Raw genomic sequence first — 57671 nt, 5'->3', positions numbered from 1 at the left:
AGTTCCTGCAGCAGGGCAAAGTGGATTTGCTGATCGCCAATATGGAATGGACGGCAGAGCGCGGCGAGATCCTCGGTTTTGTACCGACACCGTTTTACCGGGTTGGCGGCACCGCCGCAGTGCTCAAGGACAGCAAGATCACTCGTTGGGAAGACCTGAAAGGGCAACCGGTCTGCACCTCTCAGGGCAGCAGCTACATCAAGCCGCTCACCGGGTTGGGCGTTGAGTTGAAAGCATTCAAAAGTTCCTCCGAGTCCTTGTTGGCACTGCGTGGCAACAACTGCGTTGCGGCGGTACATGACGCCACACTGATCAATCCGTTAATCGCCGACAACACCGAATGGCAAGGCTATCGCGCCATCAGTCCGGAGCTCAACCCGGCGCCGTCGGTGATCTGGACGCGTCGTGGTGAAAGCGACACCCAGGCCAGGCTCGACCCGATCGTCAAGCAATTGCACCGCAGCGGCTGGTTGATCGAAGCCCAGACCCGCAACCACATCACCCCCGCGTCACCTGCGCTGGTCGAGTTGCAAAAGCAGTTCCAGGCCAACGGCGCCTGATTCACCTCATCGCATTCAATACGCCGCCGCATCGTGCGACGGCTATTCAAGGTAGTCGCGCATGAACCGTCATTTTTCCGCAAAAAACCTGACCTTACTGTGCCTGGCCAGCGCTCTTGCATTGTCACCCTGGGTTCACCCATCCAGCGCGACCGATGGCGTCACTGAAGCCGGACGCCGTATCGCCCGGGCCGGCGCGCAATTGCGGGGCGCAGCATGAGTCATTGGCTGGAGCTATTCGTCCACTGGGCTGCCGGGTTCGGTCTGAACTACAACTTTCTGCTGGACGCCTATCAGCGCGGCACCGTGGTGCAGGGGGCGCTGACCACGATGTGGTTGTGCCTGTTCACCATCCTCGGCAGCTTGCTCGCCGGGCTCGGACTGGCGGCGATGCTGACGTCGGGCAATCCCTGGTTGGCGAAACCGGCACGTGTGTTCGTCGAAGTCACGCGCAACACGCCGACCCTGGTGCAGCTGTATTGCGCGTTCCTCGTCTTGAACATGTTGCTCACTCAAGCCGTCGGCGCAGCGAACCCGCTGACGCCGTTCGCCTGGGTGGTGATCGTGATTTCTTTGCACAAGGGCGCTTTCCATGCCGAGGCACTGCGCGCCGGCATTGAAGCGGTACCGGCGGTGACACTGGAGGCGGCCAGTTCGCTGGCATTGAGCAGTCGTCAGTTGCTATGGAACGTGCAACTGCCGCTGGCCCTGCGTTTCGCTTTGCCGTCGCTGATCAACAACCTGATCGACCTGGTGAAGATGACTGCCGTTGCCTCGGCGATTGCCGTCGGCGACATCACCTACGCGTCGATCATGATCTGGACGCAGAGCGATAACGTTCTGGAACTGATGATTCTGATCCTGAGCTTTTTCGGTCTGCTGAGTTTTATCGTCAATTGTGTGGGGCGCTACCTTGAAGCGCGCCTGAGGATGCCCGGCTATGGCCATTGAATCGTCCGTCACCCCGTCGGTGACCTGGTCGCGTCGGCATGTCGGCAAACTGTTGCTGTTGGTGGGCGCCGGGCTCTGGTTGCTCTGGTTCACCCCGCAAAGCCCGGTATTGAAGGCGCTGCTGCAATGGTCGCCGGCCCTGGCTGCCGGCTTTGGCCAGAACATCCTGATCAGTCTGCTCGCGATTGCATTGGGTTCGCTGCTGGGGTTGCTGGTGGGGGCGCTGGCGTTATCGCCGCTGCGCCTGCTGCGTTTGCCGGCACGGATCTGGGTGCAGATTTTCCGCAATGCTCCGTGGCTGGTGCTGATCTATTTCACCACCTACGTGTTTCCGTTCGAGATTCACATCGGCAGCGCTTACGTCTCGTTTCCGGACTGGGTCAAGGTGACCATCGGCCTGGCCTTGCCGGCGAGTGCCAACGTCGCGGAGATCTTCCGTGGCGCCATTGCTTCGATCCCCGGCACGCAATGGGAGGCCTCGCGCTCGCTGGCGTTTACCCGGGGGCAGATTTTCCGCTCGATCATCCTGCCGCAGTGCTTCAAGCGCATGTTGCCACCGTGGATGAACCTGTATGCGGTGATCACCATGGGCACCGCGCTGGCCTCTCTGGTGGGTGTGCATGACGTGATCGACACCGCGCAGATTGCCAGCAACACCGTGAACAAGACCGGTTTCACCGTGGTGATCTACCTGAGCCTGCTTGTGCTGTTCTTCGCTTATTGCTACCCGATTTCCCGCCTCACCCAACGCCTGGAGCGACGTTATGCCTTCTATTGAAACTGTCGCCGAGCCGCTGGTGAGCCTGCGCGATCTGCACCTGTCGTTTGGCAGCAACCCGGTGCTCAAAGGCATCGATCTCGATGTGTATCGGGGGCAAGCGGTGTCGATCATCGGCCCGTCCGGCTCCGGCAAGTCGACCATCCTGCGCTGCATCACCGGGCTGTTGCAGCCCCAGCGTGGCAGCATCCGCGTCGGCTCTACCTTGGTTCACACGCTGGTGCAGGAAGCACAGCGCATCGAACTGCGCAAACGCGTGGGGTTTGTGTTTCAGCAGTACAACCTGTTCCCGCATCTGTCGGTACTGGAGAACCTGGTGATTGCACCGCGCAAGGTGTTGCGGCGCAGCCGTGCCGATGCGGAAAAACAGGCGCGTGCCTTGCTGGCCAAAGTGCGCATGGAGCACAAGGCCGATGCCTATCCGGGACAACTGTCCGGTGGTCAGCAACAGCGGGTGGCGATTGCCCGTGCACTGGCGATGCGCCCGGAGCTGATTCTATTCGATGAGGTGACCTCGGCTCTTGATCCGGAAACCGTCGGCGAGGTGCTGACCGTGATTCGCGAGTTGACCGAAGAGGGCATGACGTGCGTGCTGGTCACCCACGAGATGCGTTTCGCCGAAGAAATCAGCGACATCGTCTATTTCACCGAAAACGGCGTGATTGTTGAACACGGTAGCGCCGCACAGATTTTTCAGAACCCGGTCAGCGAGCGCACCCAGGAATTCCTGCGCCATGCCGTGGGCGATCCGGGGCGCCGTCCCGCCGTCGCCAACGACCCTTATCTGCTGACCAACCTGGGCCGCTACAGCCTGTCCGTATAAAACCGAGGAGCCTGTTCATGAGTACCGAAAACCGTGCCGCCGTCATCGAGGATTTCCTGAAGAAAATCCGCGTGATCAACCAACGGGGCGTCGACCGCGCCGCGCTGGTGGAAATCGTTGCCCAGCTCGAAGCCCTGGCCGAGCGCCGTGATCTGTTCAACTTCGACGAGTTCCCGGCGCCGGTGCCGGGGCAGGGCAGTACTGCGTTTCGCTACCGGCTTAACGACGACGGCGACACGCCAACGCTATACCTGAACTCATTGTTGCCGGGTAAAAGTACGATCCCGCACAACCACGAAACCTGGGCGATCATCAGTGCCGTCGAAGGCCAGGAGATCAACTACGTCTATGGTCGTGATGACGAAGGTCGCGAGCCGGGTTTCACCACCTTGCATCTGCAAAAGGAAGTGATCGTCCAACCCGGCACGTCGATCTCGTTTTTGGGAGAAGACCTGCACGGCATTCGCGTCGAGGGCGAGCAGGCGACCTTGCATTTCCATCTCTACGGCCTGCCGCTGGAGTCCCTTAACGGTCGCTATGGCGTTGAGGCCGACGGACGCATTCTCAATTACAACGCCTCGCAAATGGCGCCGTCGATCAAGGCCTACCCATGATCGATCTGTATTACTGGCCGACCGGCAATGGTCTGAAGATCGGCATCCTGCTCGAAGAGCTCGGGTTGGAGTACCGCGTGGTGCCGATCAACATCCGCGAGGGCGAACAGAAGCAGGCGGCGTTTCAACGGATCAGCGCCAATGGCCGCATTCCGGCGATTGTCGACCATGCGCCAGAGGGGTTGAGCGAACCGCTGAGCCTGTTCGAGTCCGGCGCCATTCTCAATTACCTGGCCAACAAGGCCGAGCGTTTTCTGCCGCCGGCAGGCAGTGTCGAACGACAGAAAGTCCAGGAGTGGCTGTTCTGGCAGGTGGGGCATGTAACCCCTTACCTGAGTCAGCTACAGGTGTTTAAAGAGAAGGCCCCGGAACCGATTCCATTCGCTTTGGATTTGCTGAATGCCGAAGCGACGCGCTTGTATCGGGTACTGGAAGCGCGTCTGTCTGAAGTGCCGCATGTGGCGGGTGAATACTCCATCGCCGACATGGCGATTTTCCCGTGGATTCAGCCGCAGCGACAGGGACAGGAACTGCAGGACTTCCCGCACATCCGTGCCTGGCGCGAACGCCTCAAGGCACGTCCAGCCATTCAGCGTGCATATGCGAAGGGCCGCGAAGTGGCGGCCAATGAACGCGCTCTGGCGCATCAATAATTTTCTTTCGAGCGCAACCCCCATGAGCCAGACCGTAACCCCAGGGCAATTGCAGCAGTGGCTGTTCGACGGGCAGGAAATCGCCCTGTTTGATGTGCGCGAGCATGGCCAGTATGGCGAAGCCCATCTGTTTTTCGCAGTCAATCTGCCCTATAGCCGACTGGAGCTGGAGGTACGGCGACTGGCGCCCAACCCTCAGGTGCGCCTGGTGATCCATGACCAGAACGGTGGCGATGTTGCCAAGCGCGCTGCACAGCGCCTTCACGCGTTGGGGTATGAACGCGTGCACATACTCGAGGGCGGTGCCAATGGCTGGCAGGCCGCCGGTTATCAGCTGTTTGCCGGCGTGCATGTACCGTCCAAGGCTTTTGGCGAATTGGTCGAAGAGGTCAGTCACACACCGCATGTCACCGCACGACAATTGGCCGAATGGCAAAGCCGAGGCGAGCCTTTGGTGGTGCTCGACGGCCGACCGTTCGATGAATACCGCAAGATGACCATTCCCGGTTCCGTGTGTTGTCCGAACGGCGAACTGGGGTATCGCATCCATGACCTGGTGCCTGACGAACACACGCCGATCGTGATCAATTGCGCCGGCCGAACCCGCAGCATTATCGGTGCGCAAACGCTGATCAACCTCGGTTTGAAGAACCCTGTCTATGCCCTGGAGAACGGAACCCAAGGCTGGGATCTGGAAGACTTTCAATTGGAGCACGCAAGCAGCCGTCGTTATGCCGATACCGTGAGCGCTGCACCATTGGCCGCGCAACGGCTGGCGGCTGCCCGATTGGCGGAGAGGGCCGGGGTGAAAACGGTTGCGGCTGAACAGGTCGAGCAGTGGGCTGGCGATGTCGGGCGCAGTCTGTTTTTGTGCGACGTGCGCACCGCCGAAGAGTTTGCCGCCGGCAGTTTACAGGGCGCGCAACACACACCGGGCGGTCAGCTGGTTCAATCTACTGATCTGTATGTCGGCGTGCGTCAGGCACGGCTGGTGCTGATCGACAGCGATGGTGTACGGGCGCCGATTGTCGCGAGCTGGCTGCGTCAGTTGGGGCATGAAGCGTATGTGTTGGCAGGTGGCGTGAGCAGCGCTCTGGCGTTACCTGCAAGCGACGTGATCGCCCACGAGGTGCTGCCATTGATCACTGCCCAGGTACTGTCTGATGCACTCAAGGATGAGGCCGTCGCGCTGATCGATCTGCGTCCGGGCATGACCTATCGCAAGGGCCACATTGCCGGCTCGCGCTGGTCGATCCGCCCGTTGCTGACGCGACACGTGACGGGTGAGCAGCGACCGCTGGTGCTGCTGGCCGATGATGCGCAACTGGCCTCGTTCGCCGCACAGGAATTGCCCGAAGCCCAGCGTGCGCAAGTACGGTTGCTGGACGGCGGGCTCGATGCCTGGCGTGCAGCGGGTTTCTCCGTGCAGGAAAGCCCGGACACTCCATCCCATGATCAATGCATTGATTTTCTGTTCTTTACCCATGACCGCCACTCCGGCAACAAGGACGCGGCGCGTCAATACCTGGCATGGGAGATCGGTTTGCTGGCGCAGATGAGCGACGACGAAATCGCCAGCCTTAAACCGTTGCAGACTCAAGCACGTCAGGATCCGCAGGTGCGTACGCGGCTGGTGCATTCAGCGCGGGCCCAGGGTGTCGGCGGCCGCGCAGTCAATGTACCGGTCACTCGCTTGAGCACCGTGCTGTTCGACAACCTGGCGCAAATGCGTGATGCCCGTGCTCGTCGTGATAGCGAGCGTGTGCTGAGTTATGGGGCGCGCGGCAATCCAACGGCGTTTGCCCTCGAAGACCTGGTCAGCGAGCTGGAGGGTGGTTATCGCACTCGCTTGTTCGGAACCGGGCTGGCAGCGGTCGCGCAGACGTTTCTCGCTTATCTGCGGCCGGGCGATCATGTGCTGATCACCGACGCGGTATACGCGCCTGTGCGGCGTCTGGCACGGGAGTTTCTTCAGCCCTTCGGTATTCAGGTCAGCTATTTCGCCCCGGACGGTCGTGACCTGGAGGCTCAGCTGCAAGCCAACACGAAAATGGTCTACACCGAAGTGCCAGGCTCTTTGTTATATGAACTGTGCGACCTGCCGGCCATTGCCGCCCTGTGCAAACCGCGAGGTATCCTGCTGGCCGTCGACAATACCTGGGGCTGCGGTTACCTGTACCGGCCGCTGACACTCGGCGCAGACATCTCGATCATGGCACTGACCAAGTACCTGAGCGGCCACAGCGATGTGGTCATGGGCAGTGTCTGCACCCGCGAAGACGTGTGGCCGGCACTCGCGTCCATGAGCGATAACTTTGGAGCAACCGTCAGCCCTGATGACGCCTATCTGGTGCTGCGCGGCGCTCGAACCCTGGCGCCACGACTGGAGGTGCATGAGCGTCAGGCTCTGGAAATCGCACATTGGTTGCAAGCGCAACCGCAGGTGAAGCGGGTGTTCCATCCGGCCTTGCCCGATCATCCCGATCATGCCTTGTGGCGGCGGGATTTCACTGGCAGCAATGGCTTGCTGTCCTTTGAACTGAACGAGGCGGACAGCGCGTATGTCGAGCGCTTCATCGATGCGCTGCAGCTGTTCGGGTTGGGCGCTTCCTGGGGCGGTTTTGAAAGCCTGATTACCGTGGCCGATACCCAAGAACGCAACAGTGCGGCGGATCGCTCATTGAACCCGGTATTGCGCTTGCACATCGGGCTGGAGGATGTCGCAGAGTTGATTGCGGATCTGCAGCGCGGGTTTGGGGTTTCAGGAGAGGGTCAAGGTCGAGTGTTTTGATGCGTTTGCACTGGGTAATGCAAATTCGGGGGTAGCGCTTTCGAGGGGCAAGTACACCAGGTCCGGTGCGAACTGAGACTGCCGCTTGAGAATGTTGTCTACGACAGATGATGGGCGAATCCCCGCGGATTCAGAAATGATCGGCGAATCGAAAAGCCCATGCACCAAGGTTTAACCAGGTGCCGATAGCTGACGCTTCGGCTAGAGGCCCCGGTTCGATTGGGTATCGATTTGTTACCTGGATACCGTTATTCACCCATTTGGGGCGTGCTGGGCCATTTCGTAGCACACGGCGAGTATCACGCCGATCTGAAGATCATCGGTTTTTGAGTCGAAACTCCTTTCCAATTAAGAGCTTGAGGCAGTTCGAAGCAGACTGGCACGGTTTCTGCTGTTTTGTATCTATGGATAATTGGATACAAAACTGCAAAAGGTGACTTTATGCAATTCGCTCCCACCTACGTTGAACGTCAACCCCTGACCGCCGAGGAGGAGGCTTACAACTTTCTGCTGGAAGCGATCTGTGGCGGTCGTTACCGCAAAGGCGACCGCCTGATCGCCGAGGACATAGCAAGCGAAATCGGCATGAGCCGGATGCCGGTGCGCGAAGCCTTTCGCCGTCTCGATGCTCAAGGCCTGGTAACCCTGAGGCCTAACCGCGGCGCCATTGTCAGTGGCCTGGACTTCGACGAATTGCACGAGGTCTTCGAGATGCGCAGTGCCCTCGAGGGCCTGGCCATCCGCGTGGCCGTGCCCAGGATCGGCGAGCGTCAGCTGGCGGCTCTGGAACGCATGCTGGACGAGATGGATGACTACCGCGACGAAAGCGCCGAGTGGGTCAGGCTTCATCGTGCCTTCCATGAATACCTGTGCAGCCTCAGCGGTCGTCCTCGGCTGATGAAGCAGATCTCGGCGCTGTATTCGCTGATCGAGGCGCCGATGCGGCTGTGGCTGCAACACAGCGAAAAACCACTGAGCGCTCGCCAGGAACACGCGGTGATCCTGGACGCCATTCGCTCAGGCGATGTCGACCGGGCCGAGGCCGTGGTGCGTCAGCACATCGAGGGCACGGTGCCGGCGCTGATCCAGTTTCTGCAATCGGAAAAATAGAATCGGGCTCAAACCCGACAGTGTTTTGACTTTGAGTACTGCCCCGTTACTAAACAACTGGAGTGTCTCGTCATGCATAAACGCCATATGTTTCTTGCCGCTGTTTCCCTCGGACTCTGTGCGCAGTGGGCGGTTGCCGTGCCCCAAGTGCCGGAGCGACTGCAAAAGGCCGACAAACTCACGTATTGCTCGGGCATGGATTCACCGCCCTTGGTGTCTTTCGACGAGGCGCAAAAACCCAAGGGCCTGACGGTCGATCTGGGGCTGGAAGTCGCCAAACGTCTGGGAGACAAACCGGTGCAATGGCGGGTCATTCCGTTCTCCGGGTTGCTACCGGCATTGCTCGCCCAGCAGTGCGACATGATCGTTGATCAGCTGTTCGACAAACCCGAACGGCGGGAGGTGATCGACATCGTCAACTACATGTATTCCAGCCAGTCAGTGGTCGTTCCCAAAGGCAATCCCAAGGGCATCAAGACCCTGGATGGACTGTCCGGGCACAAGGTGGCCGTGCTCAACGGCTCGACGATCAAAACCTTGCTGGACGCCGAGAACGAAAAGCTGACCAAGGCTGGCAAGACACCCATGAAACTGGTGGTCTACAACAGCGACACCGACGCCTTTCAGGCGCTGCGCATCAGTCAGGTAGACGCCTACGGTACCACCGTGGAAACCGCCGGTTACTACGCCGCCATGGCGCCCGAACTGTTCGAGGAAGGGGTGCCGGCCTTCAGCCGGATACTCACCGGCCTGGGGATTCGCAAGGATGATCCGCAGCTCACCGCAGCGGTACAACAGATCATCAGTGACATGCGCAGCGACGGCAGTTACGTGCAGTTGCTGAGCAAATGGCATGTCTCCAGCGACACACTCGACTGAGGCGAACGCTCGATGAATTTCAATTGGGATGTGTTCTTGCAATACCTGTTGCAGCCGAGCGGGGTGTACCTCACCGGACTCTGGCTGACCTGTCTGATCAGTGTGCTGGCGATGGCGTTGGGCTGTGTGCTGGGACTGGCGGCGGCACTGATGCGTCTGTCACGCAACCCGCTACTCAACCTGCCTGTACGGTTTTATGTGTGGCTGATGCGCGGCACGCCACTGCTGGTGCAGATCGTCTTTCTCTACACCGCATTGGCTGCCGGCGGGATCTTCCGCTTCGAAGACGTAGAGCTGTTTGGCCTGGTGGTACCGGGCAACATCCAGGCAGCGATCATCGCACTGGGCCTGAACGAAGGCGCCTACATGGCCGAGATCATCCGTGCGGGGATCGGTGCCGTGGACAAGGGGCAGTACGAGGCCGGGCGTTCGTTGGGCATGACCTTCGCCAAACTGATGCGGCGAATCGTTCTGCCTCAGGCGTTCCGGGTCATCGTTCCGCCGTTGGGTAACGAGTTCAACGTGATGCTCAAGAATACGACGCTGGTCAGCGTTATTGGCGTGCAGGAGTTGCTGCTGAGCACGCAAATGGTCACGTCGGCGACATTCCGGGTATTTGAACTGTACCTGGTGGTGGCGATGTATTTCCTGCTGCTGACCACCCTCTGGGGCTTTTTCCAGCGTTGGCTGGAAGCGCGTTTCGGACAGTCCGATCGACCCGCACCGCCAGCGGCTGGCAGTCGCATGTTCGGTCGCGGCACGCTGAAATTGCTGAGGGGGCGTTAAGCATGGCGCACAAAAGTGAAGAACTGATCATCGAGGCCCTGGACATTCACAAGTCCTTCGGCGACCTGGAGATTCTCAAGGGAATTTCCTTGCAGGTGCGGCGCGGGGAAGTGGTGGTGCTGATCGGCGCATCGGGTTCAGGCAAGACCACCTTCATTCGCTGTATCAATCTGCTGGAAGATATTCAAGGTGGTCGCATTCGCGTCAACGGTCGCTCCATGGGGTACCGCGAGCGCGCCGACGGCAGTCTGGTGCGCGACTCCGAGAGCAACATCGCTCGCCAGCGTCGGGACATCGGCATGGTCTTTCAGCGTTTCAATCTGTTCCCCCACATGACCGCGCTGGAAAACATCATTGAGGCACCGATCCAGGTGCTCGGCGTGCCACGCGCAGAAGCTTTGGAACAGGCCCGGGCCTTGCTCGCCCGGGTCGGTCTGGCGGACAAGGCCATGCATTACCCGTCGATGTTGTCCGGCGGGCAGCAGCAGCGCGTGGCAATCGCCCGGGCGCTGGCGATGAAACCCCAGGCCATGCTGTTCGACGAGCCCACCAGCGCTCTGGATCCGGAAACCGTCGGCGAGGTGCTGCAGGTGATGAAGCAGTTGGCCGATGACGGCATGACCATGGTGGTGGTCACCCATGAAATGGGTTTTGCCCGGGAAGTGGCTGACCGCGTGGTGGTGCTCGATCAGGGCGAATTGATCGAACAGGGGCCGCCGGAGCAGATCTTCAGTCGACCGACACACCCGCGAACCCAGGCTTTTCTCAGCCGCGTGCTGTGATCTTCTCAGTCGGGTCTTTTTCACCCGGCAATGGAACCGGACACCTGCGGCCAATGAATCCTTGTTTGGAAGAACTTTTGCCATGTTGAAATTTTCTGCCCACGAATATCCCTATCCATCGCAACGTCAGAGCGTGTTTGCACGTCGCGGCATGGTCGCTGCTTCACAGCCATTGGCCGCAGAAGCCGGCATCGAAATCATGCGCAACGGCGGCAATGCCATTGATGCCGCGATCGCCACAGCGGCGGCTCTGACGGTGGTTGAACCCACTGGCTGCGGCTTGGGTGGCGACGCCTTTGCCCTGGTATGGAGCAAAGGCCAATTGCACGGACTGAACGCCAACGGCCATGCGCCGGCAGCACTGACCATCGATGCAGTCAAGGCGTGTGGTCACGAGCAGATGCCGCTTTATGGCTGGACGCCGGTAACGGTGCCCGGTTGCCCTTCGGCCTGGGCGCAGTTGTCCAGACGGTTCGGCAAGCTGCCTTTTGCCGAGTTGCTGCAGCCCGCCATCAGCCTGGCCAGGGAGGGTTTTCCACTGTCACCGGTGGTCGCCCGACAATGGCAGACCGCTCTGGATGAATTCAGCCCCCATCGAGACCCGGTGCTCGACGTCTGGTTCGATACGTTCCTGATTGATGGCCGTGCGCCAAAGGCCGGTGAATTATTCCGCAACCCGGCGCAAGCCCGAACGCTGGAAGAACTGGCGGACAGCGCTTGCGAAAGCCTCTATCGCGGCGATCTGGCTCAGCGCCTGGATGCCCATTCCCGCGCCACCGGCGGCTACCTGCGAGCCAGCGACCTGCAGGACTATCGCGCCCAATGGGTAGATCCGATCAGCATCAATTACCGCGGCTACGATGTCTGGGAAATTCCCCCAAGCGGGCAAGGACTGGTGGCCCTGATGACCCTGAAAATCCTTCAGGGCTTCGACTTCGATCACCGGGACAGCCAGCAGACCTGGCATCGTCAACTGGAAGCCATGAAGCTGGCCTACAGCGACGGCCTGCATTACATCACCGATCCGCTGCACATGCGTGTGGCCGTGGCTGACCTTCTCAGCGATGCCTACAGCAGCCAACGTCGCGAACAGATATCCGATCAGGCGCGTGAACCTAATCCCGGCGATCCCCACGCCAGCGGTACGGTGTATCTGGCCACGGCGGATGCGGAGGGCAACATGGTGTCCTTCATCCAGAGCAACTACCACGGCTTTGGTTCCGGCGTGGTACTGCCAGACAGCGGAATCGCCTTGCAGAACCGCGGGCAGGAATTCAGTCTCGACCCTGACCACGCCAACTGCCTGGCACCGGGCAAAAAAACCTTTCACACCATCATTCCCGGTTTCATCAGTAAAGGCGACGCACCGGTGGGACCGTTCGGCGTCATGGGTGGCTACATGCAGCCCCAAGGCCATGTGCAGATGGTCATGAATCTGCTGGATTTTGGTCTCAACCCCCAAGCCGCGCTGGACGCTCCGCGGTGGCAATGGCTGGGGGATATGAAGGTCGGCATCGAACACGGGGCGTCTCGGGACCTGGCCGCTTCGCTGGCACGGCGCGGACACCAGATTCAGGTTGATTGCGACCTGATCAACTATGGCCGAGGGCAGATCATCATCCGTGACCCGGACTCCGGTGTGCTGTGCGGCGGCACCGAGCCGCGAGCCGACTCCCATATCGCCGTGTGGTAGCGGGCCGCTGAAAACAGGAAAAGAGACCCCGGTCTCTTTTTTTGTTTGTGTGGCAGACGGCGCTGATTGCGATCGTTCGCAGCGCCGAACAGCTTGGCTTTATCAGTTTGTCAGGGAACGCGATCAGGGTTTGTCCGCGACTGTGCCCCGCGGCACAGGCCCAGGCCCGGTTACTGGTACGTCTCATTCCGGTTACAGAGCACTTTTATCGTGCATGGCGCTTGTATCTGACCAAATCGGGGCATTGGTCATTGCTGTATTCAAAAACCGACATGTGGACGTCGGTGACAAATAAGTTGTCGTTTATAGACATCTCTTGCTTATGTGCTACCAATGTGCCCAGCGCTGATGAACGGAGCAATAATTCAAGCGTTTCCCTTATGGCTCTCGTCCTGCAATCCCCCCGATATAGAGGCATTGGGTGATGTCGTTTTTGAATTCATTGAAAACTATGTAACTGGGTATGACCTTTGCAAGTTGAATAGGAACAATCCCACCAGTTTTTGGACGGGAGAATAAAAAGAGCCTTCGCCTGAGGCCATTCACCCGCTTTGTGTGAGGAGATACCGCGATGACGACGTTCAACTCCGGGGCCCAACCCCAGAACCGTGCGCCTCAATCCATCGGCTTTCTGCTGCTGGACAATTTCACGCTGATTTCCCTGGCCTCCGCAGTGGAACCCCTGCGCATGGCCAACCAATTGTCCGGTCGCGAGCTGTATCGCTGGACCACCCTCACCGTCGATGGCGGTCAGGTCTGGGCCAGTGACGGCCTGCAGATCACCCCCGACGCCTCCATGCACAAAGCCCCGCCAATGGACATTGTCATCGTCTGCGGCGGTATCGGCATTCAGCGCACGGTTACCCGGGAACACGTGTCGTGGCTGCAAAGCCAGGCCCGTCAGGCCCGCCGCCTCGGCGCGGTGTGCACCGGCAGCTGGGCCCTGGCCTGCGCCGGCCTGCTCGACGGCTTCGATTGCAGCGTGCACTGGGAATGCCTGGCGGCGATGCAGGAAGCTTTCCCGCGGGTAGCCATGAGCACCCGTCTGTTCACCCTCGACCGTAACCGTTTCACCAGCTCGGGCGGCACCGCGCCGCTGGACATGATGCTGCACCTGATCAGCCGCGATCACGGTCGCGAACTGTCGGCGGCCATTTCGGAAATGTTCGTCTACGAGCGCATCCGCAACGAACAGGATCACCAGCGCGTGCCGCTCAAGCACATGCTCGGCACCAACCAGCCAAAACTGCAGGAAATCGTTGCGCTGATGGAAGCCAACCTCGAAGAGCCGATCGACCTCGACGAACTGGCGGTGTATGTCGCGGTGTCCCGTCGTCAGCTCGAACGCCTGTTCCAGAAGTACCTGCACTGTTCGCCGTCGCGTTACTACCTGAAACTGCGCCTGATCCGTGCGCGGCAGTTGCTCAAGCAAACGCCGATTTCGATCATCGAAGTGGCGTCGATCTGTGGTTTCGTGTCCACGCCGCACTTCTCCAAGTGCTACCGCGAGTACTTCGGCATTCCGCCGCGTGACGAACGCGTAGGGTCCAACACTACCCAGCAAGTGGCGATGATGCCGCTGCCGCAAGCGTTGGTGCTGTCGCCGTTGTCCGGGCCGTTGTCGGCGTTGGGCCAGGCACGTAACGAATCAACCTTCGCCAGCGTTCGTCTATAAATCTTCACCCTATCCTGCGAAAGCGTAACGCTCGCAGGATAGGGTAAGGCGCATTACTTTCATTGTTGCGTTGAAGCAGGACTAACTCGACAGCTTTGATCATGTCTTCGATGACTTCCCTGGTGCTACCGAAAAACATCCTGGCTTCGTTCAGGTAGAGCAGGGCGGGCGCAGCCGCTAGCCATCGAGCGCGGGTTAGTCGACGGCTTTGACCATGTCTTCGATGACCTTTTTAGCGTCGCCGAACACCATCATGGTTTTGTCCAGGTAGAACAGCTCGTTGTCCAGGCCGGCATAGCCGCTGGCCATCGAGCGCTTGTTGACGATGATGGTCTTGGCCTTGAAGGCTTCGAGGATCGGCATGCCGGCAATCGGCGATTTCGGATCGTTCTTCGCCGCCGGGTTGACCACGTCGTTGGCGCCCAACACCAGCACCACGTCGGCCTGACCGAACTCGGAGTTGATGTCTTCCATCTCGAACACCTGGTCGTAAGGCACTTCCGCCTCGGCCAGCAGGACGTTCATGTGCCCTGGCATACGCCCGGCCACCGGGTGGATCGCATACTTCACGGTTACACCGCGATGGGTCAGCTTCTCGGTCAGTTCCTTCAGTGCATGCTGGGCCCGGGCTACCGCCAGGCCGTAGCCTGGAACGATGATCACGGTATCGGCGTTGGTCAGCAGGAAAGTCGCGTCGTCAGCCGAGCCGGATTTCACCGGACGGGCTTCCTTGGCGCCGGCCGGACCTGCGTCGGCGGTATTGCCGAAACCACCGAGCAGTACATTAAAGAAGGAGCGGTTCATCGCCTTGCACATGATGTACGAGAGGATCGCACCGGACGAACCGACCAGCGAGCCGGCGATGATCAACATCGAGTTGTTCAGCGAGAAGCCGATACCGGCCGCCGCCCAGCCGGAGTAGCTGTTGAGCATCGACACCACCACCGGCATGTCCGCGCCACCGATCGGGATGATGATCAGCACGCCCATGATGAAGGCCAGGGCCAGCATCAAGGCGAAGGCGCTGAGGTCGCCGGTCAGCATGAAGGTGATGCCCAGGCCCAGTGTCGCCACGCCCAGCAGCAGGTTCAGTTTGTGTTGGCCGGTGAACTGTACCGGTGCGCCCTGGAACAGGCGGAACTTGTACTTGCCCGACAGCTTGCCGAAGGCGATCACCGAGCCGGAGAAGGTGATCGCACCAATGGCGGCACCGAGGAACAGCTCCAGGCGGTTACCGGCCGGGATCGCGTCACCCAGCTGCGCAACGATACCCAGCGACTGCGGCTCGACCACGGCAGCCACGGCGATGAACACCGCGGCCAGGCCGATCATGCTGTGCATGAAGGCGACCAGTTCAGGCATCTTGGTCATTTCAACGCGTTTGGCCATGATCGAACCGGCGGTGCCGCCGATCAGCAGGCCGACGATCACGTAGACGATGCCGTCGTGCGCCAGCTCGGAACCAAGTTTGTAGATCAGGCCGACCGTGGTGAGGATCGCCAGGCCCATGCCGAGCATGCCGAACAGGTTGCCGCGACGCGACGTGGTGGGGTGCGACAGGCCCTTGAGCGCCTGGATAAAGCAAACCGAGGCGATCAAATACAGGGAGGTAACCAGGTTCATGCTCATGCTTGCTGCACCTCAGCCTTGACTGCTTCGGCCTTGGCCGCCGGAGCTTTTGCCGCTTTCTTCTTGAACATTTCCAGCATGCGCCGGGTCACCAGGAAGCCACCAAACACGTTGACCGCCGCCAGGGCCACGGCCAGGGTGCCCATGGTCTTGCCCAGTGGCGTCACGGTGAGGGCGGCGGCGAGCATGGCGCCGACGATGACGATGGCCGAGATCGCGTTGGTCACGGCCATCAGTGGGGTGTGCAGTGCCGGTGTCACGTTCCAGACCACGTGGTAGCCGACGTAGATGGCCAGCACGAAGATGATCAGGTTGTAGATACCGTGAGAGATCAGCATGTCTTCCATTGTTTTTATCCTCAGCCGTTCTTGCGCACGATCTGGCCGTCGCGGCACATCAGGCACGCGGCGACGATATCGTCTTCAAGGTTGATCACCAGTTGTCCTTCTTTATCGAACAACAGTTTCATGAAGTCCAGCAGGTTGCGGGCATACAGCGCCGAAGCATCGGCCGCCACGGCGCCAGCCAGGTTGGTCGGGCCAACGATGGTCACGCCATTTTCGACGACCACCTGATCGGCCACGGTCAGCGGGCAGTTACCGCCCTGGGCTGCCGCGAGATCGATGACCACCGAACCCGGTTTCATCTGGGCCACGGTTTCCGCGCTAAGTAGCGTCGGTGCCTTGCGGCCCGGAATCAGTGCGGTGGTGATGACGATGTCAGCCTGCTTGGCGCGTTCGTGCACGGCCGCGGCCTGGCGCTGCATCCAGCTGGCCGGCATGGGGCGGGCGTAACCGCCGACACCCACGGCGCATTCACGCTCTTCGTCGGTCTCGTAAGGCACGTCGACGAACTTGGCGCCGAGGGATTCGATCTGCTCTTTTACCGCCGGACGCACGTCAGACGCTTCGATCACCGCACCCAGGCGTTTCGCGGTAGCGATAGCCTGCAAACCGGCCACGCCGGCACCGAGAATCAGCACGCGCGCCGCTTTCACGGTGCCCGCAGCGGTCATCAGCATGGGCATGAAGCGCGGATAGTAGTGCGCGGCCAGCAACACGGCTTTATAGCCGGCGATGTTGGCTTGCGAGGACAGCACATCCAGGCTTTGGGCGCGGGAGGTGCGAGGCGCCGCCTCCAGGGCAAAGGCGGTAATCCCGCACTCGGCCAGCTTGGCGATGGTTTCGTTGCTGAACGGGTTGAGCATCCCCACCACAACGGTGCCGCTTTTAATCAGCGCCAGCTCGCTGTCGCTGGGCGCGACCACCTTCAAGATCAGCTCTGCGCCAAACGCGTCATTGGCGCTGCCAATGGTTGCGCCTGCCGCTGCATAGGCACTGTCGACAACGCTGGCGTTTACGCCGGCGCCGCTTTGTACAGTGACCTTATGACCCTGGCTGATCAGCTTCTTGATGGTTTCCGGGGTTGCAGCAACCCGTGTTTCACCGGTCTGGGTTTCGAGAGGAACACCAATGTGCACGTCAAATCTCCTGCGTGATCTTATTGAGTAAACCCATGCACTACGGATGATTCGGCGGCGGCGATGGTCACCGCCTCGGTCCCGATGAAGCATCACATGATGGAGATGAAGGCGCCGACTACCGCCGACAGGCCGTTGGGAGCAAACCCGCCGTGCTCGGCCATCAGGCCGCTCAACCCGCTGACTTCCCGATCGGGAACCCAGCCTATCAACACGGCAAAACCCACACCGATGAAACCAATGATCGCCACGACCTTTCACCGAGCAGGCGCATGACCAGAACGACCAGCAAGCCAGAGAACAGATAGGTCAGCAGGACGGCCGGGCCAGCCGCCGCAATGGCATGTCCTGAGCCCACGAACAAACCGGAGCCGATAATCCCGACGATAGACAACATGGTGAAGTGACGTGGCTTGAAGCCCTGCGCCAATTGGCCACTCGAATCCTTGGAGCTCGGGCTGATCATTATTTTTTTCTCTGGTGAACGACATTCAGGCGTGCTGATGGGGGGCTATTGTCCCCCTCCTAAAAACGGCGCCCTCCAAGCGCTGCCGTTCTTGTCAAACCCATCATCGCGATGTGGTTATTTCGATGAAAAGCAGTGCCACCTTACTCGGCTTGTCCGACGATTCAGTTACCTGTTCGCGCCACCTTCTTGCCTGATATCGACACATGCAAATTTGGCGTTCACGATGAAGACCGAGCGGTCACGAAGTGGCTTGGTGTAATCATTTTGTTTTTTGCGCACTCTGCTAACAGAGCAATGAATGGTGATAGTTTGCGAAGCTTAAGCGTGCGAGAAGTTTTCGGAAGAGGCCTGCAACCTGAAACGGGTCATGAAAATCATCGGCGCTAACGGTTTGTTGGTAGGGGGCAAGGGAATGCAGTTTGTTGCTAATGGGCCAGACATCGCTGCTGAGTTATTACGGGCTCATGAGGAAGGTCGTGTTGTGTTTTTCTGTGGGAAACCAACCCGGTAGTGAGGCGCTCGAACGTGCCTGTCGGGAACGTTCGCATGCCATTACAACCATACCAATTTCGGCCCGGTCAGTTTTGAAGGGGAGCACCGAGCTCTGTAGAACAGAAACTCTCACCTCTTAAATACCGCCATTTTGATACACCGTCGCACTCCAATATTGGCTGCCGTTACGTTTTTGGCGAGTCCATCCATCTGCCTCCAGTTGTCTGGCGATCATTCGATTCATAAACCCATGACCGAGCAGCAGAACCGGTCCTTCGCCGGCAAGGGACTGAAGCCGTTTAGCTGCCGTGCCGGCGCGCATCCTCGTAGTGGCGACGGATTCGACTCGGCGTGAGTAACCGCACAACCATAAGATCCGAAGGATAAATGCCCAGGTAAACGGCGATAGCCGTGGCAGTTGCCAGTGACCATAAGGCAGTGGAGCTTCACAGAACAGCGCGTCGACCAGGGCGGGCTTCAGGCCGAGAGCCTGGACGGAAGTCAGCGCACGAGGCGCGTTGCTTGAGACAATCACCGTGGCGGTTGCGGCGAGCTGCATGCTGGCATCCGGGACGGGTTGATTGGTAATTTCGGAGCGGTCGTATTGTTCGATCCAGTCTTTCATATCGAGCGCTGATATTTTGTCGGTTGCGACCAGTTTTGGCTGGCCGTGACGCATCAGGATTATTTTTCTGCTCACGGTCTGTTTACGTCCTTGTCCTGGTGTGTATCAAACCAACCGTGATCACGGTACCACGCCACGGTGTCGGTGATTGTTTGCTCCAGCGCCCGGAAACTCAGGTCAAGCTCTCGTTCGCTCTTGCCGTGATTGAAACGGGTGCGGTCCTTTTCTCGTACCAGCAGGCGCAACGTGGCTATGCTCAGCAGAATGGGCTTGCCGGTAATACGCGCGTAGATCTCCTGCACAACTGCCAAGGTGTACAGAAAGGGCAGCGGCAGTTGTCGAACGGGTGTCTTGACGCCTGCGATACGCCCAAGAGCGGGCACCAGTTCACGCATTGTCATATGCCGGCCCGCCGCGAGATAGCGCTCGCCTCGACGCCCATCTCTGGCGGCGGCAATCTGCGCCAATGCCACATCGCGGGCATCGACAACGGAGAAGCTACCGGGGATCAGTCCGGGCAATTTGCCGCGTACGACATCGTTGACCAACTGTCCCGAGGAGGTCGGGCCAATGTCGGCAGGCCCCCACATCCAGCCAGGCAGGACCATGCAGGCATGCATCTCGGGATGGACTTCCAGGAACGACAGGACGACACGGTCGGCGAGTATCTTGCTGCGGTAGTAGTCATCCGCGTCGGCGTCGGCCCGCAGGCAGGTTTCATCGATTGACGTGCCGGGAGCGCCGTCGAGCACGGCGATGGAAGACGTATGGATGAACCGTCGTATACCAGCGCGGTAGGCCTGACCAAGCAGGCTCCGTGTACCTGACACATTAATCTTTTCGAGTTCTTCCCAGTGGCTGCCGCCCTTGTAGTTGTCGCGAAAGAACGCTGCGGTGTGGAACACCGTATCGCAGCCTTGTAGCGACGCTGCGAACGCATCGACATCGGCCATGTCACCAACGACCAGTTCCACACCCGGCAAATGCTTGAACTGTTGTTCACCTTTGGCTCTTGAACGGACCAGGGCTTTGACCACGCAGCCACGAGCGACCAGTTCACGTACCAGGTTGTTGCCCAACAAGCCGGTCGCGCCAGTGACGAATGTGTTATGCATGTGTCACCCCTCACTCTGATCGGTTGACGGCATCAATACCGCACTGTCGAAGAAGACCTCTTCGCGTATGGCCAAGCCGTCTTTGAAGGTGAAGTGTGCGGCGTAGTACACGGTAATGTGGCGTCCATGGGGTGGAATCACCCGGTCCGACAGCACCAATGGTGCAGCGAAGGTGCCGGTCAGGAAGGCGGTCAGTGCCAAACGATCGTGGGTGACGATAAATGGGCTCAAGATCACCTTGGCATCGGGGAACGCTTCGAGTAATGCGCGCTCTCGCTTGTGCATGGCCTCGCGACCGGTTTGTATCCCCATGCCATCGAAGTAGATGAAGTCTTCGGAAACCAGCGCAAGCATCGCCTCCAGGTCTCGGCGATTAAAGGCGCTGGCGGCGCGTGCCGCATAGTCGTTGGGGCCAGTAGTCATACAGTCCATTCCATTCTTTTCGAGGGGGTGTAGATATACCGTTGACACCTCTGCCGAAAAACAGCGACTGCTGCATAATGGATTTGCAAATTTGCGGATCAGGGAAGATATGAAGCATGGCTTTGCAAGCAAACTGGGACGATCTTCGCCTGCTGTTGGCAGTCTCGCGACGTGGCAGCTTTCTCCAGGCCGGTCAATTGCTGGGGGTCGCTGCGTCTACTGTGGCGCGACGGCTGACCCAACTTGAAGGCGCACTTGGCGAGCCACTCGTTGAGCGGGGAGTTGAAGGATGCAGGTTGACCCCGCGAGGCCAATCCCTCGTGGACGTTGCCTTGGCTGCAGAAGCGGGCTTGAGGCGTCAAACCGTTACGGGCATGTCCGAACCAGACACAGAGCTATCTGGCAGTGTCGTGGTCAGTGCAGGAGAGGGGTTCTCGTCTTGCGTGCTGGAGGCCGCGAGTCGCTTCACCACTCTGCATCCGCGATGCTCGGTGGAGTTGCTGATAACAGCCGACTTTCACAAGATCGTCCGCGGAGTCGCAGACATTGCTGTACGCACGACTCATCTGGGCGAGCCGTCGCTGATTTATCGCTCCATAGGCAGGCTCGCTTACGGTGTATTCGCCGATGCAGGTTATCTGAAGCGGTTTCCAGGGCTGACTCCGGCCACTGCGGCCAATATTGCCTTGCTTCCTCCGCTGGACATGTTGCCTCAAATGCGCATGGCAAAGGCCTCGGGCCTGGACCGCACGCAGATCAGCGTGAGCTCGTTCGCGGTTCAGCTCGAATCGGTGAGGCGAGGAATGGGCGTGGCAGTGTTGCCCAGAATTCTGGCGAAGGATCTGATCGGGTTGTTCCCGGATCTCCAGCTTCCAGATATGGAGGTCTATCTGGTGACCCGGCCGCAGGCATTGAAACAGGCTCACATCAAATGTTTTTTTGCCATCCTGGAGCAGGTACTGCTTGAAGCCCTTTCCATGGAAAGTGTCGAAGGGGACCTCTTGGAGGGGCGCCCCGAAATGGGTGCATGAGGCAGCTTGCAGGTTGTACGGTAATGGTGGAAAACAATCGGAACTGCGGTCGCAACCTTTGTCTGGCGAGAAAAGAGGCGGACCGCGTTCGGCCGATTTCGACGGTCACGACCGACCGAAATAGCCTGTGGACTCAGCCGGTCGACGCAACGGATTGGCTAAATTGTTCAGCAGGCGTTTCGTAGTTTAGTGTTTTCCGAGAGCGGCTATTCAGCTGCCAGGCCACTTCATTGACTGCGGCAGAAATCTGCTGGAGGCCAGCGAGTTCCACTCAAGGCCTGCCAGGATACTCTGAACTCTTGACAATGGAGGTACGGGAGCCTGGGCGGACACTGGATATCCCCCGGGTGCTGATCGAACACGCAGGCAACGTGGTAAGCAAGGACGAAATGATTGCTCACGTCTGGCCAACTTCAGTGGTCGGGGATATCAATCCGCGCGTGCACATTGCCGCCCTGCGACGGGCTCTCGTCGAAGGCCAGAACGGGTGGCCCTGCACTGTCAACTTTCCCCAGCGCGGCTACAGCTTCGTCGTCCCAGTGCAGCGCGAGTTGGAACGGACGCTGGTTTTGATCAAGACCGGACACAAACACCAGCACAAATTAACTCGTCCTGCGTCCGGTCTGCACCCAAAACTCGCTCCTGCAAATGGATATAACCCATCTCAAGGACAAACCAGCGAGCAACGTGGTGGTCTATCACAGTGGCTACGGGCACACCCGGGTCACGGCCGGCTGATTTCCTCGGTGCTGACAAGATCGTACCGATCGAAACCTACGGTATCTCAAACGGGTCAAGGGTTCGAAACTGCTCGTCCACCCTGGCGTGCCCGTGGGCTAACTGATACTGACAAGGATCAGCTCAACGCCGACCTGCTGACTTTCCTTCAAGCTTGATTGGCTCTGCCCCTGGCGCAGGCGTTCGGGCCCGCGCCGGTTTACACCCCTTGCATGGGCGGCATTCCAGTGCTGGGGTGATTCACGGTCGTCACCCCGGAAAATGAGCGGTCCTGCCGCTCGATTTGATCATTGGACGTGAATTTGAACGGTTAGTGAGGGAGGCGGCTTGCGTTGCGGTAGGTGGTGCGGATCGCACCGCCCGACAGCGCCAGGCGAAAGGCGTAATGCCTTCGCTGCGGGTGAAAATGTGACTGAAGTGCGCCTGATCACAGAAGCCGCATTCCAGGCCGATTTGCGTCAGGGTCAGGTTGGTCTTCTCGATCAGTTGCTTGGCCCGGGCGACGCGCTGGCAACGAATCCAGTCCTGGGGCGACAGGCCAGTGCTGCACTTGAAGGTACGGGAGAAATGACTGCGGGACATCGCGCAGGCCCGTGCCAGTTCGGTGACTTCCAGGGGGTCGCTGAGGCGGTCGAGGATCAATTGTTTGACCAGGCATTCCCGCCAGGGAGTGAGACCACCAGTGATGGCTTTTCGCGTTTGGGTGGCTGACACGCAGGTGTTGTTGTGCTGAACATGGGCCATGACAAATGTCCGTGTTGATGGGTGTGTTCTGGAGCACAGTGCGGTGGGGCGGCACCATCCCTTTTGGAAAAACAATCTTGCATCGAGGGTTTGATTTTTGGTCGCAAGGCTTTGGCTGGCGAGTTAAACGTTGTTAATTCCCTCCTTTGAGTGCCTATGATTCAGTAAAGTCCAAAGACGGGTGCCTGGTTGAAAACACAATGGAACGGTACTCGGGAATCATTACGATCTGCGCAATGCCGATTTGAACCTGCTGGCGATTTTCGAGGTTCTGATGTTCGAAAAAAACCTGACCTGGGTCGCTGGAAAAACAGTCCCCGGATGCGCCGTTCATTGCCGCCAAACAAGTGCAAAACTTGTGGGAGCGAGCCTGCTCGCGAAAGCGGTGTGTCGGATGACATCAATGTCACTGATACTCCCTCTTCGTGAGCAGGCTCGCTCCCACAAGGTCAGTGCCTGACAGTTGTTTAACGGTTCTGCAACCATCCCAGAAAGCCACCTTTCCTGACCGCCACCGGTTTGGCCATCAACGCCATCCGGCTGTTCTGCTGCCGGACCGCTTGCAGCTTGTTCAGCGCCCGGTCGACTTCGCGTCGTTGCTCCATGCAACTGCGGGTCAGGGATTTGTCGAGGCGGTAGATGATGCTTGAGGTCATGGCAGTGAACCGTGCCTGGGACGGCGTGTCGGCGAGGATGCTTTGTTCGCCCATGATTTCACTCGGCCCCATGCGCCCGGCTTCAATCTGCATGTTGCCGTCGGCGACCGTGGCGCTGACCACGCCGGTGGCGATGACGAACAGGCTGTCCGGTACTTCTTCCAGATCCAGCACCACCTCACCGGCCGCGTATTGCTGCGCCACCATGTTCCGGGCCAGGCGATCACGCTCCTCGGCGCTCAGGGAACGGAAGACTTTCACTTCATCGAGCAACGCCCGGGCGCGGGTCGAAGGCTCGATCACGCCATCGGGCTGCCGGGAGATGCCTGCCGCTTCGAGGTGCCGATGGGCGAGATCGAACAGCTGATTGCGCACTTCGCTTTTCTTGCCGAGCTCGGCGATAAAACCGCTGGCAACGTATTCGGACATCTCTTCGCCGGCCTCTTTCAACACCGCTTTGGGTGCAGGGTTGAGCAACAGGCTGCTGCTGCCTTGCAGGGTGCGGTCGAGGGCGTCGAGTACTCGACGGGGGCGGATGTGGTTCGGCACCCTGATGCTGATCGACACCCCGTGCAGGTTGTTCGGTTGGCTGAGGTTGACGATCTTGGCCTTGGCCGCCACCGAGTTCGGTACCACGGCCATCGTGCCGGCGCTGCTCAACAGGTGCGTGGCGCGCCAGTTGATGTCGAGCACCTTGCCCTCGACGCCATCGATGACGACAAAGTCGTCCACCTGATACGGCTTGGTGGTGTTGAGCACGATGCCGGAGAACACGTCGGCCAACGTACTCTGCAGCGCCAGACCGACGACGATGGCAAACACGCCAGAGGTCGCGAGCAGACCTTTGACCGGCAGATCCAGCACATAGCCGGCGGCGGCGACGATGGAAGCCAGAAACACCAAGGCACCGATGACGTCCTGCAACAAACGGCCGCTGTGGCCGATGCGGCGCATCAGCACCAGACCGAACACCTCGGTCAGCACCCGTGCGGCGTACAGCCACCAGAGAATCCCCAGCGCCGTCGCGCCAAGTTGCGCCACCTGGTCATCGGCAAACAACGGCGCCTGCAATGGACTGACGCCGGTATTGATGATCAGCGAACTGAACGCCAGAAACAGCACCAGCCGCACACCAACCCGTGGCGCACGATGCTTGAATGGGACGAGGTGCCAGAGCAGAGCGTCGAGCACCAGCAGCAGGGCGCTCCAGGACAACAGGTGGGCAGAGAAAATGCTCATGGGGTGGACTCCTGCGGGCACAAAAAAATCGCCACACCCAGAGGTGTGGCTAGTGGTTGCACTCAGTTCAGATGGGTCTTGAGTTCCGCCGCCGCTTGCCGCACGGCTGCCTTCACCTCGGGAATCTGACTCAACGGATTGAGCAGGCCAAAGTCATGAATCATCCCGTTGTAGCGCACCGAGGTCACCGGCACACCGGCCGCATCGAGGTGGCGGGCGTAACCTTCGCCTTCGTCACGCAGCACGTCGAATTCGGCGGTCTGCACCAATGCGGCAGGCAGGCCCTTGAGTTGTTCGGCGCTGGCGTTGAGCGGCGAGGCATGGATCTGCGCACGTTCGGCCGGGTTGGTGGTGTAGTTGTCCCAGAACCACTGCATCATGCCTTTGGTGAGGAAGTGCCCCTCGGCGAACTGCTGGTACGAGCCGTCGTCGAACTGCGCGTTGGTTACCGGCCACATCAACAGCTGGAAGCGCAGGGCCGGGGTGTTCTGCTCCTTTGCCATCAGCGCCACGACTGCCGCCATGTTGCCGCCGACGCTGTTGCCGGCCACCGCCAGACGCTTGCCGTCGACACCGATTTCCTTGCCATGCCCGGCCACCCATTTCGTCGAGGCGTAGGCCTGGTTGATCGCGGTCGGGTACTGCGCTTCCGGCGACGGCGTGTAGTCGACGTACACCGCGACCGCGCCGGAGCCCACCACCAGGTCACGAATCAGGCGTTGGTGCGTCGGGAAGTCGCCCAACACCCAGCCGCCACCATGGAAGAACATGAACACCGGCAACTCGCCTTTGACCTTGGCGGGGCGCACCACTTTCAGGTTGATGGTCTGGCCATTGACCTTGATCGCCTTGTCGCTGACGTCCACACCGGACAGATCAACCTTCACCGAAGCCTGGGCACCGGTCAGCACCGCACGGGCGTCTTTGGGGCTCAATTGCTCAAGCGGTTTGCCACCGCCGGCGGCGAGGGCATCGAGGAAGGCCTGGGTGTTGTGTTCTACGCCAGTACCTTCAGCAGCGAACGCATTGCCGATGGACAGGGCGAGGAGGGAAGCGGCGAGGGTTTTCTTGATGTTCATGTGCAAATCCTTTTTAAGCCGTTTTAGTTTTTCTATGCCTTGGGATCGGGCTGCTGTGGCGCTGGGGTTTCGGCCTCAGCAACACCGTGAGCACAGATTAATGAGGTGCCGGAAAGTGAAAAAGCGGCCATAAAGCGTTTAACTGTCAACCAGAGAGTGACAATTAGCCCGTTCGAAGGCATTCCGGGCTGTCTGCTGCCGCTGTTCCCGCAGCGCTATCGCGAGGTGACTGCTGGCGAAGTAAATTCTCTCAGCACAAATCCTCCAGATTCGCACATCCGTACAATCGTTCTGCTCTAGCGAAACCGAAAATGGCGCTTCTCAAAACATATCCGGAGAAGTGTTATGGCAACCGCAAAAGCAGCACCAGGCAAAGGCCTGATTGATCCGAGCAACCACGCCCTGATCCTGATCGACTTTCAGTCACAGATGTCATTTGCGACTAAATCCATCGACGCTGTATCACTGCGTAATAACGCTGCACTGATCTCGAAAGCAGCGAAGGAATTTGGCGTTCCTGCCATTCTTACCACCGTCGCCGAAAAAAGCTTTTCGGGCCCAATGTTTGAAGAAATCACCTCGGTCTTCGCCGGCCAGGAGCTGATTGACCGGACCAGCATGAACACCTGGGAGGACGAGCGTATCGCCGTCGCCGTGAATAAGATCGGTCGCAACAGAATCGTTCTTGCCGGTCTCTGGACCTCGGTCTGCATCGTTGGACCGGCGATCTCGGCGCTTGAACAAGGCTTCGAGGTCTACGTCATTTGCGATGCGTGTGGTGACGTTTCAGATGAGGCTCATGAGCGTGCTATCGAGCGTATGGTTCAAGCAGGTGCGCGTCCAATGACCTCGCTTCAATACCTCCTGGAATTGCAGCGTGACTGGGCTCGCAGCGACACCTATAACGAGACGGTGAAAACTTCTATCGCTCACGGTGGCGCTTATGGTCTTGGTTTGATTTATGCCAAAACCATGTTTAACGCATCGGAAGGTCACTGATCGGTAAGCGCCTCTTCCCCACCAGGGGATGAGGCGCACTTTGCCTGGGGATCCGGAAGATTGGCATTGGGTACGAGTCTGTCGCGTCGTTGGCCACTTCTGAGCAAACTGTGGGGAGGAAATGGTGAGTACGATGACTGAAGAGCAGGCACCGGGTACGGCCTGGCAACCGCTTCGCCATGGACTGTTTCGCAGTCTATGGCTCGCCAGCATTGCATCCAGCATAGGGACGTGGATGCATGAAGTCGGTGCGGGGTGGCTGATGACCTCCTTGTCGGCCAGTCCCCTCATGGTGTCTCTGGTACAGGTAGCGGGTGCCGCTCCCATGTTCCTTCTAGCGCTGCCTGCTGGCGCGCTGGCCGACATCGTCGACAAACGGCGTTACCTGTTGGCTGTCCAGGCAGGAATGGCCGTCATTGCACTTGCGCTCGCCTTGATCACCTTTGCGGACCTGATGAGCTCTACGCTTTTACTCCTGTTTACTCTGGCCATGGGGATTGGAACGGCGCTGACCATGCCAGCATGGTCAGCGTTGACACCTGAGCTGGTTCCGGCCAGTGATCTGCCCGCCGCGATATCGCTGAGTAGCGTGGGGGTCAACGTTGCCCGGGCACTCGGACCGGCCATCGCTGGCATCATCATCAGTCTGGTAGGGCCATGGGCGACATTTGCCGTCAATGCCTTGTCCTTCTTTGGCGTTATCGCGGTGCTCGCCTTGTGGCGTCGCACGCCACAACAGACCGTATTGCCGGCAGAGCGCCTGTTTGGCGCTATACGTACGGGTTGGCGCCATACCCGTAGTTCACGGCACCTGCAGCGAGTTCTGGTGCGCGCCCTGGCCTTTTTCCTGGGTGCAAGCGCCGGCATGTCCTTGCTTCCACTGATTGTGCGAAGTGAGCTGAAGGGCAGCGCTGAGCAATTCGGGATCTTGCTCGGTTGCGTGGGGATCGGGGCGGTCGCGGGTGCAATGTTTCTACCCAGGATTCGTCAGCATGTTGCTGTCAATCCGCTGGTGGCATCGGCCAGCCTTATCTATGCAGCAGTATTGCTGGCATTGGCATGGATTCATGATTTCTATCTGCTTATCCCTGTGATGTTCCTCAGTGGTGCTGCCTGGATCGCGGTATTGTCCAGCTTTCAGGTGTCTGCGCAAACATCGGTACCTGCGTGGGTAAGGGCCAGGGCGTTGGCGGTCTATATCCTGACTTTCTTTGGCAGCATGGCTTTGGGCGGTGTGATATGGGGACTGATCGCCAGCTGGTTTTCGATCTCGATATCGCTGAGTCTTGCCGCCGTAATCATGGTGGTGGGAGTAGGGGTGGGCTGGAGGGTCAAACTGCCTGCGCTGAGCGCAGAAGACCTGGCCCCTTCGCTGCATTGGCCGCAACCGTTGATGGGTGTCGACGTTGAAGGTGAGCGTGGGCCTGTCATGATTACACTCGAATATGAGATTGACACGGTGGATGCCGATGCCTTCAAAGACGCTATGGAAGAGGTGCGCAGGATGCGGCAGCGCAATGGTTCTTTTTCCTGGCAGTTGATGCAGGACACCGAAAATCCGCAACTGTGGATCGAGTTGTTTTTCGACGAGTCCTGGTACGACCATCTACGCCACCACGGTCGAGTCACTCGCGCAGAGTTGAAAATCGAATCAGCCGCCCGGCGCTTTCAAATCGCTGGAAAGTCTGTACGTATTCGGCACTTGCTCAAAGGCTGACGGGTTAGTCTCACTTCAGTCCTGCGGTGGAAGAACGGCCTGCGCTTTTGAAAAGGTTGTGCAACCTGCGCCTCTTCTGGTACCGGGAAAAAAGGGGGCCTGAAGAACCGCAAAATCATTCGCTCGGACGTAGCCGGGGCGGTCTGACGACGACCATTGGTATCAAGATGACCGGAGAGGGCCCGTGGCTGCCCCAGATCAGGAACGCCAGTTTCCGGCCAGAATCGGCAAACTGCGAATTTTGGCTGCCTTCTTCATGTACAGGAGTTTTTCCAACTCCTGTACATGAATCCAAGAAACCGGTTACTGAAGGGTATTGGTAATGGCGTCAAAGGCGACCATGTCGTCGATAACCTCACCACCGGTGGGTTTGGTCTGTGCTTGCCACACTACAATCACCACATCTTTGGTCGGATTGATGTAGAGGAACTGACCAAAAGTGCCTGCAGCCGTAAAGGCTTTGTCGGCCTTGGAAGCATCGGTCCAGCCTGGCCACCACATGTTGGCAAAGTCACCGTATGCCGCATCTGTGCCAGTGGTCGCGCTGGCGAAGCTCATCCAGTCTTCAGGCAACACTTGCTGTTCACCGGCCTTGCCGCCGCTGAGGAAAAACTGTCCAAAGCGCCCGTAATCTTCAAGGGTTGCACTGATGCCGCTGCCGCCCACTTCATTGCCGTTAAGGCCGTCGAGCCACCATTTGGCATCGGTTTGCATGCCATAGGGGACCCAGATTTTCTCGCTCAGGTATTGCGTCAGTGGCTTGCCCACGGCGGCGCTGACCAGTTGTCCCAAGACTTGCGTTTCACCGGTGCTGTAGTTGGTGCGAGTGCCAGGAGGTGCAGCGGTGGGCAGGCTTGCCATGAACTTGAGGAGCGACCCAGGCACTTGTTCGATTCGCAGCTTGATCAGCTGTCGTTCGTCTGATGTTGGATCAGTGTATTTCTCGTTCCATTTGATTCCGGAGCGCATGGACAGAATTTGACGTACGGTGACCTGGTCGTATCCGCTACCGGCCAGCGCGGGTAAGTAGTGAGTGACTTTGTCATCAAGGCTTTTGATGGCGCCGTCCTGCAATGCAGCGCCCACGAGAGTCGAGGTGATTGATTTCGCCACCGACATCGACATCCAGCGGGTGTTGGCGGTATTACCTTTTTCGTATCGCTCAGTCACGATTTGACCGTCCTTGAGCACCAACAGGCCTGTCACCCGATTCAGCGCAACGTAGTCATCGAGACTGTAGCGCTTGCCTTTATAGTCAAAGGCAACCGGGCCGAGTGGCGTGCCGCTGCGCGGTAACGGGAAAGGATGGCCGCCCGCTTTGATGGTCCGCACAGGGAACAAACGATCAGTATTGCGAAAGGTAGTGACGGCCATGTCCTCGCTGAGATTGCCGTCATAAATGGCCTGCACTTCGCCAATCGGCTCCAGCGCAGGTTGTTGGTAGGACTTCGTGGGACCAGGAGTGGCCGCGCAGGCGGTCAACGATAGAACGAGTGTCGAAACACACACCACCACTTGGAGATGGCTGCGCTTAACGAGCGATGGATGGCGAGGGAGCATTGGCATAAACACCTTCCTATGGTTTCTTGTTGTTTTGTCAGGGGGCAGTTTGCAAGGTGGACATTTTTGGGGCGCGTGGGATCGGGCCCGATCACGCGCGGAATCGGGCCATGGATAATCTGGAATATTTGATTGATTGATTGATTGGCCAGGCTTGGTGAGAAAGCGCTCTAACGCACTGCCGCCACCAGTTCCAACTCCAGCAATCCGCTGCCTGGAAGCCCGGCGACGCCCAGCGCAGAGCGCGCGTGTTGCCCGCGCTCGCCAAACAACTCGATCAGCAAACGCGAAGCTTCGTCGAGAACTTTTGAGTAATCCTGGTAACCGTCCTCGGCATAGACAAATCCGCGTACGAACACAATCCGCTCGACGCATTCCAGATCACCGACCGCTTGCTCAAGCGCGCTCAAAGCGCGCAATACACAGGTGCGAGCAGCCAGGATCAAGGTTTCTGCAGACATGTCTGCCCGAGCCGGACCTTTGATTACACTGTCGGCCAAACGACACACCTGCCCGCTGACATAGGCCACACCACTGTGGACCACCACCGGTATGTAGTCACCCTTGGGGGCAGGGGCATCGGGCAATTGCAGACCCAACAGCTTCAGTCTCTCTCGAATGCTCATGGGCTCACCTGCGCAAAACTCACCGGCCCACCGAGCCACAATCCCTGAATCTGCTCCTGAGCATCCCGGCGAAAGCGCAACGATATCTCTGAAGGGCGGCCCATAGCCCGACCCTGACGAACACGCACCGGGCGTTCATCAACACTCACCAAGCCGTTTTCCAGCAAACCGAAGGTCAGGGCCGCGGCTGCAATACCGGTGGCCGCGTCTTCGGGGTAGCCGGAGGACTTGGGAAACTGTCGTGCATCGAATTGTCGAGTGGCAAGGTCCAGTGGTGCGTAGGGGTACAAACCGGTTGAGCCGATGCGCTCGCACAATTGCTCAATCCGGCGAAAATCCGGTTTCAACCCGTCCAGCACCGCCACGCTCTTGAGCGGGATCAGGGTTTTCACCCGGCTGGTGGCGGCGTTCTGGATGGGTAACGGAGCCAACTCATTGGAACTGATGCCCAGCACCGAGAGGATTTGCGCTTCGATGTCCGGGGACGAGAGAGTTTCGACCTGACCTTTGGGTTGGCTGATTTCGACCTGTACGGTGCCACCCCCATCGCGCATGACCCGCGCTTCCACGCGTCCACTCAAGGTCCAGATCGACAGTTGATCCTTTGGCAACATCCCCAGTCGGTCCAGCAGCCAGACGGCGCCGACCGAGGCATGTCCACACATCTCCATTTCGTGGTTCGGCACCCAGAAACGGAAGCTGAAATCATAGTCGGTTCCGGCCGGTGGCGAACAGACGAAGCCGCATTCATGCCCGTAAGCCTGGGCCACAGCCTGCATGTCCGCGTCGCTCATGCCGTCGGCGCGAGCGACGGTTGGTGCAGGGTTACCGCCGTTTTCGGCAGCAGGGAATACATTGATCAGATGAACTTGCGGGGTCATTTCTGCGCTCCTTGAGCGTCCGATAAAGCAGGTGCAACCGCATCGACGATGGCATTGGTAAATGCTGTGTGCGGATCAAGACTGACCGGTTCCGCTTCAACAGCGTTCATGAAACTGATGTTCTTCTGGACGCCCGACAACTCGACCCTCGGCGTGGCCGGGTAAGAGGGCAGTGACGCTGTCCATGCCGCATCGAAAATCGGCGCGGCGGTGTGAGCGAAGTACGGCCGCACGGCTTCCCGAGCCTTGTCCGGATCGGTGGCGATCAGTTGCTCGGCGCGCCACAGGGCTTTCACCATTTTTCGTGCGGTGTCGGTGTTACTGGCCAACCAGTCTTCCCGAGCAATCATCGCTGTAAAGAGGAAACCGTTGAGCGGCTGATATTCACCCTTGGCCAAGTCCATCAACACAAATCCCCCTTGCTGTTCGGCGGTGGTGATAGTCGGTGGTGACAGCGAAAAACCATTGATGCTGCCCTGGGAAAACGCCGCCAGCATGTTCGGCGCGCCGCCAATCGGCATGATGGTCAGGTCTTTGTCCGGACTCAGGCCTGCGTCCTTGGCCAGATAGCGAACCAGCATATCGGTGGTGCTGCCGGGACCGGTGACGCCGATTTTCAATCCTTTCAAGGCTTGTGCCCGGGCAGTCAGTGGTGACGCAGCGGATACACCCGCACTTTTCGCGGAATCGGCATCGATCACCACGGTGCTGCCGAACTGCGTCTGCACCGAGGCGAAAGCCTGAACATCCTGTCCCTTGGAGCGGGCACGGATGGCCACCGCCGGCAGGCCGACATAGGCGTCGGCATCACGTCCGAGGACAGCGGTAAGCGCCGCGGAGCCGCCTTTCTGGAAGACGATGACTTCGATGTCGAGCCCTTCTTCGGCGAAGTAGCCGAGCTTCTGCGCGACATAGATCGGCACATACAGGAAGCCTTCACTGGGAAACGCCAGTTTGACCTTGGTCAACTCGGCGGCCTGAGTCGTGAAGCCACAAAGCAACAGAGTGGCAAACGCGGTCGCCGTCAGAAGACGTTTGAACATGATGGAACTCCGGATAATCAATCGAAAGGATGTTCAGACCGCCACTTCACGTTCGGCGTCGTTGGCTTTCCATGGCATCAGCCGGCGTTCGGCCAGTTTGACCGCGGTATTGAGGATCAGCGCCAGGGCAATGATGCCCACCAGCGCGGCGAACACACCGGCGGTGTCAAACTGCGAAGCCGCGTCGGAGAGCAAGTAGCCGAGCCCGCGATTGGCAGCGATGATTTCACCCACCAGTGCGCCGATCAGTGCGTACGGCACCGACAGGCGCAACCCGGTAAACACCCAGGTGAACGCGGAGGGAATGACCACCATGCTCAACAAATCACGTTCGCGGGCGCCCATCAGGCGCAGGATGGTCAACTGCTCGCGGGACACGTTGCGCACTCCGCTGTAGGTATTGAGGAACACCAGGAAGAACACCACTGCTGCGGTCAGAATGACTTTCATCGGCAAGCCGATGCCGAACCAGAGGATAAACAATGGTGCGAGAGCGACCTTCGGCAAGCTGTAGAACGCGGTGAGAAAGGGGTCGAGGATGTCGGCCAGGACTTTGGCCCGGCCTAACAGCAGGCCAGCAGCGAGACCGGCCACCGAGCCGAAGAAGAATCCGAGTACGGCTTCCAGCGTGGTAATCCCTGCGTGGTAGAAAAACACGCCATTGAGCAGGAGCTTGCACAAACTGGCCGCCACGGCAGAAGGCCGGCTGATGAAAAACTCCACGCCGAACCAGCGGGAAATGCTTTCCCACAGCACCAGCAGAAACACCAGGAACAGCAAGCGATAGACCTGAATCATAGGGCCTCCAGAGAGTGAGCCAGCGAGGAAGGATCGGCGGCACCGGCGATGTCTGGGGCCAGGCGCTGCCAAAGGGCGGCGCAGAGTTCGACGTAGTGCGGATCGGAACGCAGTTGCACCAGATTGCGCGGCTGCGCCAGTGACACCTCAAGGATGTGATCGATGGTGCCGGGACGCCCGGCAAAGACCACGCAGCGATCGGCGAGGGCGATGGCTTCGTCGACATCGTGGGTGACGAACAGCACGGTTTTTTTCAGTTTCTTGCACAGTCGCAACAGCTCGGTTTGCAGCGTGAGGCGCATCTGCGCATCGAGGGCTCCAAACGGCTCGTCCATCAGCAAGGTCTCAGGATCGCTGGCCAGCAATCGGGCCATGGCCGCACGTTTTCGCATGCCACCGGACAGTTGGTTCGGGTAGCTGGCACCAAATCCGGTCAATCCGACCAAGGCCAACAGTTCCTCGACACGTGCGTCGATTTCACGCTTGCCCAGGCGTCGGATCTGTAACGGTACGGCGATGTTGCCGGCCACTGTGCGCCATGGCAGCAGGTGGTCAGCCTGGGTCATGTAGCCGACCCGTGTGTTGACGCCTTTGACTTCGGCGCCGTCGTAATGAACCCGACCTTCGGTAGGGCCGAACAGCCCCGCGGTCATGTTCAACAACGTCGATTTGCCGCACCCGGACGGGCCGACCAAAGTAATGATTTCGCCACGCTGGATCTCAAGCGATACATTGCGCACGGCCACAAACCTGCGCCCGTCGACCTTAAAACTCTTCTGCACATCAGCGAAACTGATAAAGGGTTCTCGCCTCACGGCCCCATCCTCTTGTTGTTTTGTCAGGGCTCAGGATGCCGGGTGGAGAAACTCGGGGCGCACGGGATCGGGCCTCATCATGCGCGAGATCGGGCCATGGATAATCGGGATGGTTTACCGGTTGGTGTTACGGCGAAACTCGTCAGGCGAGCAGCCCTGTGCGCGTCGGAAGACATGGGCCAGGTGGGAAGGGGACTCGTAGCCGACGCTGTTGGCAATCTCCAGCACAGACATGCGCGTGTGCTGCAGCAGGTTCTTCACTCGCTCCAGGCGCATGCGCTGAACGCAGGCCAGCACAGATTCGCCAGTGTGTTGGGCAAACAAGCGGGTGAGGTGGCGTCGTGAAACATGAAAGGCTTCAGCGATCTCGTCCAGTCCCGGAGACTGTTCAAGATTGCCATCCAGATAGCGCTGAACATCACGCACCAATGCCGCACCATGACGTTCGGTCGAAGAACGTTGCAGGCTTGGCTGGCTCAGGGAAATCGCCAGGCATTCCAGGAGCAGCAAGTGGTCGGTCTGGGTGATTTGCCTACGCCGATCCACGTAGCGATCCGGTTGACTGAAGGCTTTTTTCGCCAGCAATAGATGATGAAGCGGTGCCGAGGCGTGCCAGATACCCAACGTCGGTACTCGCAAAAAACGGTTGGCATCACCGGACAGATCACGCAGGGCATAGCTCATGTAATCCGGGTCGACATAGAACGCAACATGTCCCTGTCTCACTGTCATTGACGATGAGGAATGGCTCCACTGGGGTGGGACCAATACGAACTGTCGGTCAACCATCGACGTTGAACGGCCGCTTTGTTCGTCCTTGAATCGCAACAAACCATGCTCCGGCACCATGATCATGAATTCATCATGCTCATGGGCAGCGGTTTCATAGGCTCCATTGGAGTTGAAGACGCTGTAGATTTCACGCATTGGCCACACCGGGTCGCGTCAGTCAGGTGCAAACACTAATACGCTGCGTAGTGAGAAATCTCAAGATCGGAAAGAGGCAGCCCGCTCGGTGAATGGCAGGCACTCCAGGTCAGGAGAACCCTCGATGTTGAATGATGTACACCTGCTGGAACGGCACAGCCTGCTCAGCTCGGCCGATTACCGCGAGATCAAGGACAAGGTCAGCCAATACCTGTGCCCGCACAGCTTCAACGTACTGCGTGACCAGAATGCAGCTTTGAAAGGGCAGAAGTTTTCACGCGCGGCATTCATGAACCTCCCTTAGCCACCCACCAGTCCAAAAAACAACCTGCGTCACGCCTGAGAAGCGAACCTAAGCTAATGCTAAAAAGATATTTATTACTGCTTTTTAAGATCGTTTAGCTTCAAGCAAGGATTACAGGTTCAGTCAGACATGGAGTGAAACATGGCGCACACACGGGGTATCACCTCCTTACCGACTCTTGATCTGTCATTGCTCGATGGCACTGCGGCACAGCGTCAGGGGTTTCTTGACGATCTGCGTCATGCGGCACGGGATGTGGGCTTTTTCTACCTGACCGGCCATGGCATTGATACTGATTTATTGAAACAGGTGCAGAGCCATGCCCGTCAATTCTTTGCGCTGCCGGACAGCGAGAAAACTGCCGTCGGCATGATCAATTCCCCACATTTTCGCGGTTACAACCGCGCGGCGTCGGAGATCACTCGCGGTAAACCCGATTTACGCGAGCAGTTCGATCTGGGTGCAGAAAGGGACGCATTATCGCTGGTTGAAAACAGCCCTTACTGGGCACGCCTGCAAGGCCCCAATCAATGGCCAGCCGCGTTGCCGGCGCTCAAGCCATTGTTGCTGGATTGGCAGCAGGCCATGACCGGAATGTCGCTGCGCTTGCTCCGGGCTTTCGCCCAGGCGTTGTCGCTGCCGCAAGAATCTTTCGATCAGTTGTACGGCGATAAGCCCAATGAGCACATCAAGCTGATGCGGTATCCGGGGCAGGTGCCAGACGAAAGCAATCAGGGCGTGGGAGCGCACAAGGATTCAGGTTTCCTGAGTTTTCTGCTGCAGGATCATCAAACCGGTTTGCAGGTGGAAATCGAGGAGGGGCTTTGGATCGATGCGCTGCCTCGGGACAACACTCTGGTTGTGAACATCGGTGAATTGCTGGAGCTGGCCACCAACGGCTATCTGCGCGCCACCGTGCATCGCGTGCTGTCGCCGCCCGAGGGCAGTGAGCGTTTGTCGATCGCCTTTTTCCTCGGTGCGCAACTGGACGCGGTGGTGCCGCTTTACCCCCTGCCGCCGGAGCTGTTGCGCGAAGCACGGGGCCCGGCGAGCGATCCCGACAATCCGTTGTTTCGCGACGTGGGCTGGAACTACCTCAAAGGTCGCCTGCGCTCCCATCCCGATGTTGCCCAGCGATTTACGGGGATGTACTGATCCCCAACGCACTCAGCGCCTGACCCTTTTACTCGATCAAGGATTACGAACATGTTCAAGAAGACAGGATTGACCCTGGCGGTACTGGGCGGGCTGGTTGCGTCTCTCAGCGCATTGGCACTGGAACCATTACGCGTGGCGGCAGACCCGGTGCCTCATGCGCAGATTCTGGCGTACATACAAAAAATCGACCCGCAGTTGAACCTCAAGGTGATCGAGATCCCCAACGGCGTGAACTCCAATGAACTGCTGGCGCACGGTGATGTGGACGCGAACTACTTCCAGCACTTGCCGTATCTGAAATCTCAGGAGCAGGCCCTCGGCGAAAATTTCGCGGTGGCTGCAACGGTGCATATCGAACCGTTGGGGATCTACTCCCACCGACACAAAAGTTTCGACCAGGTACCACTAAAAGGCACGGTGGCGGTGCCGAATAACGTCACTAACCTGAGTCGCGCACTGTACTTGCTTCAGGACAATGGCCTGATCAAACTCAAGGCCGGTTTCAACGACCCGGCCACTGACCAGGCAACACCCAAGGACATCGCCGAAAACCCGAAGCAGCTGAAAATCCTCGAAATCGAGTCGCCGCAGATTCCTCGCGCACTGGAGGATGTCGATCTTGCGGTGATCAACGGCAACTACGCGCTGGACGCCGGTCTGGCTCCGGCCAAAGATGCGCTGGGCCTGGAAAAGGCCGATGGCAATCCGTACGCCAATATCCTCGTGACCACGCCAAAGTTGCAGGACGACCCGCGTATCAAACAGCTGGCCAAAGACCTGACGTCGCCTGAGGTGGCCAAGTTCATTACCGACACCTTTGCCGGTTCGGTCATTCCGGTCGACCCGGTAACCGTGGCGGCCAGCAAGCCATGATTGTCGTCGAGCAGTTGAGCAAAACCTACTGGCCGGGGCAGGCACCTGCGTTGGACAACGTGTCCCTGAGCATTTCCGACGGTGCGATCTACGGGATTCTGGGGCGCAGCGGCGCAGGGAAATCGACGCTACTGCGTTGCCTCAATCTGCTCGAACGACCAAGTTCCGGGCGTATTCTGCTGGACGGTGAAGACCTGACAGCCCTGTCCGACCTCGAACTGCGACGACAACGCCAGCGCATCGGCATGATCTTCCAGGGCTTCAACCTGCTGCATTCACGCAACGTGTTCGACAACATCGCGGTGCCGCTGGAAATCGCGCGCGTCGATAAAGCGCGGCGCCATGTACGGGTCAGGGAGCTGCTGGAGCTGGTGGGCTTGAGCGATAAAGCCCGGGCGTTTCCTTCGCAGTTGTCCGGTGGGCAGAAACAACGGGTTGGCATTGCCCGTGCGTTGGCGGCGCGACCGGCTTATCTGCTGTCGGATGAAGCCACCAGCGCCCTCGACCCGGAAACCACGGCTTCGATTCTTGAACTGCTGCGCGATATCAATCGGCAGCTGGGGTTGACCATCGTGCTGATCACCCACGAGCTGGACGTGGTCAAGTCCATATGTGATCACGCCGCTTCACTGGCCCATGGCCGGTTGGTCGAGGCGGGGCCGATCGCGCAGTTGTTGAACAACCCGGACTCCAGCCTGGGCCGTTCACTGCTGCCGGGTTACTGCGCGCCTTTGGGCAAGGATGCACAAACCCTGGATTTGAGCTTTTTCGACAATCTGCTGGCCACGCCGGTGCTCAAGGAGTTGGTGCAACAACAGGGCGTGGAGTTGAACCTGCTGGCCAGTGGCGTCGAGTCTGTTGGAGGGCGCAGGGTAGGGCGGTTACGCGTGGCTTTTCGGCAGCCCGGTGAGGAGCTGAACCTGACGCGGGTGGTTGACTTTCTCAAGCGGCGTGGCGTCAGGGTGGAGCGTTCATGAACCGGAATATCGACTGGAGCGAAATCGTTCAACTGGTGCTGAACGCAACCGGTGAAACCCTGTACATGGTGCTGCTGGCGGGCATTTTTACCCTGCTGATCGGCTTGCCCCTTGGCGTGTTGCTGTTCATCAGCCGCCGCGGTGGGTTGTACCCGATGCCCAGACTCAACAAAGGCCTGGGCGGCTTGGTCAATCTTGGTCGCTCGTTACCGTTCGTGGTGATGCTGATCGCGTTGATTCCGCTAACCCGTCTGGTAGTCGGCACGACGTTGGGGAGTACTGCCGCCGTGGTGCCCATCACGATAGGCGCCTTTCCTTTTTTTGCCCGAATTGTCGAAAACGCACTGGACGAAGTCGATAAGGGCCGCATCGAAGCCATCCTCGCGATGGGCGGTGATATTCGACATGTGATTTTTAAAGTGCTGCTCCCCGAAGCACTACCAGCGTTGCTCGCGGGCATCACTTTGACCCTGGTGATGTTGATCGGATTCTCATCCATGGCCGGGGTTATCGGGGGAGGCGGGCTCGGAGACCTGGCGATTCGCTACGGTTACCAGCGTTTCAATAACCAGGTGATGGTTGCGACCGTGGTGGTGCTGGTGATTCTGGTTCAGAGCGTGCAAAGCCTTGGTGATCGGCTGGTGAGCTCATTGGCTCATCGACGATGACTTCTTTCGGAATCCAGCTGTGCAGCTGGGCGACATGACCAGGCTTCACTGGACTCGCTCCCATTGCAACTGCTGGCGCCGTTGGTCGATCCCGATATCATGCAGGGCGTAGATCACGAATGTAGATAACGCTATGCCAGGATTGTCATTCGCCGTCAGAATTTTGTTCGCATACTGCCTTTTAGTCGCAACCGCTAATCACATCCGTGCAGACCTTTCGCATGGATTGCTCTGGGACTACGGATACGGGCCTGGCACTTACTTGGCCAGCCGTATTTTCTGGGGGGCGCTTACGTTTTTTGACCCGCTTGCAGCACTGCTACTTTTCATCAAGCCAAGAGCCGGAATCGTGCTTACGGTAGCGATTATTTTTGTCGACGTAACCCATAACACTTTTTACGTCGCATTGAAGCAACAGTGGCTGGAGCCGTTCTACCTGTCCCAGGTAGCTTTCCTCATCGTAGTATTCCTACTCTCACCCATCGCTTGGAATGGCCCTATTCGGGACGTAGCGCTCACCAATCCAGTCCGGCTGTGATTCGCTCCATTTATGAGGTAGAAGCGCTTCGATCTCACTCGCCCGCTGCGTCGGAAGGCGCATCGGCACATCTTTGAGATAGGCATACGAATCATGCCCATTCATGTTCGCCGACTGGATCAGCATGATTGCCGCCGCCCGTTTTCCGCTGCGTAGCGATCCAGCAAATAGTTGGTGAGGACTTCTCAGCCAGTAACGGTTTGACACTCTGTCACTCGCATCCAGCCATTAAAAAAAGCACCCCTTACTCCCGGATATCATGATTTTTCACAAGCATGAGCCTTCCATATAGTCCTCCCAAGCCCACTTGGAACACGGTTGTGTTTCCCTTGATGCGAGACAACTTTATGGAAAACAAGAAACGCGCCGTCCAGGCTTCAGAGGTTGGGATGGGGACTCGAGTCGTATGGGGAGGAGAGCAGGTTCAACATCCCTACAATGCGACCCAGACACCCATCGTGGTCAGTGCCGCCTATGGCTATGACGATATCGATAAGTGGTATGACGTGGCATTGGGGAAGGAGCCCGGCTTCATTTACAGCCGGATGAGCAATCCCACTGTCTCTGTCCTGGAAGATAAACTCTGTGAGCTCGAAAACGCAGAGTCGGCTGTAGCTTTCAGTACCGGAATGGCCGCAATCAGCGGTGTACTATACACCTTCCTATCCAATGGGCAGCGTGTGATATCTACACGCGACAGCTACGGTGGTACGAACAAAATTTTCGAGGAGTTTCTTCCACGCATGGGTGTGGAGGTAGCCCTCTGCGATACGCTCGATACTGTGGCGCTTGAGCAGGAGATCGCTAAAGGCTGCAGCGTCCTGTACCTGGAAACACCCACGAACCCAACACTGAAAATCGTTGATATTCGACGCCTTGTGGCAGCGGCGAAGCGAGTGGGTGCTTTGGTTGTTGCAGACAATACATTCGCGACGCCTCTGAATCAGAATCCGCTCGCTTTAGGCGTTGATGTGGTTGTGCACAGCGCGACCAAGTTCCTGTCCGGTCATGGGGATGTACTCGGCGGCCTGGTTTGCGGCGCCGAGCATTTGATGTCTCAAGTTCGCCATTACCGCGAAATCAATGGTGCCTCGCTGGATCCTTTTTCGGCGTATCTAATCATCCGAGGCATCAAGACTCTGGCTTTGCGCCTTCGCCAGCAACAGGCAAGCGCGAAGCTTTTGGCCGAGTACCTCTGTACCGAGCCGCTGGTCGAGTCTGTGAACTATCCGGGGTTGCCTCAACATCCAGGTCATGACATCGCTCGTTCGCAAATGCACGGATTCGGAGCCATCGTCAGCTTCGTGCTGAAAGGAGGCATGGACACAGTGACTCGTTTGCTGCCGCTGCTCAGATATGCGCATCGGGCGGGTAATTTGGGCGCTGTCGAGACCATCTATGGTCCGGCTCGGACGACCAGTCACGTGGAAAATACTTTGGAAGAACGTCAGGCACTTGGAATTTCCGAAGGTTTGGTTCGAGTGTCCGTAGGTATTGAAGATTCAGCAGATTTATTGGCTGACCTAAAACAAGCCTTCGCTTTAGTGCGAAGTAAACAAGGTGATGCAAGCCTTAACGCTGACAGTGCCCAACGTTTCATTGAGGTAGGAGCCTGAATACGGGCAGGACTTTCGATATTCATCTTAAGCCCTTCATGAAGAATGAAAATAATAAAATCCAGCGACAACAAAATTGTACTGCCCAAAAGCCAGTTACAAGGACGCTTGTCCGCACATTTCATGAGAATAAAACTATGTCCACGCATATCGAAGATAATCAGCCCGATCCAAACTCGCATTTCAAAAAGGAAATGCAAACCCGTCACATCGTGATGTTGGCTCTGGGCGGAGTGATCGGTACGGGGTTATTCCTTACCTCCGGTTACACGGTTAATCAGGCAGGGCCGCTCGGTGCAGTGATCGCTTACATCATCGGTGCAGTGATGGTGTATTTAGTCATGGTCTGTCTCGGTGAGTTGGCTGTACAGATGCCAGAAACCGGATCTTTCAGTAGCTACGCGACGCGATACCTGGGCCCAGGCACAGGCTATACAGTGGCCTGGCTTTACTGGCTCACTTGGGCAGTAGCTATCGGTTCAGAGTTTACAGCTGCGGGCATACTGATGGTTCGGTGGTTTCCTGATACACCGGTCTGGATTTGGAGTGCGCTGTTTGCCATTGCAGTCTTCTTAAGTAATGTGGTCTCTGTTCGGTTGTTTGCGGAGACTGAGTTTTGGCTTTCGCTGATTAAGGTTCTGACCGTTATCACGTTCATTGTGATCGGCGGAGCGGCAATTTTCGGTCTTTTTCAAGTACAGAGTTTGCAGGGTGCGGGACTATCCAACTTCACACGTGAAGGGCTTTTCCCCACCGGGTTCTTACCCATTGCAATGACTCTACTAGCTGTTTCCTTCGCATTTTCCGGAACTGAGCTGATCGGGATTGCGGCAGGTGAAGCGCAAGACCCACAAACTAGCGTGCCCAAGGCAATCCGCACGACAGTGGTACGTTTGGCGCTGTTCTTCGTGGGGACAATTTTCGTCCTTGCGACGTTACTGCCACGAGAACAAGCGGGGCTCGTGGAAAGTCCGTTCGTCATGGTGTTTGAGCTGATTGGCATCCCATACTCTGCCGACATTATGAACTTCGTCATTCTCACGGCACTGATTTCCGCCGCTAACTCGGGGCTCTATGCCGCATCGCGCATGCTCTGGACATTGAGCGATCAAGGACATATGCCTAAACGCTACGCCAGGCTCTCCAGTCGGGGCACACCGGTGAACGCCCTCGTGCTTAGTATGGCGGGTGCAGTGGCTTCTCTGCTCAGCAGTGTGTTTGCCCCTGATACGGTTTACTTGGCCTTGGTGTCCATTTCCGGGCTGGCGGTCGTAGTCGTGTGGATGAGCATTGCTGCAAGCCAGATCGCGTTCCGTCGTCAATACGTCGCTAATGGCGGACGAGTTGAAGACCTGCATTTCCGTGTGCGTGGCTACCCATGGGTGCCTATCGGTGCACTGTTGTGTTGTCTGCTGGCCTGTGTGGGTATCGCTTTTGATCCTGAGCAGCGAGTGGCGCTTTACTTCGGTCTCCCCTTTATCGCGTGGTGTTATTTCGTTTACTGGATCACTCGTAACAAGAGAGCAGAGCGGTTGGCTTTAGCCGCAGCTGCTCATTCCTCTAGCACCGCGTGAATTTCTCAGGCAATGATTGAGCATAGATAAATTCCTGATGAGGTTGCGCCGATGAGTCAAAAGTCACTACCACCCTTGAACTGGTTGAGGGCATTCGAAGTATCGGCGCGTTATTTAAACTTTACCCACGCGGCGGATGAGCTCCATTTGACTCAAGGGGCTGTGAGTCAGCAGATCCGTCAGTTGGAAAGTCACCTCGGTGTGGCGCTGTTCAAGCGCTTACCTCGAGGGCTTGGCTTGACCGAGGAAGGGCAGTCGTACCTGCCTGTCGTACAAGACGCGATCAGTCGCCTGGCAGTCGGCACAAACGAGATTTTCGGCCAGCACAATCGAAGACATTTGAAGGTGCGCGGCAGCCTTTCCTTTCTTCACTATTGGTTGGCCCCCCGACTCGCAGATTTTTGTCGGGAGTATCCCCAGATCGATATTCGATATATCAGCAATATTTGGGTGAAAGAACCGGACGGCGAGGATGACCTGGAGATTCGCTGGGGATGCGGTGAGTGGTCGGGCTTGCACGCTCAGCGATTGACTTGGGACATCCTTCAGCCTGTTTGCTCCCCGGAGCTCATGGCCAGCTCACCCATACATGAGCCTCGCGACTTGATGAACCATTCTCTGCTTCATGTGCTGGGGTACGAAGAAGGTTGGGGTTACTGGTTGAAGCGAGTTGGAGCAGACGACGTCGACTACTCCCGTGGCCTCCAGTTTGACACGCTGATTTCCACGATCCGCATGGCCGAATTGGGGCAGGGCGTTGCGCTGGCACGGTCTTCCGTGGTCGAGGATTTGCTTAAGAGTGGGCAATTGATTGCGCCATTCAATCACCGAATCGAGGCAAGCGAATCCTTTTATCTGGTGCACGAACAGAACAAAGTGCTATCGCCTGATGCCGCAAATTTTTCTACCTGGCTGGTGGCTCAAGCCCATCGCCTTTTGTAAAACTGATTTGGAGTTGTCATGCATTATGTAAGCACTCGCGGCGGCGACATGCGTGCTGATTTTCGCAGTGTGGTTCTGTCGGGGCTCGCCGAAAATGGTGGTCTCTATGTCCCGGCCAGTTTGCCTGTCTTCACCGAGAAACAGATTGCCAGCTGGTCGTGGCTGCCGTTTGATGAGTTGGTTTGGCGAGTGGTTTCGCCTTTTGTTGGCTCTTCCATAGACGAAAGCACCCTGCGTGCCTTGCTCAGTGACAGCTATCAACAATTCAAGCACCGAGCTATTACGCCACTTGAGCAGATCGGGCATAACGAGTGGATACTCCAGCTGTTTCATGGCCCGACCCGTTCTTCCAAGGATTTCGCCGCGCAATTGCAGTCGCGCCTGGTCGAACATTTTCTGGATGAAGTCGGTAAAGAAGCGTTGGTGGTCGGTGCAACTAACGGTGATACCGGCGTCGCGGCGCTTGAAGCCTTTGCTAACTGCCCGGCCGCCCGCATGGCGATACTGTATCCGCGCGATGGGCTTGCGCCTGAGCAACTCAGTGCCTTGCAGGCAGCCGACCCGCAGCGGGTTCAGCTGTTTCCGGTTGACGGTAATTTCGATGATTGCCAGACGCTGGTCTCCAGACTCTTGCGTGAGTGGCCGTTGGACGGAGTGTTGCCGGTCTGTTTCAACTCGACCAATTGGATCGGCGTCCTGGCCCAGATCGTTTTTTACTTCCACGCGGCTTTGCAACTGGGCGGTGGCTCGCGTCCCGTTGGCTTTAGTGTTCCAGCTGCCAGTTCGGCCGAGATCTACGCCGGTTACATTGCGCAGAAAATGGGATTACCCATCAATCAGGTGATCATTTCCACCAACAGCAATGATGCCCTGCACCAGTTTTTTCATTGCAATCGCTACTCCACCCGGATGACTAATCGAACAGTGTCGCCGGCGATGGACTTCTCGCTGTTTTCCAACCTGGAGCGGTTTATCTGGGAAATTTACGAGCACGATGGCTGCTCAACAAAAGCGCTGATGGAGCATTTTGAAAGTTGCGGAGAAATGAGCATCGGCAATCAGCAATGGCTGCGTGCACGGGTACTCTTCGATTCCTATGCGGTAGACGAATCCCAGGTGCGCGATGAAGTAGTCGAGCTGTTCCGAGAGACAGGCTCGGCCATCGATCCTCACACCGCTGTCGGTGTACTGGCCGGCCGACTTCATCGACGCAGCCTGGGCGCGCCGATGGTCACCTTCGGGCAAATTGCGCCGGCCAAGTCGGCGGCGCTGTTGGCCGAGCTGGGCGTCTGGCAAGCAAGCACTCCGAGCACTGTCGAGGTGCGCGCGCAACCACCGTACCTGGCCAAGGGCGATCTGGACGGTCTGTGCCAGGCTCTTCGTCTGGCGCAGCAGAGGCCTGCATGAAGCGCATTCTCGATCCGTTGGACGAACGCATACTGGCCGAACTTACTGCTAATGCGCGAATAGCCCATATCGAACTGGGTGCCAAGATCAACTTGTCGCGCAATGCGGTGCGCCAGCGCATCGAGCGTCTTGAGCGCGACGGTGCGATCCAGGGCTATACGGTACTTCTCGGTGAGTCGCGGCGGCCTACATCGCTTATCAGCGCGGTGATCTTTGTCTACCGCTACGACCGCATGCGTGGCGAAGAAGTCCTGACTGCGCTGCGCTCCATTCCCGAAGTCATGCAATGTGAAGTACTCAGTGGTGAGTTCGATTTAATGCTGCGTGTGAATGCCGCTACACCTGAACGTGTCCATCTCGTGTGGAAGGAAATCGCGGCCATGCCTGGGGTGGAAAACACCGTGACATCGTTCGTCCTTTCTGCGGTGTTTTGACAGCTGAGTAACTGCATTGACCTGACCAGCCATTTGCATCGGACTTGACCAGCACGCTTTGTAGTCTTCACTGTCAGAGAACGACCCATTGCTGCCGGTGGCGATAGTCAAAAAACGACCCAAAGCTGCCCTTCGGACATCTTCATGAGTCACGTCGCAATGGAAAGTAAGGCAGCAGTCGTTCGGTTTCTCTTCTAACCACGGCGTAGCATTCGCAACTCAGATCCTCGAGCCGAGCCCTGTCCAGGATCTTGATGTGTCCCCGACTGTATTCGATAACACCCAAGCGCTGTAGCTTGCCGGCGGCGTCGGTCACGCCTTCCCGGCGTACACCAAGCATGTTGGCGATCAATTCCTGGGTCATGGTCAGTTCATTGCCTTGCAGGCGATCGAGCGACAACAGCAACCAGCGGCACAGTTGCTGGTCGATGGAGTGGTGGCGGTTGCACACCGCAGTCTGGGCCATTTGCGTGATCAGTGCCTGGGTGTAACGCAGCATGAGCAGAAGCATCTCTTCATGGCGGTTGAACTCGTCCTTGAGCTGCTGGCCGGGTAACCGCAAAGCATGCCCGGCACTTTGCACAACGGCCCGACTCGGCGTGCTTTCACCGCCCATGAACACTGCAACACCAATCAAGCCTTCATTGCCGACAACTGAAATCTCGGCCGAGGCGCCGTTCTCCATCACATATAACAGCGACACGATCGCGTCGGTGGGGAAGTAGACATGCCGTAGGGCGCCGCCGGACTCATAGAGCACTTTGCCAAGTGGCAGTTCGACCGGTTCGAGGTGGGGCAGCAGGCGTTCCAGCGCTTGCGCGGGAAGCGCCGCCAGGAGGTAGTTCTGTTGTGGCTTGGGTACAGCAAACATATCAGCCACCGTTCAAGGGCGAATACCCTGATCGGGACAGGTTACTCCAAAGCGCACTATGCGGGGCAACGCACTGAAGCAAGCCCGGCAATCTGCGATGCTCAAGGGCACGACGCTGCATCTGCAGCGCCAAACGTTGGAGGTTGTCATGAGCAAGCACATTGACCCGAATCTTCGCCAGGGTCCCGGCAAGCCCACTGCGAAACAGCCACAGAACATGCCGGTCCCCCTTCATTACAAGCCTGGCCAGTCTGCCAACCAGCCGGTACACACCAAGCTGGGTGAGGCCATGCAGCCGCACCACCAAGGCCCGAGTTTTCCTGTCTGAATCCAGGCCTGCCAAGAGCGCTGTTTCTCAGCGCTCAAGATCGGCGTCGACGGTTCTATCCCACCCTGGGGTTTCTGGTTGGAGCGCTTTTACCTGGCATGTCACCAGGACCTGGTGTTCTTTACCGTCATCGAGCAATTCCAGCGCGTCATTGCCCAGCAGCTCACCGTCCAGCGTGGTCGAAGTGGTCGTGCCCGGACGTACATTGATATGGTAATTCGTCTCCCCATAGCGGTAGCGCAGCGTGTAGACAGGCCAGCCCTGCGCAAGCAGCGGTACGATATGCAATGAAGTACCGACACGCTGCAATCCGAGCAATGACTCCACGATGAATCGGTACATCCAGCCGGCCGACCCGGTGTACCAGGTCCACCCCCCACGGCCCGCATGTGGCGGCGTGCCGTAGACGTCGGCAGCCATGACATAGGGCTCGACCTTGTAGGTTTCGATCCGGCTGGCGATTTCATGGCCCGCGGGGTTGATCATGTTGAGCAACCGCCAGGCCCTGACGTTGTCGCCAAGCTCGGCGAACGCCATGCCGGCCCAGACCGCGGCGTGGGTGTACTGGCCACCATTTTCCCGTACGCCCGGCACATAGCCCTTGATATAGCCGGGCTCGAGCGAGCCGGTGTCGAAGGGCGGATCGAGTAGCAAAACCGCGCCTGTGTCGGGGCGTACCAAGTGCTGCTCGAATGAAGCCATGGCCGTGCGGCGCCGGGTTTGCGAGGCGGCACCCGACAGTACGGACCAGCTTTGCGAGATCGAGTCGATGCGGCATTCGTCATTGTTGGCCGAGCCCAGGACCTGGCCGTCGTCAAACCAGGCGCGCCGGTACCATGAACCGTCCCAGGCATGCTCCTCCAGACTGGCCTGCAGCATGGCGGCCTGCTGGGTACAACGCTGTGCGAAAACAGGGTCGCCATGCAATTGGGCAGTGATGGCAAACTGTTGCAGGACATCGAAGCCGAAGAAGCCCAGCCACACGCTTTCCCCTTGGCCCAGATGGCCGACCCGGTTCATCCCGTCGTTCCAGTCGCCCGTGCCGATCAAGGGCAAGCCGTGGCTGCCACGCTGCAGGCCGTGTTCGATGGCGCGTACACAATGCTGATAGAGGCTTTCTTCAAGGTGCGACTTGCCCGGCAGGTCGTAATAGGACTCCTCCCCGGCATTGAGCGGGCGGCCTTCAAGGTAACCCACGGGTTCGGCCAGCACGCTGAGGTCTGCGGTGACGTTGACATAGTGGCTGGTCGCCAGCGCCAGCCACAGATAATCGTCCGAACAGCCACTGCGCACACCCCGATCGAGCGGCGGGTGCCACCAGTGTTGAACGTCGCCTTCGGCATATTGATGGGCTGCACACAGCAACAAATGGCTACGCACGCTGGCGGGATCGGCATGGATCATCGCCATGCTGTCTTGCAGTTGATCGCGAAAGCCGATGGCCCCGCCGGACTGATAGTAGCCACTGCGGGCCTGGAAGCGACAGGCGATCACCTGGTACATCAGCCAGCCATTGACCATGACATCGATGCTCGGGTCGGGGGTCTGGACCTGAATCACGCCCAACTGCGAACGCCAATGCTCGCGTACCGCCTCGAGTTGCGCGGTTGCCGCCCCCAGGCCCCGGTACTGCTGAACCAGGCGCAGGGCTGACGCCGTATCCTTGGCTGCACCGAGCCGGAAAACCACGTCCTGGTCATCACCGTTGTCGAGGTCGAGGGCCACCTGTATCGTCGCACAGGGATCCAAGCCACCACCGGTACGGCCCGACAGCCGTGCCTGCTGTAATCCGGCAGGAGCCTTGAGGCTGCCGTTGCGGCCGATGAATTCACTGCGATCGCCGCTGGTGCTGGTGTCGGTTGAATCGGTATCGAGGAACGCCACCCGTTCGCAAAACTCGATCGAATAGGCGTTCCTGGCGAAAAATGCGCCGCTGCTGGGGTCGGCTTCCGTCACCACATGCATCGCTGATTTGCTGCGCAAGTCGCCCAGCACCCACTCGACATAGCAGGTCGTCGACAGACGTCGGGTGCGGCCTGAGCGATTGCGAATCTGCAAATGCGAGAATTTGATCGAAGCATCCAGCGCCACATACACCCACAACTCGGTGTGGATACCGTCTTCATCGTGCTCGAAGACGCTGTAGCCGAAGCCGTGCCGAGTACGGTACGCACCGGTACCGGGACAAGGCTGTGGCGTTACCGACCAGAAATGCCCGGTTTCTTCGTCACGCACATAGATCGCCTCGCCGCTGGCGTCGGTGAGCGGGTCGTTATGCCAGGGACTCAGGCGAAATTCGTGAGCGTTTTCCATCCATGTGTAAGCGCCACCACTTTCGGACATCACCGTGCCGAAATGCGGATTGGCCAACACGTTGGCCCATGGCGCCGGCGTCGGCCTGCCAGGCTGCAAGGTCATGACGTACTCGCTGCCATCGGCACTGAAGCCGCCATAGGCGTTGCCCAGGAGCAAACCTTCGATAGCGGGTAGGGTAGCGGCCGTCGTTGCCTTTGCCTGGCGCTTGAGTGTGGGGACTAACGCCGGGTACACCGGGCTGGCGTGACGCCGATGAACCTGCTCGGCAATGCCGCCGTTGCCTTCGCTCAGTACCAGGCGCGCCACCGACAGGATCAGCGTCCGATCCTCGTTCGACAACTGCTGTGCCGGACGCACGAAAATGCCCCCGGGATGGTCGATCAACGAGGCTTCGCTGCCGGACGTCACCACACCCATGATCAAGTCCTGGAGTTGCTGGCGATAGCCGGCCTGGTCTTCGTTCCAGATGACCAGGTCCACCACCAGCCCCTTTTGCCGCCAGTAGGCATGGGCCTTGACCATCTGGTGCACGAGCTCGATGTTCTCGACGGTGGCGATCTGCAGCAGAACGATGGGCAGGTCGCCGGAGATCGCCTGGCCCCAGAGGCTCGATTGATTACGTCGATTGGCCATCAATACGCTATTTTCCGCGCGCAACGAGGCATTGGCGTAGATGATCGAAGCGGCCATCTGTTCAAACAGGCGGGCATCTTCCTGCGATACATTGAGTTGGCGCAGCAACACCTGACTGTGGGTCCATGCCAGGTCGAAGACGCGATCGGCGAGGTGTCGGTCGCGGTATTTATTGATCAGGTACAGGCATCCCTCACGGCTGTCCGCGATGCCGGTCACCAGGTCGATGGTCGCCGTTTGCCCGGGTTCCAGGGCGATACGGCAGCGGATGGCTACGATCGGATCAAGCACCGAACCTGCGGTTCCGGACAGCTGCTGGACATTGCCATCGAGCGCGGCCGGTGCTGCAACGTTGCGTCCTCGACCGATGAATCGCGCGCGATCGGTCTCGTAGGAAATGGCGTCGATGTCCACGCCATGGGCAGCCAGCAGGTGGCACATCCAGGGGACTGCTTCCTCACTGGAACGCCGCCTGCGGGTGCAGACGATGGCCTGCAGCGCCGGCAACAGTTCGGTCTGCACGAACAGGTTGCTGAAGGCCGGGTGAATGGCATCACTGATTGCCGGCGCCAGGACCACCTCGGCGTAGGTGGTGATCTCCACGCTACGACGCATGCGGCCGCGGTTGGTGATGTGCAGCCTGCGCAGTTCGATATCGTCTTCGGGAGACACGACGATCTCGGTGTGCGTATCGAAGTCGAGCTCGCGAACACGAAACTCGGCCCGGGCATCGCTGAAAATCGCTTCATGGCTTTCTGGCCGGTGCAGGGTCGGCTGGTGGGCCGAGGACCAGAATACGCCGCTACTGACATCGCGCAGGTAGCAGAACATGCCCCAGTTGTCGCGGGTCGCGTCTTCATGCCAGCGGGTCACGGCGATGTCGTTGCAGCGGCTGTAACCGCCGCCGGCACTGCTGAGCATGACGTGATAACGGCCGTTGGAGAGTAGCTGGACGGCGGGGCGCTTGCGCCCGGGATCGGCGAACACGCGAAGCCTGGTTTCCTGCGTCCCTGCGTTTTCCCCTGTGGCAGGCGCCTGGGCCGCATGCAGGTAGGGCGCGGCGGTTTTCGGTACGCGCTCCTGCAGCAACAAGACGGTCGCCTGGAATGCCGGGATCGACTCGAAACGTCGCTGCATGGGCCGGTCCAGCAGCAGGCTGGTCAAGGCCAGCAGGCTCATGCCCTGATGGTGTGCCATGAACGAGCGCACGACCGCATAGCGCTGGCCACGTGGCAGGCGTGCCTCGGTGTAGTCGACCGCTTCGTACAGGCCGTAGCGACCGGCCGACCCCTGGGCAGCCAGGCGTTGCAGGTTGCGACAGGCCGCTTGCGGCTCGACCATCAGCGCCAGGGCGCTGGCGTACGGCGCAATCACGGTATCCTCGGCCAGCCCGCGCTTGAGGCCAAGGCCTGGAACACCGAATGCCCGATACTGATAATTGAAGTGAGCATCCAGGGTGTTGTAACCCGACTCGGACACGCCCCAGGGGATGCCCAACTGGTTGCCATGCTCGATCTGCAAGGCGACGGCCGCGCGGCATGTCTGCTCCAGCAGCGTACCTTCATAGCTGGGCATGACCAGGTTGGGCATCAGGTACTCGAACATCGATCCGGACCAGGAAAGCAGCACCGGCACCCCGCGATTGTTGCTGAGTAAGCGTCCGAGGGTGAACCAGGCCTGTTGCGGCAGCTGGCCCAGGGCGATGACCACGAAATTGGTCAGGCGAACCTCTGAAGCGAGCAGGTCGTAATAGCCGTTGTCCAGCCGGCGTTCGTCGGCGTTGTAGCCTATCGAGAAGAGGTCACGCTGAGCATCGTAGAGGAAAGTGAAGTCCATGCTGGCCAGTGACGCGGACAATTCGGCAAGGCGCTCAATGTGGCTGATTCGTGCGCGAGCCAGGCGTTGTACCGCCTGCACTTGCGCCTGATCGGCAGGCAGCCACAGCGCGCAATCGAGCTCGGCCATTTGCCGCAGGGTGAGTGCCGGTGCCTTGGCCCGGGCGGGTGCCTGCGGCAGCGAGAAGCGCAGTCGTTCTGCCCGCAGGTCCGCACACTGCGCCTGCAATGCCTGCAGCCAGTAGTGTGCTTCTTCAGCAGAGCTGGCCGGACTGTCGATTGCCAAGGCCTGCGCCAGATCGAGTAATTGCAGGAGGTTGTCCGGGGTGTCCTGGACAATCGCCGACTCCACCTTCGCGCGCAGTTCAAGCACGGCACGGTCATCGAGGTCCGCGCCCTGTAACGCCTGCTGCAGTACATCGAGGGTGTCGCCCAAACCGCCAAGGCTGCGTTGATCGAACAGGGGCGTGTCGACCAACCCCAGCAGCCCCGGTCGCAGGGTGAGCAACAGGCCCGCCAGGTTGCCGCTGTCCACGGTGGACACATACCGAGGCGCCAGCGGCTGCAGTGTCCCGGTGTCGTACCAGTTGTAGAAGTGCCCATGATGACGCTCAAGGCCGGCCATGCACTCAAGGGTTGCAGTGATGCGTTCAAGCAAGCGCCCGCTGCTCAGATAACCGAAATCGTGGGCCGCCAGGTGAGAGAGCAAGGCCATGCCCATGTTGGTCGGTGAGGTCCGATGGGCAATGGCTGGCTTGGGTATCTCCTGGACGTTGTCCGGCGGCAACCAGTTGTCCTCAGGGCCCACATAGCGATCGAAGAACGCCCAGGTCTGGCGTGACAGCATGCGCAGGAATCGCAGGTCTTGCGCTGACGGTGCAAACCCCGCCGGTGTTGTCGGCAGGCTGATCCACCAGGCAATCGCCGGGCTCGCCAGCCACACCAGCAGCAAGGGTGCCGCCAGTGCGAGTACATAGAGAGAGGGGAGCAGGGCCGCGAATAGCAGCAGCGCCAGCGCAGGGGCAATCCACATGCTTTTATACATGCCGGACAGCGCGTTGCCACTGGAGCGCTCCACCTCACGAGAAGGTTGCCATTGCAGAAGGCGGCGTTTGCTGACCAGCATGCGCCACAGTGAGCGGCCAATCGCATCGAAGCTCAACAACGCATCGGAGGGCAACCAGACAATCGACAACAGTGCTCGCATGAAATGCTGGCCCGAGGTCCGCAATGCCGCGCCCAGGTGTTGCCCCAATGGAATATCGGCAGCTTTCTGTACCAGCGCCAGTACCGACTGCAGTACCGGTTGGAGAAATACCAGGCCGAGCACTGCCAATGTCCAGGAGATGGCCTCGCTCGAGCCCAACCAGCCCCATGCCAGCATGGCCAGGAAGGCACCTGGCTCCAGGCTGCGGCGCAGATTGTCAAAAATCTTCCAGCGGGCGAGGTTGCTCAGAAGGTTGGGCGCGAATCCTCCCTGGGGTTTCGGTGCCCACGGCAAGGCCCAGTACAGCACTTGCCAGTCTCCGCGAATCCAGCGGTGTCGGCGTTTGGCATCGGCGCTGTAGCGAGACGGGTATTCCTCATACAGTTGTACATCGCTGAGCAGCCCGCAGCGGGCGTAGCTCCCTTCGATCAAGTCATGGCTGAGGATGCGGTTGTCGGGCAGGCAGCCTTCGAGTGCCTGTTCGAAGGCGTCGACGGCATAGATGCCCTTGCCGATGAAGGAACCGTTGTGGAACAGGTCTTGATAAACATCGGAGACGGCGCGGGTATAGGGGTCGATACCTGCATCGCTGCCAAACAGGCGGGCGTAGGTCGAGCGTGCCGTGCTGGGCAGGCTGATCCCCACACGTGGCTGGAGGATCGCGTAACCGCTGACGATCTTGCCGCTCTGTTCATCGAATACCGGATGGTTCAGCGGGTGCATCATGGTCCCGATGCACTGATGCGCGACATCCCGTGGCAGCAAGGTATCGGTGTCCAGGGTGATGACGAAGCGTACCGCACTCAGTGGCGCGACATCACCGACGATCAATGCAAAGCGCTCCTGCCCTTTGCCACGCAGCAATGCGTTGAGCTCGGCGAGTTTGCCACGCTTGCGCTCATGCCCCATCCATACCCGCTCGGTAGAGCTCCAGTGCCTGGGCCTGTGCAGCAGGAAGAACCGGTCGACCTGGTCATCGGCATATTTGTGGTTGAGCGCCTCGATCAGTTGGCGCGCCAGTGCGAGCAATTCGGCATCCTCGGGCATCACCTCGGCAGGGGCGTCCATGAAGTCACTGAGCAGCGCAAAATGCAGGTTTGCATCGCGATTGGCCAGGAATCGCACTTCCAGGCCTTCCGCCAGAGCCTCGATGTCGCCAGCGTTGGCAAACATCGTAGGCACCGCCACCAGCGTACGCGCCTCGGCCGGTATGCCCTTGCTGTAGTCCAGGCGGGGTAGTAGCGACGGGGCTACCGTGAGGGTCACCAGCCAGTTGACCAGCCCGATCGCCAGACGGCTGGTCATCAATAACGCGGGCACGGCGAGCAGGACCAGACACCAGGTTGGCGTGCCGCTGCGATAAGCGCTGCTGAGAAATGGCCAGGCCAACAGCAGTGTCAGCAGCAGTGCAGGGCACAGGTAGAACTTCAACGGGGCGCTCTGCAGCAGGCGCTTCCATCGTTCGAGCAGCGGCACGCTGGCGTGTAGCGCCTGCTCCAGGCTGAGCAACCCGTCAGACACCAGGTAATAGCCCACGTGCCCGGATACACCGGCCGTGGGCTGTGTGGTGCTGGCCAGTTCGATGGTGGCTTGTGCCACCTTGGTTTCAGACTGCACACAATGCCGGGCGAGGCGTTCGACCACATGGCGGTAACGATCGCGGGTGGCAAAGTCCATGTTCGCGTAGATACCCGCCGGGTCCGTGCACAATACCTGTTCGACATGACTGAGCAGCTCGACGAACTCGCGCCAGTCGGTCGCCGCCAGCAACCGCAGGCTGGCGATGCTGTTGCTGATGGACACCTGGTCACCGGATTGCTGCTGGGCATCCATCTGCACCAGGCGTTCGACGGTAAGGCCGGACTCACCGAGCGTTTGTTCTATCCATGCCATGGGCAATATCAGCGCGGCGCTTTGCCCGTGCAGGCGGCGCGCCAGTTCTGCAACGAATGAAGGCGTCATCGGCGGTGCCGATCGCGCCATGTCGGCAACGGTCAATACCACGCTCTTGGCGTCGCGCTCGGCCATTTCGATCAATCGATCGGCCCAGTCATCGGCAAGGTTACGGTCATCCCGGTTGGCCATTACCCGGGACGCCACGCGCCGCAAGTTCTCGATCAGCGCCAGGCGCAGCATGATCGGGATTGCCCATAGCTCGCCCAGGGCCAGCGGCGTGATGGTCTGATAAGAAGCGATGAAACAATCCAGGCTCGGCGCGTCGACCCGGCCATCGCCGTGAGCGATGGTTTCCAGGGCGATGTCGTAGACCCGCGGCAGGCCTGCCGAAGGACCTTCGGCGAGGCGTGGCAACTCGCGACTGTAGCCGTCGGGCAGGTGGGTCCTGGCGGTACGGATGTTTTCTTCGATGAGGTAGAAGTTGTCCAGCAGCCATTCCGCCGCAGGGGTGGCGCGTCGGCTGGACAGTTGTACGGTCTTGAGCGCTGCGCAACTACGTTCCAGAAGCAGTTGGTTGTCAGTCAGGCGGCCCAGCAAGGCGTCCTTTCTTGAAAGACGCCCGAGCACATGTTGGCGTGCCAGTACGATACCGTGGTCTGCCATCTGCTGCGCATTGAACAGGTCGGAACGCAGGATGGGCTCGTACTCGAACTTGTGCCGCGCTGCACTCCACCTGAGCCAGATGGCCGGTGAGCGCCAAAGGCTGGACAGCGTGCGAGTTAGGATATTTTGCATGAAATCCTTCGTACGACCCGCGCAGGGCAGGTCGCATGTGGAATGAAGGCGGTTCTACGCCAGGCTAGGTGTGCGGGCGTTGCGCCGCCGGGCGCAGCATTCCACCGATGAGTGTGGGTTATTCATCGGGGCGAAGTCTGTTCGCTAGCGAACATAGGCAATGTTGGCCGCAGGGGGCAGTGTGATAGGCGAACGATCCAAGAGGCCGCTTTTGGCCGTTCGCTGCCTGTCACTCAGGGCAGCTGTCGACCCATAACGGCCGCTCGCGACGGACCGTCTATGATTCCAAACGGCAGTTGACATATGTCCACAAACATCCAGAAGCTTAATCTCTACTGAGCGCACAGCTGTCAAATCCATTTTTCCACCGAGCCACAGACCAGAAATCTCATGCCTGCACACATTCGCCTGGCTGTGCCCGCTGATGCGTCGTTGTTGCCCCGCATTGAACGTTCCGCTGCGCAGGCATTCCGTTCGATCGAAGGACTGGGTTGGCTTGCGGATGCCGCCACCCTGACAGTCGATCGCCATCGGCAGTTAATCGCGCTATCGATGTGTTGGGTTGCCGTGGATGCTCAAGGGCAGCCTCAAGGCTTCCTGAGCGCAGAACGCCATGGCAGTGATCTTCATATTGATGAGTTGTCGGTCAGACAGTCCATGCAGGGCCAGGGCTGGGGGCGAAAGCTGGTTGAAACGGCGATGGACCATGCGCGATCCAACCAGCTGCGTTGCGTGACTCTGACGACCTTTACCCAGGTGCCGTGGAATGCCCCCTTTTACCGGCGTCTAGGGTTCCGGGAAAACGCCGGGGCAACATTGGATAGGCGTTTGGCAGACATCCTGGCACAAGAGTATGGCCACGGTTTCGAACCCGGTAGCCGATGCGCCATGTCGTGGCGGGTGCCCCAATCCCCATAGCGTTCACTCAGCAACAGAGCCATTGCTCAATGAACGCTTTTGACTGTGGATTCAACCGGTATGCAGGCGGTTGATTGTCCTGCGGGACCGGTTTTAACGCTTGATCAGGGAAATCTTGGTGCCTTCGATGCTGATCCCGGCCATTAACCCTTGCTGATCGAAGATAAACGCGTACGCGTCGTCCTTCAGCGTCGAACTGGACAGGTTCTTCGCAACCCCTTCATCAACCACCACAACCGTTGGTCCTATGCCGATTTCCCAACCCTTGGTTTCAGCGACATATTTCACGGCTTTGTCGGTCATCAGGAAAACCACATAGCCATATGACTGGGCGCCTGCCTGTAGCCCCCATGAACCGCTGACGGAGTTGTAGTAATCCTCTACTTTCGCGCCCTTCATCAATACGCCTTCGCCATAGCTGCCGCCGAATACAAGGCCCGCCTTGATGATTTTCGGGAAGACAAGCACAGCCTTGGCTTTGTGCGAGATGGTTTCAGAAAAGGGCTGGGTCTTGTAGAGCGTTTGTAACGCTTGCCGAGAGTCAGCATTCAGATCTTCGGCGGTAGCCGCACCCGCAGTGTTCAGGAGACTCGCCGAGGCCAATGATGCCGTTGCAAGGAAGATCGACAGGAAGAAGCGCATTGATTGAGTCATTTGCGTACTCCGACAAGGGGGCATTGGATGAAAGCAGCAGTCCGCGCCCGCGTTGAACAGGACCGAACCCACTGAAAGTTATCCGGCGCACCCTAAAGTGTGTGATTTGCAAGCGTCGCGCTTGAGTGGAGCAGACCGAGGGCCTTTGATCAGTCGCGATGCCATCATTTGTTGTGACCACTGTGTAAGGGCCAAGGTTCGTCGTCAGGGGCTGCTTTTGGCCGATTATTGCGTGTCGTGAAGGGTATATAACGACCCAATATAGTGGCCAGTCCGCCAGGCTATCGTCGGCTAGTAATGGAGGGGCGATGGGGCTGAGTGAGGGGCAATCCAAGCTAATTTAAGGTGCGAGGGAAGGTTGCAGTGAATGTTGTACCGGTGGTGATAGTAGAAGTTACAGCCACTTCGCCGTAGTGCGCCCTTACAATCTCCCGAACGATGAACAGACCCAACCCGACACTTCTGAGTTCGGCATTGTCATGACTGCCACGGATCATCGGTTCGAACAAATCCCCAAGCAACACCTCAGGTATTGGGGTGCCAAAA

General features: G+C 58.8%; 50 protein-coding genes and 4 pseudogenes (2 of these 54 running past the window's edge). 31 read left to right on the top strand and 23 right to left on the bottom strand.

All coding sequences use genetic code 11. The features are described 5' to 3' along the window. The 14 genes from AC06G5_RS15490 to gbdR all read left to right on the top strand — a co-directional run. Positions 1 to 560 carry the 3' portion of a transporter substrate-binding domain-containing protein gene (locus AC06G5_RS15490; RefSeq protein WP_413427450.1) on the top strand. Its footprint begins 283 nt before the window's first position, so 560 of the gene's 843 nt are visible here — the last part of the coding sequence; its start codon lies beyond the left edge, outside the window; its stop codon occupies positions 558 to 560. A 61-nt stretch (positions 561 to 621) separates the two neighbouring features. Further along, positions 622 to 780: a hypothetical protein gene (locus AC06G5_RS15485; RefSeq protein ID WP_413427451.1), complete on the top strand. Its 159-nt coding sequence runs from the start codon at positions 622 to 624 to the stop codon at positions 778 to 780. Then, complete coding sequence (locus AC06G5_RS15480) at positions 777 to 1511, top strand: amino acid ABC transporter permease (RefSeq protein WP_413427452.1); 735 nt, start codon at positions 777 to 779, stop codon at positions 1509 to 1511. The genes AC06G5_RS15485 and AC06G5_RS15480 overlap by 4 nt, the downstream gene beginning before the upstream one ends. Continuing rightward, positions 1501 to 2289, top strand: a complete 789-nt coding sequence (locus AC06G5_RS15475; RefSeq protein ID WP_480457387.1) for an amino acid ABC transporter permease — start codon at positions 1501 to 1503, stop codon at positions 2287 to 2289. The genes AC06G5_RS15480 and AC06G5_RS15475 overlap by 11 nt, the downstream gene beginning before the upstream one ends. Further along, positions 2276 to 3112, top strand: coding sequence for an amino acid ABC transporter ATP-binding protein (locus AC06G5_RS15470; RefSeq protein WP_480457384.1), 837 nt, complete (start codon positions 2276 to 2278; stop codon positions 3110 to 3112). The genes AC06G5_RS15475 and AC06G5_RS15470 overlap by 14 nt, the downstream gene beginning before the upstream one ends. Positions 3113 to 3129: 17 nt before the next feature. After that, positions 3130 to 3726 (top strand): cysteine dioxygenase family protein, encoded by a 597-nt coding sequence (locus AC06G5_RS15465; protein WP_413427455.1) that lies wholly within the window; start codon positions 3130 to 3132, stop codon positions 3724 to 3726. Beyond that, on the top strand, positions 3723 to 4379 hold the full coding sequence (locus AC06G5_RS15460; RefSeq protein ID WP_413427456.1) for a glutathione S-transferase family protein: 657 nt from the start codon (positions 3723 to 3725) through the stop codon (positions 4377 to 4379). The genes AC06G5_RS15465 and AC06G5_RS15460 overlap by 4 nt, the downstream gene beginning before the upstream one ends. Before the next feature lie 22 nt (positions 4380 to 4401). Continuing rightward, complete coding sequence (gene metC / locus AC06G5_RS15455) at positions 4402 to 7170, top strand: cystathionine beta-lyase (RefSeq protein WP_413427457.1); 2769 nt, start codon at positions 4402 to 4404, stop codon at positions 7168 to 7170. 441 nt (positions 7171 to 7611) lie between these two features. Beyond that, positions 7612 to 8280: a GntR family transcriptional regulator gene (locus AC06G5_RS15450; protein WP_413427458.1), complete on the top strand. Its 669-nt coding sequence runs from the start codon at positions 7612 to 7614 to the stop codon at positions 8278 to 8280. Between the two features lie 72 nt (positions 8281 to 8352). Further along, positions 8353 to 9159: an ABC transporter substrate-binding protein gene (locus AC06G5_RS15445; RefSeq protein ID WP_480457380.1), complete on the top strand. Its 807-nt coding sequence runs from the start codon at positions 8353 to 8355 to the stop codon at positions 9157 to 9159. A gap of 12 nt (positions 9160 to 9171) precedes the next feature. Next, entirely contained in the window at positions 9172 to 9945 is a 774-nt protein-coding gene (locus tag AC06G5_RS15440; protein WP_413427460.1) for an amino acid ABC transporter permease, read from the top strand. Positions 9946 to 9947: 2 nt separating this feature from the next. Then, positions 9948 to 10727: an amino acid ABC transporter ATP-binding protein gene (locus AC06G5_RS15435; protein WP_413427461.1), complete on the top strand. Its 780-nt coding sequence runs from the start codon at positions 9948 to 9950 to the stop codon at positions 10725 to 10727. Between the two features lie 82 nt (positions 10728 to 10809). Further along, the gene (locus AC06G5_RS15430; protein ID WP_413704767.1) at positions 10810 to 12420 is read left to right on the top strand and encodes a gamma-glutamyltransferase family protein; all 1611 of its coding nucleotides are present in this window, start codon (positions 10810 to 10812) and stop codon (positions 12418 to 12420) included. A gap of 571 nt (positions 12421 to 12991) precedes the next feature. After that, the gene (gene gbdR, locus AC06G5_RS15425; protein ID WP_413704768.1) at positions 12992 to 14095 is read left to right on the top strand and encodes a choline metabolism transcriptional regulator GbdR; all 1104 of its coding nucleotides are present in this window, start codon (positions 12992 to 12994) and stop codon (positions 14093 to 14095) included. Positions 14096 to 14290: 195 nt separating this feature from the next. On the opposite strand, the gene AC06G5_RS15420 is transcribed toward gbdR, so the two are convergent. The 7 genes and pseudogenes from AC06G5_RS15420 to AC06G5_RS15390 all read right to left on the bottom strand — a co-directional run bounded on the left by AC06G5_RS15420 (position 14291) and on the right by AC06G5_RS15390 (position 20328). Continuing rightward, the gene (locus AC06G5_RS15420; protein ID WP_480457376.1) at positions 14291 to 15724 is read right to left on the bottom strand and encodes an NAD(P)(+) transhydrogenase (Re/Si-specific) subunit beta; all 1434 of its coding nucleotides are present in this window, start codon (positions 15722 to 15724) and stop codon (positions 14291 to 14293) included. Next, on the bottom strand, positions 15721 to 16071 hold the full coding sequence (locus AC06G5_RS15415; RefSeq protein ID WP_053152987.1) for an NAD(P) transhydrogenase subunit alpha part 2: 351 nt from the start codon (positions 16069 to 16071) through the stop codon (positions 15721 to 15723). Before AC06G5_RS15415 ends, AC06G5_RS15420 begins: the two co-directional genes overlap by 4 nt. 11 nt (positions 16072 to 16082) lie before the next feature. Then, a complete protein-coding gene (locus AC06G5_RS15410) occupies positions 16083 to 17204 on the bottom strand; it encodes a Re/Si-specific NAD(P)(+) transhydrogenase subunit alpha (protein WP_480457373.1) in 1122 nt (373 codons plus the stop codon). 95 nt (positions 17205 to 17299) lie between these two features. Next, positions 17300 to 17670 (bottom strand): annotated as a pseudogene (locus AC06G5_RS15405) (hypothetical protein); the annotation flags it as partial. 631 nt (positions 17671 to 18301) lie between these two features. Continuing rightward, complete coding sequence (locus AC06G5_RS15400) at positions 18302 to 18844, bottom strand: histidine phosphatase family protein (RefSeq protein WP_413424340.1); 543 nt, start codon at positions 18842 to 18844, stop codon at positions 18302 to 18304. 17 nt (positions 18845 to 18861) lie between these two features. Beyond that, positions 18862 to 19905 (bottom strand): SDR family oxidoreductase, encoded by a 1044-nt coding sequence (locus AC06G5_RS15395; protein ID WP_413704769.1) that lies wholly within the window; start codon positions 19903 to 19905, stop codon positions 18862 to 18864. 3 nt (positions 19906 to 19908) lie between these two features. Further along, positions 19909 to 20328 (bottom strand): ester cyclase, encoded by a 420-nt coding sequence (locus tag AC06G5_RS15390; protein ID WP_413424222.1) that lies wholly within the window; start codon positions 20326 to 20328, stop codon positions 19909 to 19911. Between the two features lie 116 nt (positions 20329 to 20444). Between AC06G5_RS15390 and AC06G5_RS15385 the strand changes: the two genes are divergently transcribed. Continuing rightward, positions 20445 to 21359, top strand: a complete 915-nt coding sequence (locus AC06G5_RS15385; RefSeq protein ID WP_413424224.1) for a LysR family transcriptional regulator — start codon at positions 20445 to 20447, stop codon at positions 21357 to 21359. 305 nt (positions 21360 to 21664) lie between these two features. Continuing rightward, a pseudogene (locus tag AC06G5_RS15380) lies at positions 21665 to 21829 on the top strand (winged helix-turn-helix domain-containing protein); the annotation flags it as partial. Here AC06G5_RS15380 and AC06G5_RS15375 read toward each other — a convergent pair. The 4 genes from AC06G5_RS15375 to AC06G5_RS15360 all read right to left on the bottom strand — a co-directional run bounded on the left by AC06G5_RS15375 (position 21773) and on the right by AC06G5_RS15360 (position 25815). Next, positions 21773 to 21958 (bottom strand): hypothetical protein, encoded by a 186-nt coding sequence (locus AC06G5_RS15375; protein ID WP_480459939.1) that lies wholly within the window; start codon positions 21956 to 21958, stop codon positions 21773 to 21775. The pseudogene AC06G5_RS15380 and the gene AC06G5_RS15375 overlap by 57 nt on opposite strands. Before the next feature lie 388 nt (positions 21959 to 22346). Beyond that, positions 22347 to 22841 (bottom strand): helix-turn-helix domain-containing protein, encoded by a 495-nt coding sequence (locus tag AC06G5_RS15370; protein ID WP_413424226.1) that lies wholly within the window; start codon positions 22839 to 22841, stop codon positions 22347 to 22349. A 467-nt stretch (positions 22842 to 23308) separates the two neighbouring features. Next, a complete protein-coding gene (locus AC06G5_RS15365) occupies positions 23309 to 24736 on the bottom strand; it encodes a mechanosensitive ion channel domain-containing protein (RefSeq protein ID WP_480457368.1) in 1428 nt (475 codons plus the stop codon). Positions 24737 to 24798: 62 nt separating this feature from the next. After that, positions 24799 to 25815, bottom strand: coding sequence for an alpha/beta hydrolase (locus tag AC06G5_RS15360; protein WP_413424230.1), 1017 nt, complete (start codon positions 25813 to 25815; stop codon positions 24799 to 24801). 345 nt (positions 25816 to 26160) lie between these two features. Between AC06G5_RS15360 and AC06G5_RS15355 the strand changes: the two genes are divergently transcribed. The 3 genes and pseudogenes from AC06G5_RS15355 to AC06G5_RS15345 form a co-directional block, all read left to right on the top strand. Continuing rightward, positions 26161 to 26814, top strand: a complete 654-nt coding sequence (locus AC06G5_RS15355) for a hydrolase (protein WP_057399470.1) — start codon at positions 26161 to 26163, stop codon at positions 26812 to 26814. 133 nt (positions 26815 to 26947) lie between these two features. Next, entirely contained in the window at positions 26948 to 28531 is a 1584-nt protein-coding gene (locus tag AC06G5_RS15350; protein ID WP_413424232.1) for an MFS transporter, read from the top strand. Between the two features lie 60 nt (positions 28532 to 28591). Continuing rightward, positions 28592 to 28713 (top strand): annotated as a pseudogene (locus AC06G5_RS15345) (IS5/IS1182 family transposase); the annotation flags it as partial. A 121-nt stretch (positions 28714 to 28834) separates the two neighbouring features. Here the strand turns inward: AC06G5_RS15345 and AC06G5_RS15340 are convergent. The 7 genes from AC06G5_RS15340 to AC06G5_RS15310 form a co-directional block, all read right to left on the bottom strand. Further along, positions 28835 to 30097, bottom strand: a complete 1263-nt coding sequence (locus AC06G5_RS15340) for a serine hydrolase domain-containing protein (RefSeq protein WP_480457365.1) — start codon at positions 30095 to 30097, stop codon at positions 28835 to 28837. Between the two features lie 164 nt (positions 30098 to 30261). Beyond that, a complete protein-coding gene (locus tag AC06G5_RS15335) occupies positions 30262 to 30717 on the bottom strand; it encodes a RidA family protein (RefSeq protein WP_413424236.1) in 456 nt (151 codons plus the stop codon). After that, positions 30714 to 31598: a PhzF family phenazine biosynthesis protein gene (locus AC06G5_RS15330; protein ID WP_413424238.1), complete on the bottom strand. Its 885-nt coding sequence runs from the start codon at positions 31596 to 31598 to the stop codon at positions 30714 to 30716. The genes AC06G5_RS15335 and AC06G5_RS15330 overlap by 4 nt, the downstream gene beginning before the upstream one ends. Continuing rightward, a complete protein-coding gene (locus tag AC06G5_RS15325; RefSeq protein ID WP_480457362.1) occupies positions 31595 to 32641 on the bottom strand; it encodes an ABC transporter substrate-binding protein in 1047 nt (348 codons plus the stop codon). The genes AC06G5_RS15330 and AC06G5_RS15325 overlap by 4 nt, the downstream gene beginning before the upstream one ends. A 33-nt stretch (positions 32642 to 32674) precedes the next feature. Continuing rightward, entirely contained in the window at positions 32675 to 33439 is a 765-nt protein-coding gene (locus tag AC06G5_RS15320; protein ID WP_413424242.1) for an ABC transporter permease, read from the bottom strand. Next, entirely contained in the window at positions 33436 to 34254 is an 819-nt protein-coding gene (locus tag AC06G5_RS15315; protein ID WP_413424244.1) for an ABC transporter ATP-binding protein, read from the bottom strand. Before AC06G5_RS15315 ends, AC06G5_RS15320 begins: the two co-directional genes overlap by 4 nt. Before the next feature lie 114 nt (positions 34255 to 34368). Next, positions 34369 to 35181: an AraC family transcriptional regulator gene (locus tag AC06G5_RS15310; protein WP_413424246.1), complete on the bottom strand. Its 813-nt coding sequence runs from the start codon at positions 35179 to 35181 to the stop codon at positions 34369 to 34371. Between the two features lie 124 nt (positions 35182 to 35305). Between AC06G5_RS15310 and AC06G5_RS15305 the strand changes: the two genes are divergently transcribed. The 5 genes from AC06G5_RS15305 to AC06G5_RS15285 all read left to right on the top strand — a co-directional run bounded on the left by AC06G5_RS15305 (position 35306) and on the right by AC06G5_RS15285 (position 39161). After that, positions 35306 to 35485, top strand: a complete 180-nt coding sequence (locus AC06G5_RS15305; RefSeq protein ID WP_413424248.1) for a hypothetical protein — start codon at positions 35306 to 35308, stop codon at positions 35483 to 35485. Between the two features lie 141 nt (positions 35486 to 35626). Next, positions 35627 to 36640 carry an isopenicillin N synthase family dioxygenase gene (locus tag AC06G5_RS15300; protein ID WP_480457358.1) on the top strand — a complete coding sequence of 338 codons (1014 nt, stop codon included), beginning with the start codon at positions 35627 to 35629 and terminating at the stop codon, positions 36638 to 36640. 51 nt (positions 36641 to 36691) lie between these two features. Then, positions 36692 to 37516, top strand: coding sequence for a MetQ/NlpA family ABC transporter substrate-binding protein (locus AC06G5_RS15295; protein WP_413424252.1), 825 nt, complete (start codon positions 36692 to 36694; stop codon positions 37514 to 37516). Further along, positions 37513 to 38493 (top strand): methionine ABC transporter ATP-binding protein, encoded by a 981-nt coding sequence (locus AC06G5_RS15290; protein ID WP_413424254.1) that lies wholly within the window; start codon positions 37513 to 37515, stop codon positions 38491 to 38493. Before AC06G5_RS15295 ends, AC06G5_RS15290 begins: the two co-directional genes overlap by 4 nt. Beyond that, positions 38490 to 39161 carry a methionine ABC transporter permease gene (locus AC06G5_RS15285; protein ID WP_413424256.1) on the top strand — a complete coding sequence of 224 codons (672 nt, stop codon included), beginning with the start codon at positions 38490 to 38492 and terminating at the stop codon, positions 39159 to 39161. Before AC06G5_RS15290 ends, AC06G5_RS15285 begins: the two co-directional genes overlap by 4 nt. A 475-nt stretch (positions 39162 to 39636) precedes the next feature. Here the strand turns inward: AC06G5_RS15285 and AC06G5_RS15280 are convergent. Then, positions 39637 to 39870, bottom strand: a pseudogene (locus tag AC06G5_RS15280) (transposase domain-containing protein); the annotation flags it as partial. A 176-nt stretch (positions 39871 to 40046) separates the two neighbouring features. Between AC06G5_RS15280 and AC06G5_RS15275 the strand changes: the two are divergent. The 5 genes from AC06G5_RS15275 to AC06G5_RS15255 all read left to right on the top strand — a co-directional run bounded on the left by AC06G5_RS15275 (position 40047) and on the right by AC06G5_RS15255 (position 45672). Then, a complete protein-coding gene (locus tag AC06G5_RS15275) occupies positions 40047 to 41315 on the top strand; it encodes a cystathionine gamma-synthase family protein (RefSeq protein WP_480457355.1) in 1269 nt (422 codons plus the stop codon). 137 nt (positions 41316 to 41452) lie between these two features. Beyond that, positions 41453 to 42889 carry an amino acid permease gene (locus AC06G5_RS15270; protein WP_480459891.1) on the top strand — a complete coding sequence of 479 codons (1437 nt, stop codon included), beginning with the start codon at positions 41453 to 41455 and terminating at the stop codon, positions 42887 to 42889. Positions 42890 to 42940: 51 nt separating this feature from the next. Further along, positions 42941 to 43831, top strand: coding sequence for a LysR substrate-binding domain-containing protein (locus AC06G5_RS15265; RefSeq protein WP_480457353.1), 891 nt, complete (start codon positions 42941 to 42943; stop codon positions 43829 to 43831). Between the two features lie 18 nt (positions 43832 to 43849). Then, positions 43850 to 45238 (top strand): threonine synthase, encoded by a 1389-nt coding sequence (gene thrC / locus AC06G5_RS15260; protein ID WP_480457351.1) that lies wholly within the window; start codon positions 43850 to 43852, stop codon positions 45236 to 45238. After that, the gene (locus AC06G5_RS15255; RefSeq protein ID WP_480457348.1) at positions 45235 to 45672 is read left to right on the top strand and encodes an Lrp/AsnC family transcriptional regulator; all 438 of its coding nucleotides are present in this window, start codon (positions 45235 to 45237) and stop codon (positions 45670 to 45672) included. Before thrC ends, AC06G5_RS15255 begins: the two co-directional genes overlap by 4 nt. Positions 45673 to 45814: 142 nt before the next feature. Here the strand turns inward: AC06G5_RS15255 and AC06G5_RS15250 are convergent, their stop codons facing one another. After that, complete coding sequence (locus AC06G5_RS15250) at positions 45815 to 46543, bottom strand: Crp/Fnr family transcriptional regulator (protein ID WP_480457346.1); 729 nt, start codon at positions 46541 to 46543, stop codon at positions 45815 to 45817. Between the two features lie 148 nt (positions 46544 to 46691). On the opposite strand from AC06G5_RS15250, the gene AC06G5_RS15245 reads away from it, so the two are divergent. Next, positions 46692 to 46871 carry a hypothetical protein gene (locus AC06G5_RS15245; RefSeq protein WP_111286479.1) on the top strand — a complete coding sequence of 60 codons (180 nt, stop codon included), beginning with the start codon at positions 46692 to 46694 and terminating at the stop codon, positions 46869 to 46871. 27 nt (positions 46872 to 46898) lie between these two features. Here AC06G5_RS15245 and AC06G5_RS15240 read toward each other — a convergent pair whose 3' ends face one another. Next, the gene (locus AC06G5_RS15240) at positions 46899 to 55553 is read right to left on the bottom strand and encodes a glycoside hydrolase family 94 protein (RefSeq protein ID WP_480457343.1); all 8655 of its coding nucleotides are present in this window, start codon (positions 55551 to 55553) and stop codon (positions 46899 to 46901) included. Positions 55554 to 55943: 390 nt separating this feature from the next. On the opposite strand from AC06G5_RS15240, the gene AC06G5_RS15235 reads away from it, so the two are divergent. Continuing rightward, a complete protein-coding gene (locus AC06G5_RS15235) occupies positions 55944 to 56471 on the top strand; it encodes a GNAT family N-acetyltransferase (protein WP_480457341.1) in 528 nt (175 codons plus the stop codon). Between the two features lie 93 nt (positions 56472 to 56564). Here AC06G5_RS15235 and AC06G5_RS15230 read toward each other — a convergent pair whose 3' ends face one another. After that, the gene (locus AC06G5_RS15230) at positions 56565 to 57125 is read right to left on the bottom strand and encodes a lipid-binding SYLF domain-containing protein (RefSeq protein ID WP_480457339.1); all 561 of its coding nucleotides are present in this window, start codon (positions 57123 to 57125) and stop codon (positions 56565 to 56567) included. Between the two features lie 335 nt (positions 57126 to 57460). Continuing rightward, on the bottom strand, positions 57461 to 57671 hold the 3' portion of the coding sequence (locus tag AC06G5_RS15225) for a sensor histidine kinase (RefSeq protein WP_480457337.1). 965 nt of this gene lie beyond the right edge of the window; only the last 211 of its 1176 coding nucleotides appear in the window; its start codon lies beyond the right edge, outside the window; it ends in the stop codon at positions 57461 to 57463.

The sequence above is a fragment of the Pseudomonas sp. WT-JTC genome (assembly GCF_056711565.1).
Note: the sequence above shows the minus strand (reverse complement) of the source record. Positions and strands in the feature narration are given on the sequence as shown.

Coding starts and splice junctions, on each gene's coding strand:
- AC06G5_RS15235 (WP_480457341.1), top strand. CDS start 55,944: ATGCCTGCACACATTCGCCTGGCTGTGCCCGCTGATGCGTCGTTGTTG.
- AC06G5_RS15290 (WP_413424254.1), top strand. CDS start 37,513: ATGATTGTCGTCGAGCAGTTGAGCAAAACCTACTGGCCGGGGCAGGCA.
- AC06G5_RS15370 (WP_413424226.1), bottom strand. CDS start 22,841: ATGGCCCATGTTCAGCACAACAACACCTGCGTGTCAGCCACCCAAACG.
- thrC (WP_480457351.1), top strand. CDS start 43,850: ATGCATTATGTAAGCACTCGCGGCGGCGACATGCGTGCTGATTTTCGC.
- AC06G5_RS15385 (WP_413424224.1), top strand. CDS start 20,445: ATGGCTTTGCAAGCAAACTGGGACGATCTTCGCCTGCTGTTGGCAGTC.
- AC06G5_RS15255 (WP_480457348.1), top strand. CDS start 45,235: ATGAAGCGCATTCTCGATCCGTTGGACGAACGCATACTGGCCGAACTT.
- AC06G5_RS15295 (WP_413424252.1), top strand. CDS start 36,692: ATGTTCAAGAAGACAGGATTGACCCTGGCGGTACTGGGCGGGCTGGTT.
- AC06G5_RS15325 (WP_480457362.1), bottom strand. CDS start 32,641: ATGTTCAAACGTCTTCTGACGGCGACCGCGTTTGCCACTCTGTTGCTT.
- AC06G5_RS15445 (WP_480457380.1), top strand. CDS start 8,353: ATGCATAAACGCCATATGTTTCTTGCCGCTGTTTCCCTCGGACTCTGT.
- AC06G5_RS15230 (WP_480457339.1), bottom strand. CDS start 57,125: ATGACTCAATCAATGCGCTTCTTCCTGTCGATCTTCCTTGCAACGGCA.
- AC06G5_RS15320 (WP_413424242.1), bottom strand. CDS start 33,439: ATGATTCAGGTCTATCGCTTGCTGTTCCTGGTGTTTCTGCTGGTGCTG.
- AC06G5_RS15305 (WP_413424248.1), top strand. CDS start 35,306: ATGTTGAATGATGTACACCTGCTGGAACGGCACAGCCTGCTCAGCTCG.
- AC06G5_RS15300 (WP_480457358.1), top strand. CDS start 35,627: ATGGCGCACACACGGGGTATCACCTCCTTACCGACTCTTGATCTGTCA.
- AC06G5_RS15450 (WP_413427458.1), top strand. CDS start 7,612: ATGCAATTCGCTCCCACCTACGTTGAACGTCAACCCCTGACCGCCGAG.
- AC06G5_RS15275 (WP_480457355.1), top strand. CDS start 40,047: ATGGAAAACAAGAAACGCGCCGTCCAGGCTTCAGAGGTTGGGATGGGG.
- AC06G5_RS15245 (WP_111286479.1), top strand. CDS start 46,692: ATGAGCAAGCACATTGACCCGAATCTTCGCCAGGGTCCCGGCAAGCCC.
- metC (WP_413427457.1), top strand. CDS start 4,402: ATGAGCCAGACCGTAACCCCAGGGCAATTGCAGCAGTGGCTGTTCGAC.
- AC06G5_RS15310 (WP_413424246.1), bottom strand. CDS start 35,181: ATGCGTGAAATCTACAGCGTCTTCAACTCCAATGGAGCCTATGAAACC.
- AC06G5_RS15355 (WP_057399470.1), top strand. CDS start 26,161: ATGGCAACCGCAAAAGCAGCACCAGGCAAAGGCCTGATTGATCCGAGC.
- AC06G5_RS15440 (WP_413427460.1), top strand. CDS start 9,172: ATGAATTTCAATTGGGATGTGTTCTTGCAATACCTGTTGCAGCCGAGC.
- AC06G5_RS15485 (WP_413427451.1), top strand. CDS start 622: ATGAACCGTCATTTTTCCGCAAAAAACCTGACCTTACTGTGCCTGGCC.
- AC06G5_RS15415 (WP_053152987.1), bottom strand. CDS start 16,071: ATGGAAGACATGCTGATCTCTCACGGTATCTACAACCTGATCATCTTC.
- AC06G5_RS15265 (WP_480457353.1), top strand. CDS start 42,941: ATGAGTCAAAAGTCACTACCACCCTTGAACTGGTTGAGGGCATTCGAA.
- AC06G5_RS15395 (WP_413704769.1), bottom strand. CDS start 19,905: ATGCATAACACATTCGTCACTGGCGCGACCGGCTTGTTGGGCAACAAC.
- AC06G5_RS15470 (WP_480457384.1), top strand. CDS start 2,276: ATGCCTTCTATTGAAACTGTCGCCGAGCCGCTGGTGAGCCTGCGCGAT.
- AC06G5_RS15480 (WP_413427452.1), top strand. CDS start 777: ATGAGTCATTGGCTGGAGCTATTCGTCCACTGGGCTGCCGGGTTCGGT.
- AC06G5_RS15350 (WP_413424232.1), top strand. CDS start 26,948: ATGACTGAAGAGCAGGCACCGGGTACGGCCTGGCAACCGCTTCGCCAT.
- AC06G5_RS15475 (WP_480457387.1), top strand. CDS start 1,501: ATGGCCATTGAATCGTCCGTCACCCCGTCGGTGACCTGGTCGCGTCGG.
- AC06G5_RS15250 (WP_480457346.1), bottom strand. CDS start 46,543: ATGTTTGCTGTACCCAAGCCACAACAGAACTACCTCCTGGCGGCGCTT.
- AC06G5_RS15465 (WP_413427455.1), top strand. CDS start 3,130: ATGAGTACCGAAAACCGTGCCGCCGTCATCGAGGATTTCCTGAAGAAA.
- gbdR (WP_413704768.1), top strand. CDS start 12,992: ATGACGACGTTCAACTCCGGGGCCCAACCCCAGAACCGTGCGCCTCAA.
- AC06G5_RS15330 (WP_413424238.1), bottom strand. CDS start 31,598: ATGACCCCGCAAGTTCATCTGATCAATGTATTCCCTGCTGCCGAAAAC.
- AC06G5_RS15240 (WP_480457343.1), bottom strand. CDS start 55,553: ATGCAAAATATCCTAACTCGCACGCTGTCCAGCCTTTGGCGCTCACCG.
- AC06G5_RS15430 (WP_413704767.1), top strand. CDS start 10,810: ATGTTGAAATTTTCTGCCCACGAATATCCCTATCCATCGCAACGTCAG.
- AC06G5_RS15285 (WP_413424256.1), top strand. CDS start 38,490: ATGAACCGGAATATCGACTGGAGCGAAATCGTTCAACTGGTGCTGAAC.
- AC06G5_RS15335 (WP_413424236.1), bottom strand. CDS start 30,717: ATGAGCATTCGAGAGAGACTGAAGCTGTTGGGTCTGCAATTGCCCGAT.
- AC06G5_RS15400 (WP_413424340.1), bottom strand. CDS start 18,844: ATGCGTCACGGCCAGCCAAAACTGGTCGCAACCGACAAAATATCAGCG.
- AC06G5_RS15340 (WP_480457365.1), bottom strand. CDS start 30,097: ATGCCAATGCTCCCTCGCCATCCATCGCTCGTTAAGCGCAGCCATCTC.
- AC06G5_RS15390 (WP_413424222.1), bottom strand. CDS start 20,328: ATGACTACTGGCCCCAACGACTATGCGGCACGCGCCGCCAGCGCCTTT.
- AC06G5_RS15360 (WP_413424230.1), bottom strand. CDS start 25,815: ATGAACATCAAGAAAACCCTCGCCGCTTCCCTCCTCGCCCTGTCCATC.
- AC06G5_RS15435 (WP_413427461.1), top strand. CDS start 9,948: ATGGCGCACAAAAGTGAAGAACTGATCATCGAGGCCCTGGACATTCAC.
- AC06G5_RS15365 (WP_480457368.1), bottom strand. CDS start 24,736: ATGAGCATTTTCTCTGCCCACCTGTTGTCCTGGAGCGCCCTGCTGCTG.
- AC06G5_RS15270 (WP_480459891.1), top strand. CDS start 41,453: ATGTCCACGCATATCGAAGATAATCAGCCCGATCCAAACTCGCATTTC.
- AC06G5_RS15420 (WP_480457376.1), bottom strand. CDS start 15,724: ATGAGCATGAACCTGGTTACCTCCCTGTATTTGATCGCCTCGGTTTGC.
- AC06G5_RS15460 (WP_413427456.1), top strand. CDS start 3,723: ATGATCGATCTGTATTACTGGCCGACCGGCAATGGTCTGAAGATCGGC.